Raw genomic sequence first — 50,124 nt, 5'->3', positions numbered from 1 at the left:
GGCCCTCCCCCGCCCTCCCCGACGGCACCCTCCCGCCCGCAGACCGTACGAGCCCGGGCTCGCGGCGCTCGCGCTGGGCCTGCTCGCGCTCGCGTCCTCCGTGCATCCGCTCTGGGCCCTCCCCGCCGTCGCCGTGGCGGTCGCCGCGGTGATCGCGTCCGTGCGGGCGCTGCGGTGGGCGGGCGAGCGGAGGAGCGCGGTGGCCGGGCTCGCCTGCGCGGCTCTCGCACTGCTCGTCTGCTCCGTCACGGCACCCGCCTCCGTGCGGGCGGGCCTGGCCGTGCTGGCCTGGATCACCGCCCTGCGGCCCGGCCCGTGAGCGGGCGCGGCTCCGGTCCAGCCCGCCTCGCTACAGTGACGGCGGCCCGCGCCCGAGCGGGCCGGGAGGACGGCCACGATGGCTCAGACGGACGGTTGGATCTCGACGGCGATCTGGTGGCACGTCTACCCGCTCGGCTTCACGGGCGCCGAGGCGAGCGCCTCGGAGGGTCCGGGTCCGGACGACGAGCCGCAGCACCGCCTCCGCGCCCTGCTCCCCTGGCTCGACGACCTGCTGGCGCTGGGCTGCAACGGGCTGCTGCTCGGGCCGGTCTTCGCCTCCTCCACCCACGGCTACGACACGGTCGACCACTTCCGGATCGATCCCCGCCTCGGCGACGAGGCAGACCTCGACGCGCTGATCGCCGCGTGCCGCGAGCGCGGGATCCGGGTGCTGCTCGACGGGGTCTTCAATCACGTGGGACGGGAGCACCCCTGGTGGCGTGCCGCCGTCGCGGCCGGCGAGGGCTCCCCCGAGGCGGCGCGCTTCTCCCGCAGCGAGCGGTCGCAGGAAGTCGACGGCCTCCGCGTCGACGTGTTCGAGGGGCACGACGCTCTGGTCGAGCTCGACAACGGGAACCCCGAGGTCGCGGAGCACGTGTCCTCCGTGCTCGCGCACTGGCTCGAGCGGGGCATCGACGGCTGGCGGCTCGACGCGGCGTACGCGGTCGCGCCGGCGGCCTGGCACGCGGCGATCGACCCGGTGCGGCAGCGCTTCCCCGACGCGTGGTTCGTCGGCGAGGTCATCCACGGCGACTACACCGGCTACGTGCGGGAGTCGGGGCTCGACTCGGTCACGCAGTACGAGCTCTGGAAGGCCGTCCGCAACTCCCTCGAGGAGGCGAACCTCTTCGAGCTGGCCTGGTCCCTGAAGCGCCACGACGACTTCGTCCGCGAGTTCCTGCCCCTGACCTTCGTCGGCAACCACGACGTGACCCGGATCGCCAGCGCCGTCAGCGACGAGCGCCACCACGGCCACGCCACGGCGATCCTCGGCTTCGTCGCAGGCGTGCCGAGCATCTACTCCGGCGACGAGCGGGGCCTGCGCGGCGTCAAGGAGGAGCGGATCGGCGGCGACGACGCGATCCGCCCGGAGTTCCCGGCCGATCCCGCCGAGTGGCCGGGCGGGGAGGCCTACCGGGCCCACCAGGAGGTCGTCGCGTTCCGCCGACGGAACCCGTGGCTGGTCGGCGCGAGCACCCGCACGGTCGACCTCTCCAACACCGCCGTGATGCTCGTGGCGGAGGGCCCGGAGGGACGCACCGCGCGGCTCGCGCTGAACATCGACGACGAGACGGCGACCGTCGGCGGCGTCCAGGTCGCTCCCCACTCCTGGTCGCTGCACGACTGACCCGGCGCGCAGGCGGCCCGGCAGTGCGCGACGGAGCGTCGACCTCCGGGGGCCCGTCCTCTACGCTCGGGCGCATGCCGAGACCTGCACGAGGACCCTCCGACGGACGAGCCGACTCGATCGACGACGCCGGGATGCCGGCGTCCGGACTCGAGCAGGCGTTCGCCGCCCCCGTCGACCCGGAGAGCGACCCCGGACCGGGCGAGAGGAGCGGCCTCTCGAGCCGCATCGCCCAGGAGCTGCTCGAGGACGGCTTCGGCCTCGACGCGAGCGACGAGGAGGCCCCGTCCCGCGCCGTCGAGATCGACGATCCCTCCCGCGCCGTCGGTGACGATCCCGCCCACCCCGTGCACGGCTCGATGTCCGGCGAGTTCGAGCGCCGCTGAGCCCGGCCGCCGTCGGTCGTTCGTCGTGAGCCCGGCGGCACCGCTCCGCCCGCCGGCCGTCGTCACCCCGCCGGTACCGCGCCACCCGCCGCCGGCGCCGGGTCCTGGCCGCCCGCCTGCAGCTCGGCGAGGAATCCGGGCCGGAGCACGCGCGCCTCGATCGACACGGCTCCCGAGGTCCAGCCGTCGCCGAGCGGACGCTCGGGCGTGAGCAGCACGTGGCCCGGCGTCCCCGCTCGGCCGAGGACGGCGGCGACGCGGCCCTCCGGATCGTAGAGGGCGTGGTCGACGAGCGGCCCGTAGACGGCGTGCACCGCGAAGTCCTCGCGGCTGCCGAGGAGGACGGGCAGCAGCTCCTCGCCCGGGCGCAGGCCGTGGGGCCACCAGCGGAAGCGCTCGACGAGCTCGTGGCAGGCGGCGCACGAGGGCGAGAAGAAGACGAGGTGCGTCGCCGGGTGGGACAGCTCCTCAAGCGTCAGGAGCTCGCCGGCCACCGTGACGAACGCGAGGTCGGCGGCCGAGAGGTCGCCCTCGGGCGCGCGCCCCGGCGCGGACTCCCTGTCGGCTGCGGACAGGCGGGCGGCCGCCCGGACGCGAGCGGCCGTCGACGCCGCACGGCGGTCGCGCACCAGCACGAGCGAGACCGCGGCGAGAGCGGCGGCGAGCCCGGACGCCGCCGCCGAGGCACCGCCGCCGCCGAGCAGCGCGGCCGGAGCGAGCCCGCCGAGGGCCCCGGCGACCGCGAGCGCGAGCAGCACCGCGTTCCTCGCGACGGTGCGTCCGGTCATCCGCGCCGAGCCCAGCCCGCCGAAGCACTCGCAGTCGACGTCCTCCGTCGCGCGGACCGCGCGGACGGCGACGACGAGGAACACGGCGTCGAGGAGCGCCACCGGCACGAGGGCGGCACGGTGCGCCGGAGCGGGCGCCAGCACCACCGCGGCGCCCAGCGCGATCTCGACGGCGGGGAAGGCGGCCGCGAACCAGCCGCGGCGACGGAGGAGGAGGGTGACCCCGAGCGCCTCGAGGCTCGCCCGGAACCGCTCCGCGCGGCCGAGCTTCAGGGCACCGCTGACGACGAGCACCGCGCCCGCGCACCACGCGGCGATCGCGAGAACCGCCTCCAGCATCCGTCGCCCTCCTCGCTCGGCATCGACCCGCGCGACGCTACCGGCGCGGACCGGCCTCCCGCGGCCGAGGCGGGGAACGGGGCGGAGACGGCGCGATCCGGCGCGTTCCGCCCGCCGGACGAGCCGCTGCCAGCGCATCCGGCCCCCCGATCCGTCCAGGCGGGGCACCCCCGGGCTCCCTCCCGGTCCCGGACGGCCGCTCCGCCGTACACTGCGAGAGGATCGGAGGGGTCATGCGGGGACGGCGAGCGCGCGACGAGCGGCACGGCACGGCGACGACCCCGCCTGCGGCCGCCGCTCCCCCGGCAGCGGTCCCGGCTCCGGCCCTCGCGGACTCGCCGGACGACGCCTCGGGCGACGTCTCGACCGGGATGCGGATCGCCGCCGCCTGGTCGTGGCGCTTCCTCGCCGTCGCCGGGCTCCTCTACCTCCTCGTGCGCCTCGTCTCGCTGCTGCCCGTGATCGTCGTGCCGGTGCTGATCGCGCTGCTGCTCACCGCGCTCCTCACCCCGCTGCGGAACCGGCTCGAGCGCCTGCGGCTCCCCCGCCCGCTCGCGGTCCTGGTCTCGATCGTCCTGATGCTCCTCCTGCTGACCGGCCTCGTCGGGCTGGTGATCGTGCAGTCCCGCTCCGGCTTCAGCGGAGTGGGGCAGCGCGCTCTCGACGCGGTCGACGGCGTCGAGGCGTGGCTGCGGAGCCCGCCGCTGTCGTTCTCGGACGTCCAGCTCTCGGACTGGGCGCAGCGCGCGGTCGACTGGGCCGACGCGCAGGCGTCGACGATCGCGTCCGGGGCCCTCGCCGTCGGCTCCCAGCTGGCCGAGGTCTTCGCCGGAACCCTCCTCACCCTGTTCTCGCTGATCTTCCTGCTCCTCGACGGCCGCCGGATCTGGCACTGGTTCCTCCGCCTCCTCCCCCGCCGCGCGCGCCCCGCGATGGAGCGCGGCGGCGCCGCCGGCTGGCGGACCCTCAGCCAGTTCGTGATCGCGCAGCTCGGCGTCGCCGGGATCAACGCCGTCGGCATCGGCATCGGCGCGCTCGCGCTGCAGCTGCCGCTCGTCGTGCCGATCGCGATCGTGGTGTTCCTCGGCTCGTTCGTCCCGATCCTCGGTGCGATCGTGACCGGTGCGCTCGCCGCACTGGTCGCTCTGCTGTTCAGCGGGCCCGTCGCCGCGCTGGTGATGGTCGGCGTCGTGATCCTGGTGCACCTGCTCGAGGGGCACGTGCTGCAGCCGCTCATCCTCGGGACCGCCGTGAAGGTGCATCCGCTCGCCGTGGTGCTCGGAGTCGCGACCGGGCTCGAGGTGGCCGGGCTCGCCGGGGCGCTGTTCGCGGTGCCGACCATCGCGACGCTGAACGCGGCGGTCACCGCCATGCGGGCGCGCGCGCCCGGAGCGGAGTGAGCGCGTTCGATCCGGCCGCCCGACCCGGATCGACGGTGCTGCCCGCCCTCGCCTGCCCCGTCTGCGGCGGCGCGCTCGCCCCCGATGCGCTGCCCCGCCCCTCCTCGCTCCGCTGCCCCCTCGGGCACAGCGCCGACCTCGCGCGCCAGGGCTACGCCTCGCTGCTGCGCGGGAGGCACGCGACCTCGGGCGACACCGCGGCGATGGTGCAGGCCCGCGCCGACCTGCTCGGCTCCGGCCACTACCGGGTGATCCAGGACGCGGTCGCCGCGGCCGTCCCCGCCGGCGCGCGGCTCGTGGTCGACCTCGGCTGCGGCACCGGGGCGTACCTCGCGGCCGTGCTCGAGGCGCGTCCGGCGGCGGACGGGCTGGGCCTGGACCTCTCGGCCCCGGCCGCCCGCCGCGCCGCCCGCGCGCACCCCCGGGCGGCGATCGCGACCGCCGACCTCTGGCAGCCCCTCCCGCTGGCCGACGCCTCCGCCGACGCGCTGCTCACCGTCTTCGCGCCGCGGAACGCCCCGGAGATGCGGCGGGTGCTCCGTCCGGGCGGCGTCGCCGTCGTCGTCACTCCGCGCGAGAGGCACCTGCACGAGATCCGCGAGCGGTTCGGGATGCTCGGCATCGACGCCGGCAAGGCGGAGCGGCTCGACGAGCAGCTGGCGGGGTTCGCGCTCGAGGAGCGCACCGAGCTGGACACGACGGTGCTGATGAGCGTCGACGAGCTGCGCGCCGAGGTGCTGATGGGGCCGAGTGCCCACCACGTGGATCCCGCGGCGCTGGACGCGCGGCTCGCGGCGGTGGAGGGGACGACCGCGGTGACGGTCGCGGTCACCGTGTCGCGCTTCGTGCGCGCGGAGTAGCGGCGGGCGTGCCGCCGGCCCCGCGTCAGTACGTCTCGCGCAGGCGCTCCTGGTCGACCACCGCTTCGCGGTCCGCGAGGCGGCGCAGGCCCGCGAGGGGCTGGGCCATCCGGTGGTTGCCGCGGAGGACCGGCTCGGCCCGGTCGAGGAAGGCCCAGTACCCGGCGGTCACCGGGCAGGCGTTCTCGCCCAGGCGCACCTTCGGGTCGAAGCGGCAGCCGCCGCAGTAGTCGGACATCCGGTTGATGTAGGCGCCGCCCGAGGCGTACGGCTTCGTCGCGACGACGCCGCCGTCGGCGTGCTGGGACATCCCGATCACGTTCGCCGGCATCACCCACTCCGTGCCGTCGACGAAGACGTCCACGAACCAGTCGTTGAGCTCCGCCGGATCCCACCCCCGCTGCAGTCCCCAGTTGCCGAGCACCATCAGGCGCTGGATGTGGTGCGCCCAGCCGTGCCGGTGCACGTCGTCGAGAGTCTCGTGCAGGCAGTTCGCCTCGATGCCGCTCGGGTCGAGAGCGAGCAGCTCCGCGGGCAGCGGTGTGGAGGCGCCGAGCGCACGGCTGCGGTTCCGGTACTCCGGCCCGAGGTGCCAGAACAGGTTCCAGACGTAGTCGCGCCAGCCGAGGATCTGGCGGACGAACCCCTCCGTCGCCGCGATCGGCGCGCCCCCGGCGGCGTACTCCGCCTCGGCCGCCTCGACGACCGTCCGCGGATCGAGCACGCCGAGGTTCATCGGGGCGCTGAGCAGCGAGTGCGCCATCGTCCAGTCGCCCGAGAGCATCGCGTCCTCGTAGGTCCCGAAGTCGCCCAGGCGCGACGACACGAAGTCGGCGAGCGCCGCTTCGGCCTCGGCGGGCGTCGCGGCGAAGCGGCGCGGACCGTCGGCGCCGACCAGGCGGACCGCCCCCTCGGCCTCCCAGCGCGCGAGGTCGGCGCGCACCTCCTCGTCGATGTCGTCCTCCTCCGGCCACCACGGATCGGGCAGGCCGAGCCGGGAGGCGCCCTTGGGCGGAGGCTGGCGGTTGTCGTGGTCGTAGTTCCAGCGGCCGCCCTCGGGCTGGTCGCCGCGCATCAGCACGCCGGTGCGCTCGCGGCTCCACCGGTAGAAGTCCTCCAGCAGCAGGCGCCTGCCCGAGCGGGAGAGCGCCCACTCGCGGAAGTCCTCCTCGGCCGTGATGAAGCCGCGGCTGGGCAGGACGCTCATGCCGAGCCTGCGGGCGAGGCGGCGGCCGCCGCGGGTCGGCGGGTCGATCACCTCGAGGTCGTCGCGCCCGGCGAGGGCCTCGCCGAAGGTCTCGGAGCGGACGTACTCGGCGCGGTCCCCGAGCTCGCGGGCGCGGTGGCGGAGCGCCGACAGCAGCAGCTGCGCCTTGGCGCGGTGCATCGGGCGGCGCCCGAACGCCGATCGGGCCTCGACCAGCAGCATCGGACCGCCGTCGTCGAAGGCCGGTCCGAGCTGGCCGATGACGCTCCAGCGGGTGCGAGGGGGTCTGCTCATCCTCGGAGGCTAGGCGGGCGGATCCGGCACCGGTAGGAGTTGCGCGGCACGGATGTGCAGCCGCCACGTCTTGCACCCCCGCCCCCGATGCAGAAGTCTCGGAGCGAGCGCGGCCGATCCGACCGCGCACCGACGCGACGAAGCGAGGAGGCCGCCATGGCCCACCACGACCACGACAACGAGCACCACGAGGGTCACGAGCACCACGACCACCACGAGGGTCACGACGAGCACACCGCCGGCCACGGCCGTCACGTCGCCGAGGGCACGAGCACCGAGGACACCGAGGGCGGCGAGTACACCTCGACGGAGGGCGTCTCGCACACCGCCGGCGAGGCCGAGGGCAGCTACGTCGACACCTCGGTCAACGAGCAGAGCACCGCCGACAAGGGCAGCTACGTCGACACCAGCGCCGCGGGCACCTCCGCCGAGGGCGAGGGCGAGTACACCGACCGCGACGAGTGACCCGCGCCCGGGCGCCGCGCGTCCCGCCGGGACACCGCGCTCCGGCCGGTGTCCCGGCGGGGAGCCGGCGCCTCGGCGGGACGCGGTGGTCCGCCGGCGCTTCAGGCGGGCTTCAGCGGGGCCGCGGCTAGCCTGGGCTCGCACGGGCCCCCGCGCGCCGAGCCCGGGGAGGCCGCCATCCGCATCCTGGTCGTCGACGACGAGATCAACCTGCTCCGCGCCCTCGAGACGGGCCTGGAGGCCGAGGGCTTCGCCGTGGACACCGCCACCACCGGCACCGACGCCCTCTGGTACGCGCAGGAGGCCGACTACGCCGCCATCGTCCTCGACCTGATGCTCCCGGACGTCAGCGGCTTCCGCGTCTGCGAGCGGCTGCGCGCCGCCGAGGACTGGACTCCGATCCTGATGCTCACCGCGAAGGACGGCGACCTCGACCAGGTCGAGGCCCTCGACACCGGCGCCGACGACTACCTCACCAAGCCGTTCTCGTTCCCGGTGCTCGTCGCGCGGCTGCGCGCCCTCATCCGCCGCGGAGCCGCCGAGCGGCCCACGGTGCGCGTCGTCGGCGATCTCGTGCTGGATCCGGCGTCCCGGAGCGTCGAGCGGGGCGGAGTCGCCGTGCCGCTGACCGCGCGCGAGTTCAGCGTCCTCGAGTACTTCGTCTCGCGGGCGGGCGAGGTCGTCTCGAAACGCGACGTCCTCGGAGCCGTCTGGGACTTCGACTACGACGGCGACCCGAACATCGTCGAGGTCTACGTCCGCACCCTGCGCAACAAGATCGACCGGCCCTTCGGCCGCGACACCCTCCGCACCCGGCGCGGGGCGGGCTACACGCTGGTGGCCGGGTGAGCCGCCGGAGCCTGCGGACCCGCATCACCGCGGCCGCGACCGCCGTGGTGGCCGCCGCCGCGCTCCTCGGGAGCGTGCTCTTCGTCCTGGTCCTCTCCTCCGTGCTCGCCTCGAGCGCCGCCTCCGCCGCCGACGCCGAGGCGGAGCGGGTCGCGGCGCTGGTCGAGCAGGGCGGCCCGGAGGCCGTCCGCGGCTCGGAGGGACTGGTCCAGCTCGTGGTCGACGGGCGGGTGACAGCCGCGGGCGAGGACGCGGAGGACCTCCCTCCGCTCGCGCTGGCCGAGAGCGACGACCCGGTCACGGTCGACGTGGACGACGAGGGGGCGGTGGTGGTCGCCGCCCGCGAGCTCGACGACGACTCCCTCGTCGTGGTCGGCGTGCCCGACGAGGGCCGCGAGGAGGCGGTGTCCACGACGATCGGGCTGCTCGCGGTCGCCGTCCCGCTGCTGATCGCGCTGGTGGCGGTGGTGTGCGCCGTCGTCGTCGGCCGGGCGCTGCGCCCCGTGGAGCGGATGCGCGAGGAGGCCGAGGCGGTCACCTCCTCCGCCCTGGACCGCCGGATCGCCGCTCCCGGCTCCGGCGACGAGGTCGACCGGCTGGCGCACACCCTCAACCGGATGCTCGATCGGCTGCAGAGCGGGCAGGAGCGGCAGCGGCGCTTCGTCTCGGACGCCTCGCACGAGCTGCGCTCCCCCGTCGCGGCGCTGCGCCAGACCGCGGAGGTGGCGCTCGCGCACCCGGACCGGCTCGACTCCGCCCGGCTGGCGAGGACGGTCGCGGAGGAGTCGGTGCGGCTCGGCGGGCTGATCGAGGGCCTGCTGCTGCTCGCCCGGGCGGACGAGGCGCGCCTGGCCGTGGCGGCGGCTCCCGTGGACCTCGACGACCTCGCCCTCGGCGAGGTGCGGCGCCTGCGCGACTCCGGAGCCCGGGTCGACGCGAGCGGGATCTCGCCCGTGCAGGCGGTGGCCGACGAGGCCCTGCTCTCGCGGGCGCTGCGGAACCTGGTCGACAACGCGGTGCGGCACCGCTCCTCGCAGCTGGCGCTCTCGACCCGGATCGACGGAGCGGAGGCGGTGCTCGCGGTGGACGACGACGGGCCGGGGATCCCGGCGGCGGAGTGCGAGCGGGTGCTCGAGCGCTTCGTCCGCCTCGACGAGGGCCGGGCGCGCGACGCCGGAGGGTCGGGCCTCGGCCTGGCGATCGTCGCCGGGATCGCCCGGGCCCACGGCGGACGGGTCGTCGTCGGCGACTCGGCGCTGGGCGGCGCCCGGGTCGAGGTGCGGGTGCCGCTCGTCCGCTGAGCGGGCGCTTCAGGCCTGCTTCAGCGCCCGACCGCGAGAGTGCTGGAGGCGTCGACGAGCGGCGCCGGGACGGAGCCATCGTGCAGAAGAAGACGAAGATCATCGCCGGGATCGCCGGAGCGGTCGTGCTGATCGGAGCCGGGACGGGCATCGCCTACGCCGCGACCGACGGCTTCGAGGGGTCCGACTCCCTCACCGGCAGCGACCTGGACCGCGCGAGCGAGGCCGCGCTCGCCGAGATCGGCGGCGGGACCGTCACCTCGGCCGAGCGCGACGACGACGGCGCCACCGGCTACGAGCTGGACCTGACCGACCGCGCCGGCCTCGAGTACGAGGTGCGCCTCGACGACTCCTTCGCCGTCGTGTCCGTGGACCCCGACGACCGCGCTCTCCAGGCCGGCTCCGGCGACGACGGCGTGCCTGCCGGTGACCCGACCGCGGCCGCCGTGGACCCGGACGACCTCACCGGCGACGACCTCGCCCGCGCGAGCGAGGCGGCGCTGGGCGCCGTCGGCTCCGGGACCGTCACCGAGGCCGAGCGCAGCGACGACGCCGGCCACGCCTTCGAGGTGGAGGTCACCCGCGAGGACGGCACGGACGTGGACGTCGAGCTCGACGCCGCGTTCGCCGTGCTCTCGACGCAGGAGTAGCGCTCTAGCGGCCGCCGGGGCCCTTCGCGGCCCCGGGCGCGGCACCGCTGCCCGCGGGGGCGCCGACCCCGGTCGCCGCACCGCGAGCGCCGGGGCCGTTGCCGTTGCCGCCCGCGTTGCCGTTGCCGTTGCCGCCCGCGTTGCCGTTGCCGTTGCCGGGAGCGTTCCCGCTGTTCCCGGGTGCGTCGCCGCTGTTCCCCGGAGCGTCCCCGCTGTTCCCCGGAGCGTCCTCGCCGGGAGCGGCCGGGGTCTCCTCCGCGGGCTCCTCCGGCTCGGTCGGCGTCTCCTCCGGCTCCGACTCCTCGGGCGAGGGGGCGGGGTCGTCCTCGGTCTCGACGGGGGCCGGCGTGTCCTCCGGCTCCTCCTCGACCGGGGTCGTCTCCTCGGGAGCCGGGGCGGTCGTCTCGGCCGGCGCCGGCTCCGGGGCTCCCGCGATCAGGGCCTCGAGGTCGGCGCGGACGACGTCAACCTGCGCCTGCACCGTCGCTGCGCGGTCGGAGCTGACGGAGTCCTCGGCGAGCGCGGCGTCGAGCGCCGACTGCAGCGAGGCGAGCTCGGTGAGAGCGCCCTGGTAGTCGTCGGCCGAGGCCTTCTCGGCGACGGCCACCACCGCGTCGTCGAGGGTCTGGGCGGTGCCCTCGTCGATGCCCTGCGGCGCGGAGGAGCATCCGCTCAGCAGCAGGACCGAGGCGAGCACGGCGCCGGCGGCGCGCAGTCGGAGGCCCCTCACGAGCGGATGCTCTCGCGCAGCTGACGGAGGTGGTCGCCCAGCTCGCCGTCCACCTGCGGCAGTGGCGACTGGGGACCGTCGATCAGGATGATCGCGAGCCCGACGGCGACCGCGACCAGCGCGAGCACCAGCACGATCAGCCACGGGCTCGGGCCGCGGCGCTGCGGAGGGGCGGCCGCGGGGTGGAGCGGAGCCGTGCGCGGCGCCGGAGCGGTCTGCGGCGCCGGAGCGATCCGCGGTGCCGGAGCGATCCGCTCGGTCGCGGTGAAGCGCTGCGTCGGAGCGATCGCCTCCGTGGCCGGGTACGCGTCGGCCGCGAGCCGGCGGGTCGGATCGAGCGCCTCCGTCCGCGTGATCGGCTCGGTCTCGGCGAGCGGCTCCGTCGACATCACCCGGGTGGCGGGGACGTCGGGGACGACGATGGCCGCCGGCGGGGAGTCGCGCCGCGGATCGATCAGGCGGCGCGCCGACTCCGCCACCTGCAGCGCGGCGGGACGCTCGCCGGGCTCGCGCCGCGTCATCGCGGTCAGGAGCGAGGTCCAGCCGCTGCCGAGCGACTCCGACACCTCGGGGTCGCGGAGCAGACGGGCGAGCGTGACCTCGATCGCCGAGCCCGTGAACGGGCGGCGGCCGGTCAGCGACTCCAGGAGCACCAGGCCGAGGGAGTAGATGTCGCTCGCCGAGGTGACCGGGTCGCCGTGCGCCTGCTCGGGGCTGAGGTAGGCGGCGGTGCCGATGAGGGTGCCGGGCGCGGTGATCCGCGTCGCGTCGATGAGGGAGGCGATGCCGAAGTCGGCCAGCTTCGGGCGGAACTCGCGGCTCGTCAGCGGGCTCGGGACGAGCAGCACGTTCGACGGCTTCACGTCGCGGTGCACGACTCCGGCCGCGTGGACCGTGTGCAGGGCCTCGCCGAGGTCGCCCGCCATCGAGGCGACGTCGTTCGGCGCGACCGGGCCCTCGGCGAGCCGCTCGGACAGGCTCGGGCCCTCGGCGAGCTCCATCACCATGTAGGCCTGGCCGTTGGTGTCGTCGCCGCCGTCGTGCGCGTCGTAGAGGGTGACGAGGGCGGGGTGGTTGAGGGCCGCGAGCAGCCGGATCTCGGACGCCTTGCGCTGCAGGTCCTGCGCGTCGTCGATGCCGGGGGCGAACATCTTCAGCGCGACGGAGCGGCCGAGGACGCCGTCTCGCGCCCGGTAGACCGTGGCCATGCCGCCGCGGCCGATGAGCTCCTCGATCGTGTACCGGCCGTCGACCGTCGACCCGACGATGCGGGTGTCGCCTGTCCGGTGGGATGCCACGGGTCCTCCTCGCGGTCGGCGGCGGGTGTGCCGCGCCCCCCGGTGCGACCGTCGACCCAGGGTAGTACGTCGACCCTGCACGCCGCCCTCCCCCGGCCGGGCTGTCAAGCGGGTGCCCCCGCGCGCGCCCCGACGTAGCGTCGGAGGTCCCGACGAAAGGCGACGACATGGACCAGGACCGCACGGAGCAGGACGACCAGGGCTCGACCATCGGCAAGCCGGACGGGGCGGCGCCCGCCACCTCCTCCGAGAGCGAGACCATCGAGAAGGACATCTCGGAGTCGCCCGGCAGCGAGCGCGAGACCGAGGCCAAGCAGGACTCGGACCCGGCGGAGAGCCGCACCGAGGTCTCCGGCTCGGCCGAGGTGAAGGCCGTGCCCGGCACGGGCGGCCCGGACGACGTGGGCGACGTCGAGGTCGACCCCGACGAGGTCTCGCTGAACGGCAAGCCGTTCCCGGGTCACGCCGGCACGAAGTAGGACGCCCGGGAGGGGCGGGGCCGCGGCTCCGCCCCTCCCGTGCTCTCCGGTCCACCCACCATCGGTCGTCCGCCCTCGCCCGGAGGTTCCGCGGACCGCGCGGATCGTCCCGCGCCTGTCAGGCGAGCGGCGTCAGGCGACCGGCGTCAGCAGGCCCGGGTCGCGGCGGTCGACGGTGCGGGAGTTGTTCACGCGGCGGTCGACCGGGTGGGCCGTGACGGTCGAGGCCATCGCGACGGACGCCCGGTCGAGGGTGGCGAGCATCTCCTCGGCGGAGGCGAGCGGAGCCGGGTCGAGCCAGGCGTCGCGCACGTCGGGCGTGAGGAACACGGGCATCCGGTCGTGCACCTCGCCGGAGGCGTCGCGCGCCTCGCGGGTGATGATCGTGAAGGAGACGCGCCAGTCGTCGCCCTCCTTGCGGCCCGTGTAGAGGCCGGCCGCGGCGAGGATCGGCTCCTCGCCCTGCAGGAACCAGGGCTGCTTGCCGTCGGCGCGGGTCTCCCACTCGTAGTACCCGCGCATCGGCACGATCGCGCGCTGCTTGGCGAACGCCCCGCGGAACAGGCCGTTCGTCGCGACCGACTCGAGGCGCGCGTTGATCGGCGAGGGCCCCCTGCCCTTCGACCAGGACGGGGTGAAGCCCCAGGACGCGAGCTCCAGCTCGCGCTCCCGCTCGCCGTCGTGGAGCCGCTCGCGCACGATCGGCGCGACGTCGGTGGGAGCGACGCTGTAGTCGGGCGCCCAGTCCTCGGCGCGCCCGCCCGCGGCGACGAACTCGCGGATCAGCTCATCGGTCTCGGAGTCCATCGCGAAGCGGCCGCACATGCGGGACAGGCTACGCCGCACCTCCGACGCCGCGCGAGGCGCCCGGTCCGACCACCCGGGACTTCGCGGACCAGAAGCGCATCAGCGCGCCGGCGAGGATCGAGCCCAGCGCGCCGGCGGCGAGATCGCCGAGCGTGTCCTCGTAGCCGACGAAGATCGAGGAGTCGATGAAGCGGTGCCCCGCCCACTCGCCCCACTCCCACAGGACGCCCGCCGTCGTCCCGAAGCAGGCGCAGAGCACGACCGCCGGGAGCAGCGGCCCGCGATCGCCCGCGACGGCCGGCACGACTCCGGCCCGCGCGGCGACGATGTAGGCCACCGCGGCGATCAGCCCGTTGAGCACGCAGTGCACGACCAGGTCCCACTGCGGCCAGGCCTCGTAGAGGCCGAGGACGCTGCTCCAGGACGCCACGAGCAGCGCGAGCCCGAAGAGGGCGTCGAGCGCCGGACGGATGCCGAGGAAGCGCGGCAGCACCAGCCCGATCGCCGCGAGCGCGAGCACCGCCACGTCCACCAGGTCCCAGCCGATCGCGGCCGCCACGATGCTCGCCGCCCCGATCGCGCGGATGCCGTCGGCCGTCCACTCCCCGCGGGTGCGCGGGGGCTCGAGGAAGGTCTCGACGAGGGCGGAGCCGCTCACGGGCTCGTGAAGCGCAGCACGGCCTGGACCGGCTCGTGGTCGGAGGGCGCCGCTCCCCCGTAGCGGACGGCGTTGATCCCCGCGGAGACGACCTCGAAGGCGCCCTCGCTGACGAGCAGCCAGTCGATCCGCTTGCCCGGCGCCGGCGCGCGGTAGTTCGAGAAGGTGCTCCACGAGTGGGTGAGGTGCTTCTCCGCCGTCTCCCACGCGTCCGCGAGGCGGCCCTCCTCGAGGATCGTCCGGTAGGGGACGGTGTCGACGTCGGTGTTGGTGTCGCCCATCACGATCGCGGGGCGTCCGAGCTCGAGGACGCGGCGGGCGATCAGCTCGGCGGAGCGCTGGCGCGAGCGCCGCGAGATGTGGTCGAAGTGGGTCGAGACCACGGTGAGCTCGCGGCTGGTCGCGTGATCGGTCAGCTCCGCGATCACGGCGGTGCGCGGGATGCGGTTGCCCCAGCTGCGCGAGCCGGCGACGTCCGGGGTGTCCGAGAGGGCGATCTGGGTCCAGTGCCGGACGGCGTAGCGGCTGCGGTCGACGAAGAGCATCACGCGCTCGCCGCCGCGGTCCGCGTCCCGGCCGAAGCCCATCGCCTCGAAGGAGGAGCCCAGCGCCTCGTGCACGGCGGCCGACTGGTCCGGCAGCGCCTCCTGCACGGCGAGGATCGAGGGGCGCTCCTGCTCCAGCACCCGCTGGACGAGCGGGCGGCGCCGGTCCCACTGGTCGACGGCGCGGGAGGTGAGGCGCGGCATCCGCCGGCGGATGTTGTAGGTCATCACGTGCAGATCGGGCGCCTCGGTCGGGCCGATCAGAGGCGTCGCGTCGATCATCACTCCACCCTACGGGGGCGGATCGAGGTGCTACGGAGGCTTGCGGTGACCGCTCCCGGCCGCTCTACTTCGGACATGCCCCTCTCCCAGGACCTCACCGCTCTCGCCGACGAGCGCTTCGTCTCGCTCACCACGTTCCGGAAGTCCGGGGACGCCGTCTCGACCCCGGTCTGGATCGCCCGCGACGGCGACGAGCTGATCGTCACCACTCCCCGCCGCAGCGGCAAGGTGAAGCGCCTCCGCAACGACGCGCGGGTGACCCTCGTCCCCTGCGACCGCCGCGGCCGCGTCTCCGACTACGCGGTGCCGGTCGAGGCCGCCGCGGAGATCGACGCCGACCCCGGCGAGGTGGAGCGCCTGGGCCGCGTGTTCCTGGCGAAGTACCGGCTCGAGTACCGCGTGTTCCTCCTGATCGAGGGCCTGGTCACCCGCGCCGACCGCACCCGCGTGATGCTCCGCGTCTCCGACCGCTGACCCGGCACCGCCCTACACCCCCGGAGGCTCCCGCCGGAAGGCCTGGGGGCCGCCGGACCCGAGGTCTACCGTGGGGCGATCGCCGGTGCCCCTGCGCGCTTCCCGCGCGCGCTCCGGCGGCAGTCAGAAGGAGCACGCAATGAGCATCGGAGCAGGGATCTTCCTCCTCGTCGTCGGCGCGGTCCTCGCCTTCGCGGTGGACGTGCAGGTGTCCGGGATCGACCTGAAGCTGGTCGGCTACATCCTCATGGCGGCCGGAGCGGTCGGCCTGATCCTCGGGCTGGTCCTGCTGACGCGCCGCCGCCAGGCCGTCTCGACCACGCGCTCGGCCGTCGACCCGGCCAGCGGCGAGCAGGTCACCCGCCGCTCGAGCGAGAGCGACGGCCCGCTGATCTGATCGGCGGAACGACGAAGGGCGGGACCTCGCGGTCCCGCCCTTCGTCGTTCACGGCCCTACTCGGCGGGCTCGTCCGGCTCGCCGCCGGAGACGGTGTCGGTGTCGCCGCCACCGGAGGAGGTGTCCGTCCCGGTGCCGTCGGGGAGGTCCTCGGTCTTCTCGGTGTCCTCACCCGTGGTGCGGTCGGTGCTCATGGCGCTCTCCCTTCGCGTCGGCGACCTGCCGACCCTCCCACTCTGCTCCGCCCGCGCCTCGCGGGGCAGGGGGTAGCGGAGGCGGAGGCCGGCGTGGAAGGCGCCTACTCCTCGACGACGATGGTGGTGATGACCGGGTTCCGGCGGTGGCGGCGGGTCAGCCAGCGGCCGAGGGTGCGCGTGATCAGCGCCTCCATGGCCTCGAGCTCGACCGGCTTGCCCGCGGCCTGCAGGACGGCGTCGTCGATCGCCTTGCTCGCGTTGGCCTTCCAGCCCGGCTCCTCGACGAAGCCGCGGGTGAAGAACTCGACCGGCTCGCCGAGCGTGCCGCGGTCCAGGTCGGCGATGGCGAGGACCGTGATGGCCCCCTCCTCGGCGAGGACGATGCGGTCGTTCATCGCGTCCTCGGTGGCGACGCCCATCGTGGTGCCGTCGACCAGGATCTGGTCGGCCGGGATGCGCCCGCTGATGCGCGAGCGGCCCTTCACCAGGTCGATCGAGACGCCGTCCTCGATGACGAAGACGTCCTTCTCGTCGATCCCGGTGCGGGTCGCGATCGCCGCGTTCGCGGTGAGGTGGCGCCACTCGCCGTGCACGGGGAGCACCGCGGTGGGGCGCAGGATGTTGTAGCAGTAGGCGAGCTCGCCCGCGCTGGCGTGACCCGAGACGTGCACCTTGGCGTTGCCCTTGTGCACGACCGTGGCGCCCCAGCGGGTGAAGGCGTTGATGATCCGGTAGATCGCGTTCTCGTTGCCGGGGATCAGCGAGCTGGCCAGCAGCACGGTGTCGCCGGGGCCGATGTCGATGATGTGGTCCTTGTTGGCCATGCGCGAGAGCGCCGCCATCGGCTCGCCCTGCGAACCGGTGCAGATCATCACGATCTCGGTCGCGGGGAGCTTCTCGAGCACCTTCATGTCGACGACGAGGCCGGCCGGGATCTTGAGGTAGCCCAGGTCGGCGGCGATGCCCATGTTGCGGACCATCGAGCGGCCGACGAAGGCGACCTTGCGGCCGTGGCGCTGCGCGGCGTCGAGAACCTGCTGGATGCGGTGCACGTGGCTCGCGAAGCTGGACACGACGATGCGGCGCGGCGCGGTGCGGAACACCTGGTCGATCGCGGGGGCGAGGTCGCCCTCCGAGATCGCGAAGCCGGGGACGTCGGCGTTCGTGGAGTCGACCAGGAACAGGTCGACGCCCTCGTCGCCGAGGCGCGCGAAGCCGGGGAGGTCGGTGGTGCGCCCGTCGAGCGGGAACTGGTCCATCTTGAAGTCGCCCGTGTGCAGCACGAGGCCGGCCTCGGTGCGGATCGCGACGGCGAGCCCGTCCGGGATGGAGTGGTTCACGGCGAGGAACTCGAGGTCGAAGACGCCGGCGTCGATCCGGTCGCCCTCCTTCACCGGGCGCGTGCGCGGCGTGATGCGGTGCTCCTGCAGCTTCGCGCTGATCAGCGCGAGGGTGAAGGTCGAGGCGATGATCGGGATGTCGCCGCGCTCCTTGAGGAGGTACGGCACGCCGCCGATGTGGTCCTCGTGGCCGTGGGTGAGGACGATGGCCTCGATGTCCTTCAGGCGCGAGCGGATCGCGGCGAAGTCGGGGAGGATCACGTCGATGCCGGGCTGGTTCTCCTCGGGGAAGAGGACGCCGCAGTCGACGATGAGCAGCTTGCCCTTGTGCTCGAAGACGGTCATGTTGCGGCCGATCTCGCCGAGGCCGCCGAGCGGGGTGATCCGCATGGCGCCCTTCTCGAGGGGCTTGGGCTTGGGGAGCTCGAGGTGGTGGCGGGCGGGCTTGGCGGTTCTGGCGTTTCTCATGCGGTTCTTCCGGGAGGGAGTGGCTGGACGCGGGCGCGCGGCGCAGGGTCCGACCGCGCGCCCGGTCGGGCCGCGGTGATGTGTCGCTCCGGCGCTGTGAGCGCTGTCGGGAGCGGGTGGAGGTGTGCGGGACGGGGCCGGGCGGGGCCGCTCTCAGCGGGCGGTGCCGTCCGTGCGGCGCGCTCTCGCGCACCGACCGTCCCGTACATCCTGCCAGCGTTCCCTGGGTCGCGGGTCCAGGAGGCGGGATCCGGGCCTCGCAGGCGCTCAGGCGCGTGCGTCCTCGACCTCTCGCCGACCCACCGCGTCCTGGCGGCTGCGGAGGAGCTGGCGGCCTGGCGCGCGTGACGGGCGCCGTTCGATCGCTTTACTGCGCTTCACTCGATCTGGATAAAGCACAGTAAGACTCCTGAACCGGCCCGTATGGATGCCGTCGACAATCCCTACACGCCGAACGCGGGAGCGCGACCGGAGATCCTCATCGGCAGAGACGAGCAGACCCAGGCGTTCCGCACTCTGCTGACGCGCCTGCGACGGGGCCGCACGAACCAGTCGATGATCATCACGGGGCTGCGGGGCGTCGGAAAGACGGTCCTTCTCAACAGCTTCCGGACGATCGCCCAGGAGGAGAACGGGGAAGTGATCGAGTTCGAGGCGGTCAAGCACGACGAGGGCCGGTTCCGCCAGGTGCTGGCATCCCAGCTCAAGGCGGCACTCCTCCGCCTGTCCCCCCGCGCGAGATGGACCGACCGCGGGAGGCACGCCGCCGCGGTCTTGAGCGCCTTCGCGGTGTCTGTCGGAGCGGACGGCGTGTGGTCCATCAAATGGGATGTACCGCCGGCAGAAGGAGTGGCCGATCATCGGGATCTCGGACTGGACCTGACGGACGTCCTCGTCGCCGTGGGTGAAGCGGCGGCCGAGCAGGGCGAGGGGATCGTCCTGCTCATCGACGAGGTCCAGTTCCTCGACTCACCGCAGCTCGAAGCGCTCATCCAAGCCATCCACAAGACCGTGCAGCGGAGCCTCCCCGTCACGTTCGTCGGTGCCGGTCTTCCGCAGATCGCTGAGCTGGTGGGGCGATGCGAGATCGTACGCCGAGCGGCTCTTCACCTTTCCGCGGATCGACTCGCTCGATCACGACGAAGCGGTAGCGGCTCTCCGAGAGCCGGCAGCGGCCGAGGGCGCGGTCTACGACGACGACGCTGTTGAACTCGTAGTCGAGATCACGACCGGATACCCCTCTTTCATCCAGGAACTGGGCTACCAGGTCTGGACGGTGGCTGAGAACGATTGCATCCACCGGGAGAACGTCGAACTGGCGAGGGAGGCCTACGAGGCGAAGCTGGACAGCTCCTTCTTCCGCGTGCGACTCGATCGGGCGAGTCCACTTCAGACCGCGTACATGCGAGCCATGGCGGAGCTCGGACCAGAGCCCCAGAAAGCGGGCGACGTCGCGGCGCTTCTGGAGCGCGCGTCCACTCAGCTCGGATCGGTCCGCGCGGAGCTGATCGGGATGGGGCTCCTGTTCACTCCCGAGCACGGGTACGCCGCGTTCACTGTTCCGGACTTCGACCGGTTCATGAAGCGTGCAGTCCCCGTCTTGGAGGTGCCTCCCGTCGTGAGCCGGGGAGCCCGTCGAGCACCCGCCACCGAGGTCTGAGCCAGGCCGCACCCGTTCACAGCCGCCCGGCGTCAGGACTCGTCGGCCTCGAAGCGCAGGGGCCGGTCGGCCACCGGCAGCCCGGAGTCGCGCACGGCGGCCTCGATCGCGGCGTGCCCGCCGTCGGGCGCGACGATCCGCAGGCCGTCCTCGGTCGCCCAGTAGGCGGTGACGCCGTGCTCCTCGACGAGGGTCGTGAGCAGCGCGGCGGTCCGCTCCTGCTCGCCGGGACCGACGGTGATCGCGGCCCACGGGCCGGAGATCTCGACCGGGGCGCCCCGCTCCGCGCCCGCAGCGTCCCGCAGGTCCTCCGCCGCCCGGACGATCGGGAGCAGCGCGGGCAGCCCGCCGGAGACGTCCTCGAAGGAGTCGAGGGCGAAGGCCCCCTCGCGGAGCGACGCGTGAAGCTCCAGGCCGCGGCCGAGGCCGTCGATCCGCTCGAGCAGGCCCGACGCGTCGACAGCGGGAGCGGGGCACGCGCCGATCGGCTCCTCCGCGCCCGCGAAGGAGAGGGCGTTCCCGCCGGCGGACGTCGCCCGGAACGACCACAGCACCGGATCCGCGTACTCGGTCGCGCAGGCCGTCGCGAGGGCGTCGGCGAGCGCCGGCTCCTCGACCGCGACCCCGACCCACGAGGTCGGCGGGCCGAACGCAGGCGCCTCGACCCAGCGCTCGGCGCCGTCGAGGGAGACTCCGGGCACCGCGGCGACCTCGCTCGTCAGACGGTCGAAGCCGGCGTCGGGCCGCGCGAACGGCGTCTCGTCGATCGTCCAGACGAGGAGCGTCAGCCCGCCGGCGGCGAGGGCCGCGGCGAGGACGCCGGCGACGGGGAGGAGGAGGCGACGGGACACGCCTTCATCCTCGCTCCCCTCTTCCGCGGCGTCACATGGACATCGGGCGAACGGACGGTGCGCGGGCGACGGAGGAGGTGGTGATCACGCTGCCCCGCCCCTGCTCGATCATCCGCGGCAGCACGGAACGGAGCCGGTGCCGGCCCGCTCCCAGCACGCTGGGCGGCGGCCGGCCGCCTGCCACGGGGGTCGACCTCCGCGGGGGGGGGGAAGGGGTCACGGACGCAGTCCCGAGACGAGCGCGAGGAGCCCGTCCATCGACTCGACGACGAGAGGCGGGAGGTCGCCGCGCTCGGCGACGAAGGCCGCATCGAGCACGCCCGCTCCGGACGCGTCCGACTGCTCCCGCTCCGGCACAAGGCCCAGCGCGCGGGCCGCCGTCTCCGCTTGACTGGGGGCGACGCGCCGACCCTCGGCGCACCCGGGAGGCGACATGGCGAACCACCGTTTCGAGCTGCGGTCCGGCCGCGGGATGGGCGTCTCGGCGGCGGGCGATCCCGTCGCCGACCGGCTGGTGGTGTTCTGCCACCCCACTCCCGGAGCGGGCGGCTTCGACCCCGACCCGACCGTCACCGGTCCGTGGGGTCTGCACCTGCTGATCCTCGACCGCCCCGGCTACGGCGCCTCGGACCCGGTCGACGCCGCTCACGGCCGCGTCGAGGACCGCGCGGACGACCTCGCCGAGTACCTGCGCCGCTCCGAGCGCACCGCCCGCATGGTCGAGGGCGCCCGCTTCGGCAGCGTCGGCGTGGTCGGCTGGGGCTCCGGCGGCGCGTTCGCGCTCTCGCTCGCGGCCCGGCACCCCGACCTCGTGGACCGCCTCGCGCTGGTCGGCACCCCCGCGCCCCCGCAGGCCGGCGCGATCGTGCACCCCACGAGCGCGTGGGAGCGGCGCGAGACCCTCCGCGGGGAGGACGCCGACGCGATCGCCGCCGCCCTCCCGCAGACGCAGCCGGGCCTGGACGCGCTCGGGATCGACTCCGACGACCCGGTGCTCGCCACCCACGGCGGACTGCGCAACCGGCTGGAGCGGATGCTCGCCGAGGGCTGGCGGCAGGGCCCGAGCGGCGCCGCGACCGACCTCGCAGCGCTCCGCGACGGCTCCTGGGCCGACGACCTCGACCGGGTGACCGCCGAGACGCTCCTGGTCCACGGCGACGCGGACCCGGTGGCGAGCGCCGAGGACGGCCGCTGGTACCGCGGCCGCCTCGCGCGGGCGCGCACCGTGACGGTCGACGGAGCCGGCCGGCTGGCGCTCGTGCGCGAGTGGCGCCGGATCCTCGACCACGTCGCTCCGCTCGAGCGCGGGGCGGAGGGCCGATGAGCGGCCTGGGCGCGGGCCCGCTCGTGCTCGTGTCGGCGATGGCGGTCTCGGGAGTCGTCCACCTGGTGCACCCGCGGACCTTCGACGCGGTGGTCCCGCGAGGGATGCCCGGCTCGGCGCGCGGATGGGTCCTCGTCTCGGGAGCGGCGGAGCTGGTCTGCGCGGCCGCGACGCTGCACCCGCGGACCCGCGCGGTCGGCGGTCTCGCCTCCGCCACCCTGATGGCCGCCGTCCTCCCCGGCAACGTGCAGATGGCGCGGGACGCCCGTCGGACGCGGACCCGGGCGATCACGCTGCTGCGCCTCCCGCTCCAGATCCCGCTCGTGCTCTGGGGTCTCCAGGCGGCGCGCGGCCGCTGACGCAAGCCCGCGCGGGCGCGGATCGCCCGCTGCTACCGTCCAGGCATGACCGACCAGAGCGCGGACGACCGCCACGACCAGCTGACCAGCGCCCCGAAGGCGACGGAGGCCGACGCGGCCCCGCGCATCGAGGTCTCGACCACCGAGGCCGGCGACACCCGCATCGACATCCGCGAGGACGCCGCCGTGCGTCCGGGCCGTGTCGACGAGAACGGCGACGAGCTCGACGAGAGCCGCGACGATGCCTGAGCGCCGCCGTGCCGCCCTCGTCTACAACCCCGTCAAGGTCGACCTGGAGTCCGTGAAGGCCGCGGTGAAGCGCGCCGAGGAGGCCGCCGGCTGGGAGGAGACGCTCTGGTACGAGACCTCCGTCGAGGACCCCGGGGCCGGTCAGACGAAGGAGGCCCTCGCCGCGGGCGCCGACGTCGTGATCGCGGCCGGCGGCGACGGGACGGTCCGCGTCGTGGCGGAGGCCCTCCGAGGCTCCGACGCCTCGCTCGCGCTGCTGCCCTCCGGCACCGGCAACCTGCTCGCCCGCAACCTGAACCTCACGCTCGACGACATCGACAACTCCCTGACCGTCGCGTTCTCCGGTCAGGACCGGGCGATCGACGTCGGGATGATCGACATCGAGACCTCCACGGGCCGCGATCGCCACGCCTACGTCGTGATGGCGGGCCTCGGGATCGACGCGAAGATGCTCGCCAACACCGACGACGACCTCAAGAAGCGGGCCGGCTGGCTCGCCTACGTGGACGCGCTGCGGAAGGCCCTGCTCGACAAGAACCAGCTCGAGTTCCGCTACCGCCTCGACGGCTCGAAGACCCGCAAGGTGCGCGCGCACACGATCATCGTGGGCAACTGCGGCGCCCTGCCGGCGAACATCCTCCTGCTGCCGGACGCGGCCGTCGACGACGGCGAGTTCGACATCGTCCTGCTGCGCCCCGAGGGCTTCTTCGGCTGGGTGCAGATCATCTTCAAGGTGGTGTGGGAGAACGGCGTGCTCCGCCGCAGCGGCGTCGTCGGCAAGAAGCTGATGGGCCTGACCAAGGAGGTGTCGGCCCTGCGGTACGTGAAGGGCCGCGACCTCACGGTCCGCCTCGAGCACGCGCAGGAGATCGAGCTCGACGGCGACCCGTTCGGCTCGACCTCGGCGTTCCGCACCTGGATCGAGCCCGGCGGGCTGACGGTGCGCGTCCCGGCCTAGCGCCGGCGGCGGCCGGGCGGATCCGCCCGGTCCGCCTCCCGCCGGGAGAGAGGATCGTCATCCCTCCCGGCGGAGGCGTCTGCTCCGAGCAGGGCGGTGCAGTGCGGCTTCGGGTACCGCACCCCATGCACCTGCATGAACACGGCGACTGTAGTGCGGAATCCGTCGCCGCCGCAACGATCCGCGCGGCTTCGACCGCTCGAATGGGTAATTCCACCGTGCGATGCTCCGTGGCGGCGACGGATTCCGCAGCTGACTCGCCCCGGCAGGAACGTGATCGCCCGTCCGTCGATCGACGGGGCTTCTCCTCGGCACGGTGCCGACACGCGCACGAAACGCCCGCCCGCTAGCGTGCGGACATGACATTCCGTGCGTCAGCCGCGCTCAGCGCGCTCGTGGCCTCCTCCCTCCTCCTCGCACCCGCCGCCATCGCCTCCCCCGCCGCCCGCGCGGGCGCCGTCGACGGGGGCACCAGCGCCGGCGATCCCTACTTCCCCGGCCTCGGCAGCAGCGGCTTCGACGCCCTCACCTACAGCCTCGTCCTGAAGTACGATCCGGCGACCCGGGCCCTCGGCGGCAGGGCCGTGGTCACCCTCGCGCCCCAGAAGGACCTGCGCTCGCTCTCCTTCGACCTGACCGGCCTCACCGTCTCGAAGGTCACCGTCAACGCCGGGGGCGCCCGGTTCTCGCAGTCGGGGGACGAGCTGACCGTCACGCCCGCCCGGACCCTCCGGAAGGGCCTGCCCGCGCTGGTGAGCATCGACTACGCCGGGACCACCGGGAACCCCGTCGACGGCACCGGGGCCCCCTTCGGCTGGTGGTCGACGGACGACGGCGCCCTGGTCGCCAGCGAGCCGGACGGCGCCTCGACCTGGTACCCCGTCAACGACTCGCCCGCCGACAAGGCGCGCTACACCTTCAGCATCACGGTCCCGGAGGGCCGGACGGTGGTCGCGAACGGCCTGCCGGTCGGCTCCCCCACCACGTCGAAGGGGTGGACGACCTCGCGCTGGGTCGAGACCAGCCCGATGGCGAGCTACCTCGCCATGGTGAACATCGGCGACTACGACCTGGTCCGCTCCACCCAGGGCGGCGTGACGACCATCGACGCGATCGACCGGGACATCACCGGCGACACCCGCGCCCGCACCGAGGCGGCGCTCGCGAAGCAGGGCGCGATCATCGACTACTTCTCCTCCGTCTTCGGCCCGTACCCGTTCCGCTCGGCCGGAGCCGTGGTCGACGACGAGCGGATCGGCTACGCCCTCGAGACCCAGGGCCGCTCGTTCTACTCCGGCGGCGCGGACGAGTCGACCGTCGCGCACGAGACCGCGCACCAGTGGTACGGCGACAGCGTCACGCCGGAGACCTGGTCCGACATCTGGCTGAACGAGGGCTTCGCGACCTACGCCGAGTGGCTCTGGGAGGAGCACACCGGCGGCGCGAGCGTCACCGAGTCCGCCGCCCGGGTCGCCGCCGCTCCCGCCGACGACCCGTTCTGGTCGACCGCCGTCGCCGACCCCGGAGCCGCGGGCCTCTTCGACGCGCCCGTCTACGCCCGCGGCGGCCTGACGCTCGTCGCCCTCCGCGACCGGATCGGCGCGGACGCGTTCGGCGTGCTGCTGAAGCGCTGGGCCTCCGAGAACCGCTACTCGAACGCGACGACCGCCGACTTCCAGGCCCTGGCCGAGAACGTCTCCGGCTCCGACCTGGCGGACTTCTTCGATGCCTGGCTGCGCACGCCGGAGAAGCCCGCCGGTCTCTGACCCCCGCATCGCCGCGGCGCGGGCGGGGTGTCAAGGAGGGACGGCAGGTCGGCCCGAGCCGATACCGTCCCTCCATGGGCTTCTTCGACCGCAACGACTCCTCGACCAGCGCCGCTGCGCCGCAGCCGAGCGCACCTGATCCGCAGCGGCGGGTCTGGAGCGACGGCCTCGGCCGGTTCGCCACCCGCTGCCTCCAGGTGGTCATCGTCCTCCTGCTGGCCTCGGTGCTCGTCTTCGCGATGACGCAGCTCACGCTGGTGCTCATCCCCGTGATGATCGCGCTCATCCTCGCCGCGGCGATCCACCCGGTGCTGGCGTGGATGCGGCGCAAGGGCGTGCCGTCGATCCTCGCGACCTGGCTGGCGCTGATCGGGCTGCTCGCGGTCCTCGGCGCGGTCGGCTGGCTGATCACGGTCGCGGTCCGCAACCAGTGGGACGAGCTGGTCAGCAGCGCCTCCGACGGCATCACCTCGCTGCAGGACTACGTGCAGCACCTGCCGTTCCAGATCACCGACGAGCAGATCGAGTCCGCCCGCCAGTCGGTCGTCGACTTCCTCACCTCCAGCTCGTTCGGCAACGGCGCGCTCGCGGGCGTCTCCGCAGCGGCGAACTTCATCACCGGCCTCGTGCTGATGATCGTGGTGCTCTTCTTCTTCATGAAGGACGGCCCGAAGATCTGGGAGTTCCTCCTGCGCCCCTTCACCGGCTCGGGCTACGAGCGCGCCAAGCGCGTCGGGCACAAGACGGTCGATGTGCTGGGCGGCTACGTCCGCGGAACGGCGACCGTCGCGGCGGTCGACGCGATCGGCATCGGAGTCGCACTGGCGATCATCCAGGTGCCGCTGGCGATCCCGCTCGCCGTCATCGTCTTCCTCACCGCGTTCATCCCGATCGTCGGAGCCACGGCCGCGGGCATCCTCGCCGCTCTCGTCGCCCTGGTCGCCAACGGCCCGGTCGCCGCGCTGATCGTGATCCTGGTCGTCATCGGGGTCAACCAGCTCGAGGGCAACTTCCTCCAGCCGGTCGTGATGGCGCGCTCGCTGAAGCTGCACCCGCTGATCGTCCTGATCGCCCTGACCGTGGGCACCGTCCTCGCCGGCATCGTCGGCGCCGTGCTGGCCGTGCCGATCGCGGCCGTCGTCTGGGGCATCGTCTCGATCTGGAACGGACCCTCCGACCCCGCCGAGCCCGCGCGGCAGAAGCGCGCAGAGACGGTCTAGGCCCCGGGATCGTCGAGCGCGCGCCTAGCGCTCGACGATCCCGTCGCGCAGCGCCTGCCGGCGGAGCGAGATCTTCGTGCCGACGGCCAGCCCCTCCGCCCGGTACTTGCCCCGGGCGCTGCGCAGCGAGCTCCGCGCGGCGTCCTGTGTGATGCCGAGGAGCGTGGCGACCTGCTTCAGCGGCATCCCGTCGACGAAGAGGCGGACGATCTCCCGCTCGCGGTGCGTCAGGGTGCCCGGGCGGTCGGCCCCGAGCAGCTCCCGCGTCTGCGCCGTCAGGAAGCGCTCGTCGCGCGCCGCCGCTCGGATCGCCGCGAGGATCGTCTCGGTCCGCTCGCTCTTGACCACGTAGCCGTGCGCCCCGGCCTCGAGCGCCCGGCTGATCGTCCCCGGCTCGGAGTGCGTGCTGATGATGATCGTGGCGGCGCCGGCGGCCGCGATGATCCGGATCTTCATGGCGAGGTCGAGCTCGTCGCCGAGGTCGATGTCGAGCAGCACCACGTCGGTCGGGAAGGCCGGATGCGCGAGCAGGTCCGTCCAGGTGCCGGCCGTCGCCGCCACGCGGATGTCCGTGCCCGAGCGGCGGATCCACTCCGCCAGCGCCGCCAGCAGGATCGGGTGGTCGTCGAGGATGGCCAGCGTGATCGCGGGCTCGTCGCTCATGTCGTCGTCCTCCTCCGGGGGCGGTGGGCGACGAGGATCCTCGTCGCGCCGTGGTCGGTCGTCGTGCGGTGCTCGCCGAGCTCGCTGAGGATGCCCCAGACCGAGCGGTCGAGGTCGCGGGCGCGGATGCCCGCGGCGACCAGGGCGAGCTCCACCCCGCCGCCCTGGCCCGGCTCCAGACGGACGGCGAGCGGAGCCCTCCCCGCGGGGGCGGTGAGCAGCCAGAGCACCGAGAGCAGCCGCGAGCGGTCGAGCGGGGCCAGCAGCGCCGCGGCCCCGCTCGGATCGTCGATCGCGACAGCGGAGGACAGCAGCGCCGACTCCTCCACCGCGATCCTCAGCCAGGTGCGGTCGTGGCTGCGGGCGAGCGCCTCGCGGAGCTCGTCTCCGAGCACCCGCGCCCGCTCGCCCAGCTCCTCGTCCAGCGGCACCGGCGTCCGGACCCGTTCGAGGAGCTCCTCGATGCGGGCGTCCACCTGCGAGAACTCGTCGTCCGCGGCGTGGACGGTGCTGTCGGCCAGGCTCCGGTCGAGCGTGCGCCGCACGTACTGGTCGAGCGCGGTCAGCACGACGACGCACACGGCCGCCGGCGCGGTGGCGAGGAGGACGTTGCCCACCGCGAGGGCGGCGCCTCCGTCGCCGAGCAGCGCCTGGCCGACGAGTCCGAGCGCCGCGAGCGCGACCAGGACCACGAGGGCGAGGAACGAGCGCGAGAGCGGCTGGAAGGTGATCAGCGCGATCACGCCCGCGCCCACTCCCACGCAGACCGACGGGTAGTACATCGGTGCCGGAGTGGGCAGCGCGTGGTCGGCGAACTCGAGCAGCAGCGCGATCACGTCGACGCCGAGGACGCCCGCGAAGGCCCAGCGCGGCAGCTCGCCGTGGCGGCGCAGGGCGATCGCGGCCCCCGCCGCGCTCGCGGCGATCACGAGCAGCCAGGAGAGACCGCTCACCCAGGTCGCGGACCGTGCGTCGAGGGACCAGAGGTACGAGATCAGTCCGCGGATGTCGAGCATCACCGCCATGGTGAGGAAGCCCATCCCGAGGTAGCTCCCGCTCAGGCGGTTCGGCCGCGTCAGGCGCTCGCGGATGCTCCACAACGCTCCGGGGCTCCGATCCGCCGCGCGGACCAGCTCGAGGAGCGTCCCGTCCTCCGGCCCCTCCTCCTGCCGCGTCCCGCTCACAGCGGCACGCTCAGCAGCGGCACGCTCAGCAGCACGGTCGCGCCGGATCCCGGCGCCGAGAAGACCCGGACCGTGCCGCCCACCGCCTCGACGCGGCCGACGACGGACTCCGCGAGGCCCAGGCGCCCCGGCGGCACCGCGGCCGGATCGAAGCCGCGCCCCTCGTCCGTGACGACGACGCGGAGCGAGCCCGCCTCCTCCGCGACGCTCACGTGCGCCAGCGCTGCCCCGGAGTGACGGCGCACGTTCTCGAGGCACTCCCCGGTCGCGCGCACCAGGGCGTCGAGCACCTCCGCACGGATCCGCGGCTGGGCACCGCCGTGCCAGCGCACCTCGACGCCGACCTCCGCCGACCGCCGACCGAGCGCGGCGAGCGGCTCGGGCAGCCGGACGCCGGAGGCCGGCTCCGGCTCGTCCACCGCCTCCACACCGCGCAGGAGCGCGAGGTCGGCCGCCGCCCGGTCGCGCAGCACCGGAGCCGGCACTCCCTCGCCCCGATGGGCCACGAGCGTCAGGGTCGCCAGGATGGTGTCGTGCATGAGCCGCGCGTCGGCGCGGTGCCGCGACTCGGTCTCGCTGGAGCGGCGCTCGGCGTCGTGGGCCCTCCGGAGACGGGCCGTGCCGACGTGGGCCCGCGCGACGCTGCCCGCGAGCCAGCGGGCGGCCGTCAGCAGCAGGGCCCAGCAGACGACGATCGAGAGGAGGACGAACGGCGCGCGCCCGGACGCCCCCGTCGTCGCCGCCCCGAGGACCAGGACCGGGAGCAGCGCCAGGACCGCGGCCCAGGGCAGGCCCCGCCAGGCGCCGACGGCGAGCATCGCGCACGGCAGCGCCATCGAGGTGAGCATCGTGATCCCGCTCAGGACGGCTCGGAGGGAGGCGTCGACGTCCGGCGAGAGGAACGCGACGAGCGCCGCGACGTCCAGCGCGAGCCCGAGGGCGACCGCCCTCGCCCCCGTCGCGACGGACCGGCTGGGCGCGAGCTGCACGAGCGCCGAGACGACGAGCAGCGCGGCGCTCGGCACCACCGTCAGCAGCTGGGCCGGAGTCAGGGCGAGCAGGTGCAGGGCTGAGGCGGCGGTGAGCACCCCGCCGGCCCGCCGAGCGCAGAGCACGCCGACCTCCCGCTGCTCGCGCAGCAGCACCGCGGCGTCGGCGGTGGGGTCGGCGCGTTCCGAGTCGTATCGTGGCACACCGCGACCCACTCCAGCGGGCCTTCCGGCCGTCCAGCGCACGCGGATCGGCGCGCCGTATGACGCGGGCGGTCGCGCTCGGGGGCCGTGATCCCGTAGAGTCGAGACATCTCCTGGGCGATCGCCCGAATTCCACGGCTGAGAAGTCGCACGACGACGAAGAGACTCAGCCCCTGATAGAGACCGCACCGACCGAGAGCATCGTCCTCGGTCGTCCGGTTCGAACGCCCGCCTCGCACGCGGGTACCGCCCTTCACAGGACGCCGCGGAAGCCGCGCCGTTCCTCGTTCGACCCCCGCTCCACCGGCCCGCCCGGTCCGCGGGACGTTCTCCCCCGCAGAGCCGCCCTCCCCCGGAGGCGCGAGCTCAGCCCCTAGACGACCCGGACGACTCCGGCAGACGCGTGTTTCACCCGCGGAGGCCGAGTCGAGCGGGTACCGCACACTCGTGCGGACTCTGACGACGCCGGCCCCGGTCGGCGTCATTAACACATAAGGAAAAGAAATGCCTACTGGCACCGTTAAGTGGTTCAACTCCGAAAAGGGCTTCGGCTTCATCGCTCCCGACGACGGAGGCGCCGACGTGTTCGCGCACTTCTCCGCCATCGCGAAGCAGGGCTACCGCGAGCTCGTCGAGAACCAGCACGTCGAGTACGACGTCGAGCAGGGCCGCAAGGGCCCGCAGGCCGCGAACATCCGCGGCGTCGGCGAGTAATCTCCGACTTCCGACGCCCCGTCGACCAGGATCCCCGGATCCGGTCGGCGGGGCGTCCGTCGTTGACGGAGTGATTCCGCCCCCGGCCGGCGGAGGCGAGAGCCGTGTCACCCCTCCGGGCCGCAGGATCGGTATCCTCTCCGTGGCGGCTCCCGAGCTCACGGAGCCCGCGACGCCGTCCGGGACTCCGGCGCGTCGGCACGACTTCACGGCGGAGACAATGGGACGACTGATCTACGGACCGCAATCACTCGAGATCGACTTCGAGGACCGGCTCCTCGCGCACCTCAAGGTCGCGATGTTCACCAAGATGCGGCGGAACGAGTCGTTCAGCCTCTCCTGGAGCGAGCCGGAATCGTCCGGCTACGGCCGCAGCTCCGTCTGGGTGCACCCGACGACTCCGCTGCACTTCCGGTTCCACGGCAGCAAGCGCCCGTCGCTCAACCGCCTGTGGATCGAGCAGTTCATCGCGAGCGCGAACAACACCGGCGAGATGACCGTGGTGCCGGAGCCGGCCGAGGGCTCCTGAGCCGCGACGCTCCTCAGACCACGAGCGGCCGGGCCGTGTGCACGAGTTCCTCGTGCGGCAGGGCCCGGAGGCGCTCGGCGATCTCGGCACGGGCGCCCGCGTCGACCGACGCCCGGGCGTGCTCCTGCGGCCGCAGTGGCGTGAGGGTGACCAGGTCGGCGTGACCGGTCGCCAGGTCGAGCCGCTCGGGCAGGCCGGGGCTGCGCAGGCCCAGGAGGACACCGACGGTGCCCTGCTCGTCGGTCCAGGCGGGCGGCGCCGCGACGTTCGCGAGCCGCGCCGTGTCGAGGGAGCTGCGGCAGCAAACCCCCTGCAGGGCGGCCCGTCGGGCGGCCTCGTACAGCAGGCGGAAGTGCCAGTGGTTCCAGAGCTCGGCGGTGGGGACACCGCGGACGGCGGACGTCTCGAGGCACAGCTCGAGGCCGAGACCGGTGCCGGGATGCGCGAGCCGGTCGAAGGGATCGCTCAGCCCGTCGGTCGCGAGCACCACGGAGGCGCCGCGGTCCACGCGCAGGAAGGCACGGTGATCGGTGGGCCAGCGCGCGCCGCCCCGGACGCCGGGATCCTCGGTCGAGACGACGACGGTGCGATCGAGCGCACCCACTCCGCGCCAGGCGTCGGCCCGGTCCTCCGCCACCGCCTCGGCCAGCGCCCGCCTCTCGTCCTCGGTCCATCGGACCTCACGAGTGCGGTTCAGGAACAACGACATGGGACTCCCCGTCCGCGCGACCGGCGTGCCGCGCTCCCGGAACGCTACGGCGCCCACCCCTGCTCCTCCTCCGAGCAACCGGAACGCCAGCTGTGTTTGTTGCGCGGCGGTCCCCGCCCGCCGCGGCGCGGTCGGCTCCCAGGAGTGGCCGGGCAGGTGGAGCGGGTCGCGTCCGGCTACGCCGAAACGCTGGAACGCGTTTCGACGGTTCGCCTCCGGCGGTGGTCGTTACCGCGGCGGTAGCCGGCCGCCGCGGAAGAAGGCTCAACCCAGCGGGTTGATGCCGTTGGTGCGCCAGCGCTCGTCGGCGAGCTGGCCGGGGGTGCCGGCGCTCGCGTTCTCGCCCAGGGGCTCGCCGCCCTCGATCGCGTCGGCGCCGAGTGCGGTGCCGGCTCCCTCGGCGGTGCTGCCGGGGGGCAGCAGGCCCTCCTCGTCCTCGCGGGGGCCGACCTCGTCCTCGGGGGCGTTCTCGGAGCCGCTCTCGCTCATCGGGTCGTAGCCGTGGTCCGGGTCGCGGCTCTCGTCGGCCGTCGTGTTCTCCTCGACCTCGGCGTCGGCGGGACGGACGTCGTCGGCCTTCTCCGCATCGGTGGAGGGGGTGGCCTCGAAGCCTGCGAACTCGGGGCTGTCGTCTGCGCTCATGGCCGCCACGGTAGCACCGGGCCCGCGGGCACTGGAGGGGGTTCCGCCGGGCGCGAGCGACGCTTCCGCTCAGCGGCCACGCCCTAGGCTCGGGGGGCTGGCACGGACGACGGGAGCGACATGCGACGACTCGGGTACGACAGGTTCGGCGGGCCCGATCTGCTCTCGTGGCGGGAAGCGCCGGTGCCCATGCCGGGTCGCGGCGAGGTCCTGGTGCGCACGCGCGCGGCGAGCATCAACGCGACCGACGAGAAGATCCTGTCCGGCTCCGCGCGGATCATGGCCGTCGGCCGCTCCCGTCCCTACGGGTTCGGCCTCGACATCGCCGGCACCGTCGAGGCGCTCGGCCCGGGGTCGCACTCGGTCGCGATCGGCGACCGCGTGGTGGGGATGACCCGCGACGGCGACGCCTTCGCCGACGCGTCCATCGCGCGCAGCCGCTCGCTCGTCCCGATGCCCGACTCCCTCGGCTTCGTCGAGGCCGTCACGCTCGCGATGTCGGGCGGCACCGCGGTGGGCCTGGTCGACGCACTGCACGTGCGCGCCGGCGAGCGCGTCCTCGTCAGCGGCGGCTCGGGAGCCATCGGCGATCCGACGATCCAGCTGCTGGTGCGGGCGGGATGCACGGTCGCGGCCACCGGCTCGGCCGCCTCCGCCGACCTCCTCCGCTCGCTCGGCGCCGAGCCGCACGACTACCGCGCGCTCGACCTCGGGGTGCTGGGCGGCCGCTTCGACGTGGTCGTCGACGTCTCCGGCCACCTGCCGGTCGACGACGCGGCGATCCTCCTGGCCGAGGGCGGGCGCATCGCGACGCTGGTGCCGAGCGGTCCGGCGCTGGTCTCGCAGGCGACGGGCCTCGTCCGCCGCGACCGCCCGCGGGTGCGCAACATGATCGTGGTGGCGACGGCGGAGCGGATCGGGCGCGCGGTCTCGCTCGCCGCCTCCGGCGAGCTGCGACCCCGGCCGGGCGCCGTGCATCCGCTGGGCGACGTCGTCGACGTGCTGTCGCGCCGAGCGACCGGCGCCGACCGCACGATCGGCAAGATCGTCTTCACCGCCGACGACTCGGCTCCGCTGAGCTGACCACCGTCTCCTCCTCCTCGGCCGGTCGGCCGAGCGAGAGCGTGGCCACAAAGCCGACGGCGAGGAACCCGGCGGCCGCGAAGGCGGCGTAGCGGGTGCCGTCCGAGAACGCCTCGCCCGCCGCCCGGGCCGCGTCGGCGGTGTCCGGTGAGGCGGCCAGCCCTGCGATCGCGGCGCCGGAGGAGTCGACCACCGCGTCGACGGTGCTCGCGACCTGCTCCGCGGGGAGGCCCTGCTGCTCGAGCGAGGTCGTGAGGACCCCCGCGGTCGAGGTGTAGAGGATCGTCCCGAGCACGGCGATGCCCAGCGCCGAGCCGATCTGCCGCGCGGTCGACTGCGTGCCCGAGCCCTGCCCGCTGAGCTCGACGGGCACGTCCCGGAGCACGACCCCGGTCAGCTGCGCCGTCGCGAGGCCGACGCCGAAGCCGTAGACGGCGAGGAACGGGACGAGGGCCCACCACGGGGTGGAGTCGGAGACGACCAGGCCGATGCCCGCGACTCCGACGATCTCGGCCAAGAGGCCCACCCGCACGATCAGCACCGGCGCGACCCTGTTGCCGAAGGCGCCGGCGAAGCCCGAGGCGACGAAGGAGCCGAGCGCGAGCGCGAGGAGCACCAGGCCGGTCTGCACGGCCGTGTAGCCGAGGACGCTCTGGAGCCAGATCGGCAGCGCCAGGATGATCCCGAACTCGCCGAGCGAGACGATCATCGCGGCGAGGTTGCCGTTGCGGAACGAGGCGAGGCGGAAGAGCCCGATCGCGAGCATCGCCGAGCGCCCGGCGCGCTCGCGGGCCCGCGCCCAGAGGACGAAGGCGACCCCGGCGAGCACCGCGACGGCGAACGCGATCGGGACCGGCGAGAGGCTGAGCGGCCAGCTCCAGCCGCCGACGCTCAGCCGCTCGTCGACGCCCCACCAGCCGAGGGTGCGCCCCTCGATGAGGGCGAACACGAGGGAGGCGGAGGCGATGATCGAGAGCGCGGCGCCGACGAGGTCGACCCGCCGCCCGTCGGGCTGCCGCGACTCGTCGACGAACAGCAGCGCTCCGACCACGATGATCACGCCGAGCGGGATGTTGATGCCGAACGCCCAGCGCCAGGAGAAGTCGGTGGTGAGCCAGCCGCCGAGCAGCGGGCCGACCGCGGTCATGCCGCCGATGGTCGAGCCCCAGACGGCGAAGGCGATGGCGCGCTCGCGCCCGCGGAAGGTGGCGTTGATGAGCGAGAGGGTCGTCGGCAGCACCATCGCTCCTCCGACGCCCTGCACGACCCGGGAGAGGATCAGCAGGTCGCCGGTCGGAGCGAGGGCCGCCGCGACGGAGGAGAGCGCGAAGAGCGAGACGCCGACGATCAGCATGCGGCGCCGGCCCCAGCGGTCGGCGAGGGTGCCGAAGACCAGCAGGAGCGCGGCGAACACGAGCGTGTACGACTCCTGCACCCACTGCACCTGGGTCGAGGTGATCCCGAGATCGGCGACGATCGACGGGATGGCGACGTTGACGATGGTCGAGTCGACGATGATCGTCGCCACTCCGAGGCTGATGACGACCAGCCCGATCCACTTGCGGTTGCGCACGACGCTCTCCTCCGGCGATTTAGTAAGCCAGCTGACTATACGCCCGCGGAGGGCGCCGTGTCGAAGGGAGGGCCTGGAAGATTAGCGGGAGGCGGGCGCGGCGACAAGGGCGCGAAGCTCCCGGAGCCGCCCGGTCAGGATGGACGCATGCCCGCATCCCCCCGTTCCTTCCCGTATCCCCTCGGCGTCTCCCTCCGCGGCGACGCCGGCGCCGACGTCGCCGTCTACTCCGAGACCGCGGACAGCGTCGAGGTCTGCCTCTTCGACGAGTCCGGAGCAGAGACCCGCGTCGCCCTCACCGAGCGGACCGGCCACGTCTTCCACGGCCTCGTCCCCGAGATGGGCATCGGCACCCGCTACGGACTGCGCGTCGACGGCCCCTGGGACCCCGCCAACGGCCTCCGCCACAACGCCGCCAAGCTCCTCCTCGACCCGCACGCCACCGCGATCGAGGGCTCGTACACCTGGTCCGAGGACGTCTTCGGCCAGTTCTACGAGGACGCCGACACCCGCAACGACGCCGACTCCGCGCACGCGGTCCCCCGCTGCGTCGTCACCGACCCCGACTCCTTCGACTGGAGCGGCGACACCGCGCCGCGCATCCCGCTCGAGGAGACCGTCGTCTACGAGGTGCACGTGAAGGGCTTCACGAAGCTGCACCCCGACGTGCCCGAGGACATCCGCGGCACCTACCGCGGCCTCGCGCACCCCGCCGCGATCAAGCACTTCACCGACCTGGGCGTGACCTCGGTCGAGCTGCTCCCCGTGCACCAGTTCGTGCAGGACTCGCACCTCGAGGAGAAGGGCCTGCGCAACTACTGGGGCTACAACTCCCTCGGCTTCTTCGCGCCGCACAACGAGTACTCCCACGCTGGCGACGACGGCTCGCAGGTCGACGAGTTCAAGGCCATGGTCAAGGCGTTCCACGAGGCCGGCCTCGAGGTCATCCTCGACGTGGTCTACAACCACACCGCCGAGGGCAACGACAAGGGCCCCACCCTCTCGTTCAAGGGCATCGACAACGGCTCCTACTACCGCCTGGTGGAGGAGGACCGCGCGAACTACTTCGACACCACCGGCACCGGCAACAGCCTCAACGTCGCGCACCCGGCCGCGCTCGGCCTGATCATGGACTCCCTGCGCTACTGGGTGACCGAGATGCACATCGACGGCTTCCGCTTCGACCTCGCCACCACCCTCACCCGCCAGACCGGTGAGGCCGAGGTGCACAGCGCCTTCCTCGACCTGATCGCGCAGGACCCGGTGCTCGCGCCCGTCAAGATGATCGCCGAGCCGTGGGACACCGCCGGCTACCAGGTCGGCGGCTTCCCCGCGGACTGGTCGGAGTGGAACGGGAAGTTCCGCGACGACGTGCGCGACTTCTGGAACGGCGCCGACTCGGTGCTCGGCACGACCGCGCAGCGCGTCCTCGGCTCCCCCGACGTGTACGAGGCCGACCGCCGCTCGCCGGTCTCCAGCATCAACTTCGTCACCGCGCACGACGGCTTCACCCTCGCCGACCTCACCGCGTACTCGCGCAAGCACAACGCGGCCAACGGCGAGGACAACAACGACGGCGAGAGCGACAACCGCTCCTCCAACAACGGCGCCGAGGGCCCGACCGAGAACGAGGCGGTCAACGAGCGCCGCGACCGCATGCGCCGCAACTTCCTCGCGACGCTGCTGCTCTCGGCCGGCGTGCCGATGATCCTGGGCGGCGACGAGATCGCCCGCACCCAGGGCGGCAACAACAACGCCTACTGCCAGGACGACGAGATCTCGTGGTTCGACTGGGAGAACGCGGACCGCGAGCTGCTCGCCTTCACCCGCGAGCTGATCGCCCTCCGCGCCGCGGAGCCGGCGCTGCGCCCGAAGTGGTTCCGCCGCGCGCCCGGCGACGGCGGCCCCGACACGGTCGACATCCTCCGCTCCGACGCGCAGGGCTTCGCCGACGAGGACTGGGACAACCCCGACGCCCGCTCGATCACGTTCGTGTTCGAGCACGAGGGCAGCGCGAGCTTCGCCCTGCTGCTGAACGCGGCGGAGAACGGCGTCGAGTTCACCGTTCCCGAGGCGCCCGCCGCCGAGTGGACGCTGGCCGCCTCGAGCGACCCGGAGCAGGTCGTCGAGGGCGAGGTCACCACGCTGATCGTCCGCGACGGCTCGTTCACGCTGCTGCGCTCGGCCTCCTGATGACCGGCCGGACCCCGCGGCTCCTCCGCTTCGGCGGGCGCATCGCGGGGTTCGGCACGTCCTCGGGCACGAGGATCGTGCTGGGCCTCTGGGAGGACACCCCCTTCGGCCCGTTCGCCGACGCGATGGTCGAGGACGGCGACGGCCACCGCCTCCTGATCGCACCGACCCGCGAGGTCGCGGACTTCATCGGGTCGACGTACGCGTTCGACGAGGTGCGGATCGCGCCGGTGTCGTGGCGGAGGATCGCGGGCGGCCTGTCCGTCGCGGCCGGACCGCTCGCGGTGCGACTGGAGCTCGGCGGTCTCACTCCGCTCGGCCGGCTGCTGCGGATCGTTCCACGACCGCTCGCCGAGCACCCGGCATGGCTGACCGCGATCTCGCCGGTCGCCTCCCTGCTCGTCCGCGGGGTCAGCACGGCCGGGTCGGCCGGGCACGGACGCCGCGAGTACTACGGCGTGCGGGCGATCCGCCGCGTCGAGGGCGTCCACGCGGTGCTGGCGGAGGAGGACCTCGGCCCGTTGCGCCCGCTCTCGCCGCCCGTGCGGTTCGGCTTCTCGTCGGCGCCCGCCGCTCCGGCGATCGTCGACGTCACCACCACCATCGCGCTCCCGCGCGAGGGGACCACCGCGCTCCGGCGCGACCGAGAGAGAGGAGCCGCCTCGTGAAGAAGGGCGACAAGATCAGCTGGAACACCTCGCAGGGCGAGACCCACGGCGAGCTGGTCGAGAAGAAGACGAAGGAGTTCCAGTTCGAGGGGCAGAAGTTCAACGCCTCGGACGACGAGCCCTACTGGATCGTGCAGAGCGACAAGACCGACGCGAAGGCCGCGCACAAGGAGTCGTCGCTGACGAAGAAGTGAGCGGGCGCAGGCCGAGCGGCTGCTGGCCGGGCTCCGGATCGACTCCGGGGCCCGGCCCGCGCCCGTCTCACGCGATGCGGATGAGCTTCTTGTTCACGAACTCCTCGAGGGCGGGGCGGCCCATCTCGCGGCCGGTGCCCGAGCGCTTCACGCCGCCGAAGGGCAGCTCGGCCGCGTCGCCGAGGACGAGGTTGATCCAGACCATCCCCGCGTCGATCCGGTCCGCCAGGCGCAGCGCCTGCTCCTGGTCGGTCGTGTAGAGGTAGGAGCCGAGGCCGTAGGGGGTGTCGTTCGCGAGGGCGATCGCCTCGTCCTCGTCGCGGACGCGGTAGAGCGCGGCGACGGGGCCGAAGAACTCCTCGCGGTAGGCGTCCATCTCGGGCGTGACGCCCTCGAGCACGGCGGGCGGGAAGAAGTTGCCGGTCACCTCGCCGCTGGCGCGGACGGTGGCCCCCTGCTCGCGCGCGGCCGCCAGCTGCGCCTCGAGGCGCTCCGTCGCGGCGGAGGAGGAGAGCGGGCCGAGGAGGGTGCCCTCCGCGAACGGATCGGCCGGCTGGGCGCGGGTGAACGCCTCCGTGAACTTCTCGGCGAACGCGTCGTACAGCTCGTCGATCACGATGAAGCGCTTCGCGGCGTTGCAGGACTGGCCGTTGTTGTCCAGGCGCGCGGCGACCGCGTCCTCGACCGCCTTGTCGAGGTCGTCGGTCGACAGGAGCACGAACGGGTCGGAGCCGCCGAGCTCGAGCACGACCTTCTTCAGATGGCGGCCCGCGAGCTCCGCGACGGCCGCGCCGGCCCGCTCGGAGCCGGTGACGGAGACGCCCTGGACCCGGGGGTCGGCGATGACGGTCGCGGCCTGCTCGTTCGTGGCGTAGAGGTTCACGTAGACGCCGGCGGGCGCGCCCAGCTCCTCGGCCGCGGTGCGGAACATGTCGGCGATGGCGGCGGCCGACTCCGGGCACTGCGGCGCGTGCTTGAGCAGGATCGTGTTGCCCGCGACCACGTTCGGGCCGGCGAAGCGGGCCACCTGGTAGTAGGGGAAGTTCCACGGCATGATGCCCAGGAGCACGCCCAGCCCGGCGCGGCGGATCAGCGCGGAGCCGGTGCCCTCGGCGAGCTCGATCGGCTCGTCGGCGAGGAAGGCCTCGCCGTTCTCGGCGTAGTAGCGGTAGATGTCGGCGGCGAAGCCGACCTCGCCCTGCGCCTGGTCGAGCGGCTTGCCCATCTCGCGGACGATGATCGCCGCGAGCTCGTCGGCGCGCTCGACGTGCAGCTCTGCCACGCGGGCGATCAGCGCCGCGCGGGTCGCGACGGGCACGGTCCGCGACCACGAGGAGTACGCGTCCTGCGCCGAGCCGATCGCCGCGGTCAGCTCGGCGTCGCCGAGGGTCGGGTACTCGCGGAGGGTCTCCCCCGTGGCCGGGTCGATCACGGCGTAGTGGGTGCTCATGCGGGCTGTGCTCCTTCGCTGTGGGGGGCCGGTGCGGTCGCGCCGTCCTCGTCGATGATCTCCTGTGCCAGGCGCCTGCCGACGCGGATGGCGCCGTCGACGTGCTGGTAGCCCTCGGCGGCGAGGTCGCTCGTGCCGAAGCGGAGCGGACCCACCGGCTCCAGCTGCAGCGCGCCGTACCGGGTCAGCCCGCCCAGGTCGAAGCTCGCGGCGTACGCGCCCTGCGTCCACTCCTCGGACGCCCAGTCGCTCTCGTAGTAGACGACCGGATCGAGTGCGGCCGGGCCGAAGTAGGCGGCGAGCGAGTCGAGGATCGCGGCCTTCCGCTCCGTCTCGTCGAGCGCGAGCACGCGGTCGGCCTTCTCGTCCGAGACGAAGCCGACCAGGGTGCCGCGCTCCTCCCCGTGGTTCGAGTTGTCGTAGGCCTCGTGGACGAGCGAGTGCGGGCTGAACGCGGTGCCGGAGAGGCCGTCGGCGCGCCAGAAGGGCGTGGCGTACGTGGCGTGCACCTTGATCACGAGGCCGAGCGACTGGTGCTGCAGGGCCTGCTGCCGCAGGCGCGGGAGCGGCGGGTCGAACGAGATGCGGCCGACGAGGTTCGGCGGCACGGCGACGATCGCGCGGCGGGCGCGGAGGACGACGCCGTCGGCGCGCACCTCGACCCCGTCGTCGCCGTAGCGGACGGAGCGGACCGGGTGCCCGAGCAGGACGCGCTCGGCGCCGAGGCGCTCGGCGAGCCGCTCCGGGACCTGCTGGAGGCCGCCGATCACGCGCTTGTCGAGGATGAAGTCGGCGTCGACCAGGTTGCTGAAGCTCCCCGCGCTCGCGGCCATGAGGAGCGCCTGGAGGAGGGAGAAGGCGTGCGCCGGCTTGGTGAGCATGGCGTCGGCGAGGAAGAGGGCGATGTTGGCCCGTGCCTCCTCGTCGTCGCTCTGCTGCTCCAGCCATGCGGCGAAGGTGATGCGGTCGTAGTCGCGGGCGAGCGGATGCGTCCACGGCGCCGCCGGGTCCGTCTCGGCGACGAGGCGGTCGAGCACCTCGATCAGGCGGGAGATCTCGGACTCGGTGCGCTCGCTCCCCGGGAAGATGTCGCCGGTGAAGCGGCGAGCGGAGCCGTCGGCACCGATGTAGACGCTCTCGCCCTCGCGGTAGCGGGAGTAGGTGCCGAGGCCGAGCTCGTCGAGGGTCTCGAGGAGCGCCGTCTGGTCCGGCGAGACCCACTGGCCGCCGAGCTCGAGGAGCTGCCCGTCGACCACGCGGGTCTCGAGCCGCCCGCCCACGCGCTCGCGCGCCTCGACGACGACGACGTCGAGCCCGTGCTGCTGCAGCCGGAGCGCCGCGGTGAGTCCGGTGGCACCGGCTCCGATCACGACGACGTCGTGCTCGCTGGGGGACATGACTTCTCTTTCCGTCGGTGATCGCGGGAGTGGACGCGCGAATACGGATGATCCTGTCACAGAAGCGGAGGAGAACGTCAGTGAGTGCGCCTGATGGAGGGTGGACTCGGAGCGCCCTCCATCCAACTACATAGGCGTGCTATATTGTTTCTCGTGCCCGATCCCAGTGCCCCCGTGCGTCTCGCCTCCGCCGCCACCGCCCTCACGCGGTTCGCGGGCCGGGCGAGCGGCGCGACCGGGCTCGGTGCGCAGTCCGGAGCCGTCTGGTCGACGCTCGCCGAGCTGCGCACCGGCTCCCCCTCCCGCCTCGGCGAGCTCGCCGAGCGGGTCCGCGTCACCCAGCCGACGATGACCGGCATCATCGCCCGGCTCGACGAGGCCGGCTGGATCCGCCGCGTCCACGACGCCGGCGACGGCCGCGCCTGGCTGATCGAGGGCACTCCCGCCGGCTTCGACGCCCTCGCCGAGCACCGGCTCCGCCTCGAGGCGGCCCTCGCCCCGCTGTTCGAGGACCTCGACGAGGACGATCGCCTCGCCCTCGAGCGCGCCGCGACCCTCGTCGAGGCCCGCGTCGCCCGGATCGCCGGCACCCCCGTCCCCTCCTCCCCCGAGAAAGGCTCCACGCCGTGACCACCTCCCCCCACTCGCCCGCCCAGGGCTCGATCCTGAAGCAGCCGCTGGCCGTCTGGGCCGTCGCCTTCGCCGCGGTGATCGCCTTCATGGGGATCGGCCTGGTCGACCCGATCCTCCCGGCCATCGCCGAGAGCCTGCAGGCGACTCCGACCGAGACCTCGCTGCTCTTCACGAGCTACCTCGTCATCACCGGCGTCGTGATGTTCTTCACCAGCTGGCTCTCCAGCCGCATCGGCGCCAAGAAGACCCTCATGATCGGCCTGGTGCTGATCGTGGTGTTCGCCGCGCTCGCCGGCACGGCGGGCAGCGTCGAGGGCGTCATCGGCTTCCGCGCGGGCTGGGGCTTCGGCAACGCGCTGTTCATCTCGACCGCCCTGTCGACCATCGTCGGCGCGGCGAGCGGAGGCTCCTCCGCGGCGATCGTGCTCTACGAGGCCGCGCTGGGCATCGGCATCGCCGTCGGCCCGCTGCTCGGCGGGCTCCTCGGCAGCGTCTCGTGGCGCGGCCCGTTCTTCGGGACCGCCGTGCTGATGGCCGTCGGCTTCATCGCCATCGCGACGCTCCTGCGGGAGGACGGCCCCAAGCCCGCTCCGACTCCGCTCTCGGCGCCCTTCGCGGCCCTCAAGGTCCCGGCCATCCGCACGCTGGCGGGCGCCGCCCTGTTCTACAACATCGGCTTCTTCGTGCTGCTCGCCTACACGCCCTACCCGCTCGGGCTGGACGAGATGGGCCTCGGCTTCACGTTCTTCGGCTGGGGCCTGGGCGTGGCGATCACCTCCGTGTTCGTCGCTCCGCTGCTCACCCGGCGCCTCCCGCGCACCGTCGTGCTGCGCTCGGTGCTGCTGCTGCTCGCGCTGGACCTGATCGCCGGCGGCCTCGTGATCTCGTCGCGCGTCGGCCTGATCGTCTGCATCATCGTCGGCGGCCTGCTGCTCGGAGTCGTCAACACGGTGCTCACCGAGTGCGTGATGGAGGCGACCGACCTGCCCCGCTCGGTCGCCTCGTCCGCCTACTCCGGCGTCCGCTTCCTCGGCGGCGCGATCGCCCCGCCCGCCGCCTCCGCCCTGGCCGCCGCGATCTCACCGGCCTTCCCGATGTACGCCGCGGCCGGAGCCGTCGCCGTCGCCGCGCTGATCGTGCTGCTCGGACGCCGCACCCTGGCCCGCGCCGACGCCCACGAGCCCGAGCCCGAGCTCGTCGAGGCGCAGGCGATCACGCTCGGCGAGTGACGCGCCCGGCGGGCTTCAGGGGCCCGCCGAGGCGTCACGAACGGTCGTCATCCGAGCGGGATGACGGCCGTTCGTGACGCCTGGACGCGGTCGAGCGGGAGGGGCGCAAGGATCCGACCTGTGGAGAACCGGTTCACGAGGATCGGGAGGCGGGACAGTGGCCGGATGCACGATCCCTCGCCGCTTCCGATCGGACTCCGCGGCCGCGCCTTCACCGTCGCTGACGCTCGCGCGAGCGGAGTGAGCCGCGGGCGGCTCCGAAGCTCCGACCTCCACCGGCCCTTCCACGGGGTCCGCACCGCCGACCCCGACCCCGACCTGCGCCTGCGCACGGAGGCGCTCCTCGCGCTGGTCGGTCCGGAGGCTCTCCTGAGCCACGTGACGGCGGCGCGGCTCTGGCCGCTCGACCTCCCGCCCGCCGCTGCGGACGAGCCGGTGCACGTCAGCGTCCGCCGGCCGGGACGCGCTCCCCGGCACCGGAACGTCGTCGGCCACGCCCTCGCCGATCCCGACGTCCGCCGCGTCCTCCGCCGCGGACTCCCCCTCACCGATCCGGCCTCGCTCTTCTGCCATCTCTCCGCACTCCTCGAGCCGGACGACCTCGTCGCGGTGGGCGACGCGCTGGTGCGCACGCCGGTCGTCGGCGATCCGGCCGATCGACGGCCCTGGGTGCCGCTGCCCGACCTGCGGGAGCGCGTGTCGTCCTTCCGCGGTCGGGGCTCGGTGCGGCTCCGCGCCGCGCTCGCTCTGGTGCGCGACGGGGCGGAGTCGCGACAGGAGTCGCGGTTCCGGCTCGCCTCGCTCCGGGCGGGGCTCCCGGAGCCGGTGCTGCAGGAGCCGCTGTTCGACTCCGACGGGGTCTTCGTCGGGCGGCCGGACGGCTGGTACCCCGCGGAGCGGGTCGCGTGGGAGTACGAGGGCGACGATCACCGCACCAGCAACCGGCGCTTCGCGCGCGACCTCGGCCGCTACGACGACCTCGCCTCGATCGGGGTCCGCGTCGTCCGCATCGTCGGCGCCGAGTTCGTCCCCCACCCCGAGCGCTCCGTCGAGCGCCTGCGACGAGCACTCGCCGACCGGGCGCCGCATCGACGACCGCCGAGGGGTCGCGAACGGTCGTCATCCGAGCGGGATGGCGACCGTTCGTGACGCCTCACGGGAGGGCGCGCGCTCAGGAGTCAGGGCGCGACCTCGAAGAGGCGCGGGCGCAGCGCGGACGTGCGCGGGTCGGCGGCGCAGGCGGCGAGCGCCGCCGCGAGGACGCCGCGGGCCGGGTGCGGCTCGCGGACGTACACGTCGACGCCGGCGGGCGTGAACGGCGTCCGGGCGAAGCGGGTGAGCGCCCAGCCCGCCTCCTCGTCGGCGGCCACGAACGACCAGCGGCTGCGGGCGAGGAGGGTCAGCGGCTCGACGCCCCGCCAGCGGAAGCCGGACGGATCGTGCGGGTCGGGGGTGTCGATCCCGACCACGTAGTGCGAGCGCGTCCGGCCGCGCCAGCTGACGACGTCGCCGATCCCGCCGGTCGGGAGCGGCGCGTACGTGATCGCCACCCCCGACCGCGAGCGCCAGAGCGGCAGCGAGGAGCCCCGGACGAACCAGGTGCCGCTCGCGAGCGCCCGGGCGTCGATCATCGGAGAGCGTGCTTGATGTTGGTGCGGGCCAGCGCGACGGCCTCGCCCGCTCCTCCGTTCATCACGATCTTCGAGACCGCCAGCGCGAAGCCCTTCACCTGCGCGCCCGTGATCGTGGGCGGGAGCGAGAGGGCGAGCGGATCCGTCACCACGTCGACGAGGACCGGGCCGCCGTCGGCGAGCGCCGAGCGGAGGGCCTCCTCCACGTCGCGCGGGTCCTCGACGCGGATCCCGCGGATGCCGATCGCCTCCGCCACCTTCGCGTAGTCGACCATCGGCACGTCGACGGCGAAGTCCGGGAAGCCGTCGACCAGCATCTCGACCTTCACCAGCCCGAGCGTGGAGTTGTTGAACACGACGATCGTCACGGGCAGCCGGTAGGCGGCGACCGTGACCAGCTCGCCCATCAGCATGGAGAGCCCGCCGTCGCCGCTCAGCGAGACGACCTGGCGACCGGGGTGCGAGAGCTGCGCGCCGACCGCCTGCGGCAGCGCGTTCGCCATCGACCCGTGCATGTACGAGCCGAGCAGGCGCCGCTTCCCGTTGGGGGTGATGTAGCGGGCCTGCCACACGTTGCCCATGCCGGTGTCGGCGGTGACGATCGCGTCCTCGGAGAGCAGGCCGTCGAGCGTGGACGCGACGAGCTCGGGGTGGATCGGGCTGCGCGTCCCGACCTCGGTGTACTTCCCGACGACTCCGGTGACCAGCTTCTCGTGCTTCTTCAGCGTCTTGTCGAGGAAGCGGTGGTCCTTCCGCTGCACGAGCGGGGTCAGCGCGGTGAGGGTCGCCGCCACGTCGCCGTGGACGGGGTGCGCGACGCTGACGCGGCGCCCGAGCTTCGAGGCGTCGCTGTCGACCTGAGCGATCACGACCTTCGAGGCGTCGGGGAGGAACTGCTCGTAGGGGAAGTCGGTGCCGAGGAGGAGGAGGAGGTCGGCGTCGTGCATGCCGGCGTGCGCCGCTCCGTAGCCGAGGAGGCCCGTCATGCCGACGTCGTAGGGGTTGTCGTACTGGATCCACTCCTTGCCGCGCAGGCTGTGCCCGACGGGCGCGCCCACCAGCTCGGCGAAGGCGACGACCTCGTCGTGCGCGTTCTGCACTCCGGCGCCCGCGAAGATCGCGACGGTCCGCGCCTGGTCGATCGCGGCCGCGAGGGCGCGGACGTCGGCGTCGGCGGGGACCAGGACGGGCGTCGACGGCAGCACGAACGCGGGGAAGCCGTCCACCGCTTCCAGCTCGGCGATGTCGCCGGGGAGGGTGACCACGGCGACTCCGCGGAGCGCCACCGCGCTGCGCATCGCGGCGTTCACGACCCGCGGAGCCTGGGCGGCGGTCGAGATCAGCTCGCGGTAGTTCGAGCACTCGACGAAGAGCCTGTCCGGGTGCGTCTCCTGGAAGTAGGACGAGCCGATCTCGTTGCTGGGGATGTGGCTCGCGATGGCGAGCACCGGGGCGGAGGAGCGGTGCGCGTCGTAGAGGCCGTTGATCAGGTGCAGGTTGCCGGGGCCGCAGCTGCCGGCGCAGACGGCGAGGCGCCCGGTGAGCTGCGCCTCCGCGCCGGCGGCGAAGGCGGCCGCCTCCTCGTTGCGCACGTGGATCCAGTCGATGCCTCCCTTCTCGGAGCCGCCGCTGCGGCGCACCGCGTCGACGATCGGATTCAGCGAGTCGCCGACGATCCCGTAGATGCGGGAGACGCCGGCGTCGATGAGCTGAGCGATGAGCTGGTCTGCGACCGTCTTCTGAGCCATGACCCCATTCGACCGGACCGGGCTGAGCGTCCGCTACTCCGGAAAGTGGAGATCCGGATCGAGTGCATCCCCCTCGGGACGGATGCCCTGCACCCCTAGCCTGGGAGCCGTCACAGGAGCACCTCCGTGCAGCAGATCCCGGGAGTCGTCATGAACCGCCGCAGAACCGCCCTCGTCCTGGCCGCCGGCGCGGCCCTCGCCCTCGGCCTGACCGGCTGCTCGGGCCTGAACGGCCTGATGGGAGGCGAGACCCGCGACGACGAGACCGGGGAGATCACCGAGGGCGGGACGACCGACGTCTTCCAGCTGCGCGTGGGCGACTGCCTGAACGGCGAGCTCAGCGAGGAGGCGACCGAGGTCACCGACGTGCCGACCGTGCCCTGCACCGACCCGCACGTCTACGAGGTGTTCCAGAACCTGACGATGGCCGACGCCGACGAGTACCCGGGCGAGTCCGTCGCGACGGAGCAGGCCGAGACCGACTGCGTCACGGCGTTCGAGTCGTTCACCGGGATCGGCTACCAGGACTCGGCGTACGACTTCAGCTACTACTACCCGACCGCCGAGAGCTGGGGCACGGGCGACCGCACGATCAACTGCATGATCACCGACCCGAACGGGCCGAGCACGGGCACGCTGGCGGGCGTCGCGGCCTGATCGCGATCCCCGCGCGCGGAGGTGCCGGTCCCGCCGAGCGCTCCGCGCGCGGCCGGGGTCAGTCGCGGTCGCGCGCGGGGAACAGGCGCAGCAGCAGGCCGGAGCCGATCCAGACCACGGCGATCCCCGCGACGAGCCAGGAGGCTCCGAGGCCGGACGCCGCTCCCGCCAGCACGGCGCCGACGGCCGCGGCGGCGGAGCGCAGCCCCGCGCCGATCGTGAACACCTGCGAGCGGACGGCGGCAGGGCTCTCCTGGTCGCGCAGCAGCAGCATCGCCGCGTTCGAGGGTGCCGTGAAGACGCCCGCGACCGCGAAGGCGGCGATCGCCACGACGACGCCCAGGTCGGGGACGGCGACCAGGAGGACGGCGCCGGTCGCGATGTAGGCGGCGCCCATGGTCCACGCCGGCGGACGGCGGGTCCAGCGGCGGGCCGCCACGGCGAGGGCGCCGAGCAGGCCGCCCACGGCGAAGGCGGTCAGGATCCACGCGGCGGCGTCGGTGCTGCCCAGCCGCTCCACCGAGAGGCTGATCGCCGCGACTCCCGCCGCTCCGCCCGCGACCTGGCTGAGGGTGCCCGCCGAGGTGACCACCGCGATCGGACGGTGCCGCACGAGGTGGGTGACGCCCGCGACGATCGTCCGCAGCACGCCGACGGTCGGCGCCGGACGGGCCTCCATGGCGAGGCCGAGCGACCCGACGACGCCGATGAGGGCGAGGACCGCCATGGCGAGCATCGCGGTCCGCGCTCCCCCGACTCCGACCGCGAGGCCCACGATGGCCGGCCCGCTGATCGAGGCGACCGTGTACGAGAGCGAGTCCTGCGCGTAGGCGCGGCGCGGCTCCGGGATGGCGCTCGTGACGAAGCTCGACATGCCGCCCATGTAGACGGGCGTCGCGAGCCCCGCGAGGAGCAGCAGCACCACGATGAGCGGCGTCGGCACCTCGCCGAGGAAGGCGGCGACCGCGAAGGCGACGGCGGTCGTGAGCGCGGCGCCGACCAGGAGCCGGCGGGGGCGGCGGACCCGGTCGAGCACCGTGCCGACGAGCGGCGCGGCGATCACGGCGGGGAAGAGCGCCGCTCCGGTCAGGGCGCCGCCGAGCGCGACGTCGCCGAGACGCTCGACGGCGAGGACGGGGAGGGCGACGACCATGCCGGCGCTGGCCAGGCGGAGGGGGATCGACGCGGCCTGGTAGCTGACCGCGCTCATGCGGGACCGGGGATCGACATCACCTTCGATGGTGCCACGGCTGCGGAACCGGGTCGGCCGGGGAGGCAGGCCACCGGCCTCTGAGCGGCCTGCGGCGGCGCGCCCTAGGCGATCGGCGTCCGCGCCGCGAGCTCGGCCGCCGCCGCGACGCCCAGGCGCCAGGGCGCGCCGTGGCCGGGTAGGAGTGTCCGCGCCCCGGTCCCGGCGAGGACCCGCAGCGAGTCGAGGGACTGCGCCGTGTCGGCGGTCGCGGCGCGCGCGACCAGGTGCGGGCCGGTGCGCGCGGAGTAGGGGTCGAGCGTGACCAGGGCGTCTCCGCCGATCACCGCGTCGCGCTCGGGCAGGTGCAGCGAGACGTGCCCGTCGGTGTGCCCCGGAGTCGCGAGCACGCGGGGCGATCCGGGCACGTCGAGCACCGCTCCGGCGGTCAGCGGCAGGGTCCCGTGCACGGGCGGCACCGCGAGCGCGCCCGCACGGGCCATCGCTCCGAGCACCGGGATCGCGGAGGGGTGCAGCAGCGGGTACACGAACGGCGTGCGCTGGCGGCGGTAGGAGTAGGGCTGCGCGGCGAGCGGCTGGTCGGCCGCGTGCAGGTGCACGGGGACGCCCCGGCGGACGAGGCTGCGGGCGACGCCGAGGTGGTCGAAGTGCGCGTGGGTCAGCACGAGGGCGTCGATGTCGCCGAGCGAGCGGCCGAGCACCTCCAGCGCGCGGATCAGGTGCGGCCACGTCCTCGGGAGCCCGGCGTCGACGACGGTCAGCCGACCCGCCTCCTCGATCAGGTAGAGGTTCGCCCAGGCGTGCTCGAGCCGGTGCACCCCGGGTGCGACGTCCCGGTGCAGGCTCGCGCCGCCCCCTCGCCGCTGCTGCCGGCCCTGCTGCTCGCGCTGCTGCTGCTCCATCGTGCTCCCGCCCCTCCGGGCCCGCGCCCGATCGCGACGACGCTACGAGCGTCTGCGACGGATCGGACAGGGCGTTGACGGCGGGGGTCCGCGTCGTGAAGGGCTCAGCGGCGCCGCCCGCGGAGGGCGAGCTGCACCGCGGCGAGCAGGAGGAGGACCGCGAAGAGGATCCCGGACACGCGCGCCGGCAGGAGGAAGGAGAGCGCGACTCCGGCGAAGGAGAACGCCGTGGCGGTGAGCCCGACCACGAGGCCCGCGCGCACGTCGAGCAGGCCGCGCCGGGCGTTCGCGATCGAGCCGGTGACCGCCGTGGGGATCATCGCGGCGAGCGAGGTGCCCTTGGCCAGGAGGTCCGCGAGCCCGAAGGCGCCGACCAGGACCGGCACGGCGATCGCTCCGCCGCCGATGCCGAAGAGGCCGGAGGCGACGCCCATCCCGATGCCGAGCCCGGCGAATCCGGGCCACACGCCCCAGCCCTCGGCGACGTCGCCGGTGTCGTTCGAGCCGAACACGGCCATCCGCACCGCCGCGGCCACGAGCAGCGCCACGAACATCCAGCGCAGCACGCCCAGAGGCAGCCGCGCGAGCAGCCAGGATCCGGCCACCGCCCCGAGCATCGCCGCAGCCGCGATCACCGCCGCCGGGACCCAGGCGACCTGGCCGGCGAGAGCGTAGCCGAACGCTCCGGCGACCGAGGTCGGAGCGATCGCGAGCAGCGAGGTGGCGGAGGCGCGGCGCTGGTCCATCCCGGCCCAGGCGATCAGCATCGGCACCATCACGATCCCGCCGCCGACGCCGAACGCGCCCGACAGGGTCCCGCCGACCGCGCCGATCAGGGCCAGGACGAGCAGGGCGCGCGGGCGCATGCGCGCGGCCGTCCGATCGGGGAGGGGCGCCTGCGGGGCGGTCGCGTCGGTCACGGCTCCATGCCACCACAGCACCGGGCCGAGGGCGAATCGACGGGCGTCGACCGCGTTCCTGAGAGGACCGGCCCGGCCCGGCCCGCCTCTCTGGCAGTTGCCTGGGCGGGCCGGATCCGACCGTGACGTTCGGCGTCGACGGAGCGTCCTACCTGCATACCCCGCCTGATCGAGCGATCGGGCCCCGAGCGAAAGAGGAGACCATGGCCGAGACCACCGCGACCACCACCCGTCAGACCAGCACCGGATCCGGACGCACCGTGATCGAGGACGGCGTCATCGCCAAGGTCGCCGGCATCGCCGCGCGCGAGGTCCCGGGCGTCCACGCCCTCGGCGGAGGAGCGGCCCGAGCGATCGGCGCCATCCGCAGTGCGATCGGCAACGACGACCGCGGCCAGGGCGTCAAGGTCGAGGTCGGCGAGCGCCAGGTCGCCGCCGACATCACCATCGTCGCCGAGTACCCCGCGCCGCTGCAGAAGGTCGCCGAGGACGTGCGCTCCGCCGTCGCCGACGCCATCCAGCACATCGCCGGCATGGAGGTCGCCGAGATCAACGTGACCGTCCAGGACGTCCACATCCCCGAGGACGACACCCAGGAGTCCGACCCGCGCGTCGTCTGACCCGTTCACCCCGCACCGACGCCCCGGGCCGAACGGCACCGGGGCGTCGGCGTGTCGGCGACCCTGCGCCACGGCCTCGAGCAGGGCGGCGCCCTCCTCCCCGGAAGCGACG

General features: G+C 73.9%; 54 protein-coding genes and 1 pseudogene. 31 read left to right on the top strand and 24 right to left on the bottom strand.

All coding sequences use genetic code 11. The features are described 5' to 3' along the window. The 3 genes from C5B92_RS17390 to C5B92_RS13610 form a co-directional block, all read left to right on the top strand. On the top strand, positions 1-319 hold a 319-nt coding region (locus tag C5B92_RS17390), incomplete at its 5' end, for a hypothetical protein (protein WP_219814354.1). 78 nt (positions 320-397) lie between these two features. Continuing rightward, positions 398-1,669 (top strand): alpha-amylase family glycosyl hydrolase, encoded by a 1,272-nt coding sequence (locus C5B92_RS13615; RefSeq protein WP_104256455.1) that lies wholly within the window; start codon positions 398-400, stop codon positions 1,667-1,669. Between the two features lie 74 nt (positions 1,670-1,743). Further along, positions 1,744-2,055, top strand: coding sequence for a hypothetical protein (locus C5B92_RS13610; protein ID WP_146078496.1), 312 nt, complete (start codon positions 1,744-1,746; stop codon positions 2,053-2,055). Between the two features lie 62 nt (positions 2,056-2,117). Here the strand turns inward: C5B92_RS13610 and C5B92_RS13605 are convergent, their stop codons facing one another. Continuing rightward, positions 2,118-3,182 (bottom strand): MauE/DoxX family redox-associated membrane protein, encoded by a 1,065-nt coding sequence (locus tag C5B92_RS13605; RefSeq protein ID WP_104274546.1) that lies wholly within the window; start codon positions 3,180-3,182, stop codon positions 2,118-2,120. 233 nt (positions 3,183-3,415) lie between these two features. On the opposite strand from C5B92_RS13605, the gene C5B92_RS13600 reads away from it, so the two are divergent. Together C5B92_RS13600 and C5B92_RS13595 are read left to right on the top strand one after the other, a co-directional pair. Beyond that, positions 3,416-4,582: an AI-2E family transporter gene (locus C5B92_RS13600; RefSeq protein WP_104274545.1), complete on the top strand. Its 1,167-nt coding sequence runs from the start codon at positions 3,416-3,418 to the stop codon at positions 4,580-4,582. Beyond that, positions 4,579-5,442, top strand: a complete 864-nt coding sequence (locus C5B92_RS13595; protein WP_104274544.1) for a methyltransferase domain-containing protein — start codon at positions 4,579-4,581, stop codon at positions 5,440-5,442. The genes C5B92_RS13600 and C5B92_RS13595 overlap by 4 nt, the downstream gene beginning before the upstream one ends. A 25-nt stretch (positions 5,443-5,467) precedes the next feature. Here C5B92_RS13595 and C5B92_RS13590 read toward each other — a convergent pair whose 3' ends face one another. Continuing rightward, positions 5,468-6,943 (bottom strand): cryptochrome/photolyase family protein, encoded by a 1,476-nt coding sequence (locus tag C5B92_RS13590; RefSeq protein ID WP_104350491.1) that lies wholly within the window; start codon positions 6,941-6,943, stop codon positions 5,468-5,470. 156 nt (positions 6,944-7,099) lie between these two features. Here C5B92_RS13590 and C5B92_RS17385 point away from each other — a divergent pair, with 156 nt between their 5' ends. The 4 genes from C5B92_RS17385 to C5B92_RS13570 all read left to right on the top strand — a co-directional run bounded on the left by C5B92_RS17385 (position 7,100) and on the right by C5B92_RS13570 (position 10,208). Next, positions 7,100-7,408 carry a hypothetical protein gene (locus tag C5B92_RS17385; protein ID WP_181027115.1) on the top strand — a complete coding sequence of 103 codons (309 nt, stop codon included), beginning with the start codon at positions 7,100-7,102 and terminating at the stop codon, positions 7,406-7,408. A gap of 177 nt (positions 7,409-7,585) precedes the next feature. Beyond that, complete coding sequence (locus tag C5B92_RS13580; RefSeq protein WP_104222956.1) at positions 7,586-8,257, top strand: response regulator transcription factor; 672 nt, start codon at positions 7,586-7,588, stop codon at positions 8,255-8,257. Further along, entirely contained in the window at positions 8,254-9,558 is a 1,305-nt protein-coding gene (locus C5B92_RS13575) for a cell wall metabolism sensor histidine kinase WalK (RefSeq protein WP_104274542.1), read from the top strand. The genes C5B92_RS13580 and C5B92_RS13575 overlap by 4 nt, the downstream gene beginning before the upstream one ends. An 80-nt stretch (positions 9,559-9,638) precedes the next feature. Continuing rightward, on the top strand, positions 9,639-10,208 hold the full coding sequence (locus C5B92_RS13570; RefSeq protein ID WP_104274541.1) for a PepSY domain-containing protein: 570 nt from the start codon (positions 9,639-9,641) through the stop codon (positions 10,206-10,208). Between the two features lie 4 nt (positions 10,209-10,212). On the opposite strand, the gene C5B92_RS13565 is transcribed toward C5B92_RS13570, so the two are convergent. Continuing rightward, positions 10,213-10,938 (bottom strand): hypothetical protein, encoded by a 726-nt coding sequence (locus C5B92_RS13565; RefSeq protein WP_104274540.1) that lies wholly within the window; start codon positions 10,936-10,938, stop codon positions 10,213-10,215. Beyond that, positions 10,935-12,236 (bottom strand): serine/threonine-protein kinase, encoded by a 1,302-nt coding sequence (locus C5B92_RS13560; protein WP_104350490.1) that lies wholly within the window; start codon positions 12,234-12,236, stop codon positions 10,935-10,937. Before C5B92_RS13560 ends, C5B92_RS13565 begins: the two co-directional genes overlap by 4 nt. 167 nt (positions 12,237-12,403) lie before the next feature. Here C5B92_RS13560 and C5B92_RS13555 point away from each other — a divergent pair, with 167 nt between their 5' ends. Continuing rightward, positions 12,404-12,715, top strand: a complete 312-nt coding sequence (locus C5B92_RS13555) for a hypothetical protein (RefSeq protein WP_104222919.1) — start codon at positions 12,404-12,406, stop codon at positions 12,713-12,715. Positions 12,716-12,847: 132 nt separating this feature from the next. On the opposite strand, the gene C5B92_RS13550 is transcribed toward C5B92_RS13555, so the two are convergent. From C5B92_RS13550 to C5B92_RS13540, 3 genes are read right to left on the bottom strand one after another with little or no spacing between them, the layout of a single operon-like run. After that, positions 12,848-13,540, bottom strand: a complete 693-nt coding sequence (locus C5B92_RS13550; protein ID WP_104350489.1) for an SOS response-associated peptidase — start codon at positions 13,538-13,540, stop codon at positions 12,848-12,850. A gap of 10 nt (positions 13,541-13,550) precedes the next feature. Continuing rightward, the gene (locus C5B92_RS13545) at positions 13,551-14,180 is read right to left on the bottom strand and encodes a hypothetical protein (protein ID WP_104226114.1); all 630 of its coding nucleotides are present in this window, start codon (positions 14,178-14,180) and stop codon (positions 13,551-13,553) included. Continuing rightward, positions 14,177-15,007, bottom strand: a complete 831-nt coding sequence (locus C5B92_RS13540; RefSeq protein ID WP_104350488.1) for an endonuclease/exonuclease/phosphatase family protein — start codon at positions 15,005-15,007, stop codon at positions 14,177-14,179. The genes C5B92_RS13545 and C5B92_RS13540 overlap by 4 nt, the downstream gene beginning before the upstream one ends. Before the next feature lie 75 nt (positions 15,008-15,082). Between C5B92_RS13540 and C5B92_RS13535 the strand changes: the two genes are divergently transcribed. Beyond that, entirely contained in the window at positions 15,083-15,481 is a 399-nt protein-coding gene (locus C5B92_RS13535) for a PPOX class F420-dependent oxidoreductase (protein WP_104238818.1), read from the top strand. A gap of 139 nt (positions 15,482-15,620) precedes the next feature. Continuing rightward, positions 15,621-15,878, top strand: coding sequence for a DUF6458 family protein (locus C5B92_RS13530; protein WP_104222924.1), 258 nt, complete (start codon positions 15,621-15,623; stop codon positions 15,876-15,878). A 56-nt stretch (positions 15,879-15,934) separates the two neighbouring features. On the opposite strand, the gene C5B92_RS17380 is transcribed toward C5B92_RS13530, so the two are convergent. After that, complete coding sequence (locus tag C5B92_RS17380; protein WP_159940924.1) at positions 15,935-16,072, bottom strand: hypothetical protein; 138 nt, start codon at positions 16,070-16,072, stop codon at positions 15,935-15,937. Positions 16,073-16,176: 104 nt separating this feature from the next. After that, complete coding sequence (locus tag C5B92_RS13525; RefSeq protein ID WP_104222925.1) at positions 16,177-17,883, bottom strand: ribonuclease J; 1,707 nt, start codon at positions 17,881-17,883, stop codon at positions 16,177-16,179. A gap of 423 nt (positions 17,884-18,306) precedes the next feature. On the opposite strand from C5B92_RS13525, the pseudogene C5B92_RS17720 reads away from it, so the two are divergent. Beyond that, a pseudogene (locus C5B92_RS17720) lies at positions 18,307-18,870 on the top strand (ATP-binding protein); the annotation flags it as partial. A gap of 55 nt (positions 18,871-18,925) precedes the next feature. After that, positions 18,926-19,543: a hypothetical protein gene (locus tag C5B92_RS17715; RefSeq protein WP_258061460.1), complete on the top strand. Its 618-nt coding sequence runs from the start codon at positions 18,926-18,928 to the stop codon at positions 19,541-19,543. A gap of 32 nt (positions 19,544-19,575) precedes the next feature. Here the strand turns inward: C5B92_RS17715 and C5B92_RS13515 are convergent, their stop codons facing one another. Next, the gene (locus C5B92_RS13515; RefSeq protein ID WP_104350487.1) at positions 19,576-20,394 is read right to left on the bottom strand and encodes a hypothetical protein; all 819 of its coding nucleotides are present in this window, start codon (positions 20,392-20,394) and stop codon (positions 19,576-19,578) included. 216 nt (positions 20,395-20,610) lie between these two features. Next, the gene (locus tag C5B92_RS16965) at positions 20,611-20,829 is read right to left on the bottom strand and encodes a hypothetical protein (protein WP_146079322.1); all 219 of its coding nucleotides are present in this window, start codon (positions 20,827-20,829) and stop codon (positions 20,611-20,613) included. On the opposite strand from C5B92_RS16965, the gene C5B92_RS13510 reads away from it, so the two are divergent. The 6 genes from C5B92_RS13510 to C5B92_RS13485 all read left to right on the top strand — a co-directional run bounded on the left by C5B92_RS13510 (position 20,828) and on the right by C5B92_RS13485 (position 26,270). Continuing rightward, entirely contained in the window at positions 20,828-21,718 is an 891-nt protein-coding gene (locus tag C5B92_RS13510; RefSeq protein WP_104239584.1) for an alpha/beta fold hydrolase, read from the top strand. The two genes, C5B92_RS16965 and C5B92_RS13510, sit on opposite strands and share 2 nt — an antisense overlap. Further along, positions 21,715-22,077 carry a hypothetical protein gene (locus C5B92_RS13505; RefSeq protein WP_181028833.1) on the top strand — a complete coding sequence of 121 codons (363 nt, stop codon included), beginning with the start codon at positions 21,715-21,717 and terminating at the stop codon, positions 22,075-22,077. Before C5B92_RS13510 ends, C5B92_RS13505 begins: the two co-directional genes overlap by 4 nt. A 45-nt stretch (positions 22,078-22,122) precedes the next feature. Further along, positions 22,123-22,326, top strand: a complete 204-nt coding sequence (locus C5B92_RS13500) for a multidrug transporter (RefSeq protein ID WP_104222930.1) — start codon at positions 22,123-22,125, stop codon at positions 22,324-22,326. Beyond that, entirely contained in the window at positions 22,319-23,284 is a 966-nt protein-coding gene (locus C5B92_RS13495; protein ID WP_104222931.1) for a diacylglycerol kinase family protein, read from the top strand. The genes C5B92_RS13500 and C5B92_RS13495 overlap by 8 nt, the downstream gene beginning before the upstream one ends. Before the next feature lie 359 nt (positions 23,285-23,643). After that, positions 23,644-25,050 carry a M1 family metallopeptidase gene (locus C5B92_RS13490; protein WP_104256475.1) on the top strand — a complete coding sequence of 469 codons (1,407 nt, stop codon included), beginning with the start codon at positions 23,644-23,646 and terminating at the stop codon, positions 25,048-25,050. 74 nt (positions 25,051-25,124) lie between these two features. After that, positions 25,125-26,270: an AI-2E family transporter gene (locus C5B92_RS13485; RefSeq protein WP_104233055.1), complete on the top strand. Its 1,146-nt coding sequence runs from the start codon at positions 25,125-25,127 to the stop codon at positions 26,268-26,270. Between the two features lie 24 nt (positions 26,271-26,294). On the opposite strand, the gene C5B92_RS13480 is transcribed toward C5B92_RS13485, so the two are convergent. The 3 genes from C5B92_RS13480 to C5B92_RS13470 are packed head-to-tail and all read right to left on the bottom strand — an operon-like array spanning position 26,295 to position 29,310. Next, positions 26,295-26,933 carry a response regulator gene (locus tag C5B92_RS13480; RefSeq protein WP_104246949.1) on the bottom strand — a complete coding sequence of 213 codons (639 nt, stop codon included), beginning with the start codon at positions 26,931-26,933 and terminating at the stop codon, positions 26,295-26,297. Continuing rightward, positions 26,930-28,117, bottom strand: coding sequence for a hypothetical protein (locus tag C5B92_RS13475; protein ID WP_104350486.1), 1,188 nt, complete (start codon positions 28,115-28,117; stop codon positions 26,930-26,932). Before C5B92_RS13475 ends, C5B92_RS13480 begins: the two co-directional genes overlap by 4 nt. Beyond that, complete coding sequence (locus tag C5B92_RS13470) at positions 28,114-29,310, bottom strand: sensor histidine kinase (protein WP_104350485.1); 1,197 nt, start codon at positions 29,308-29,310, stop codon at positions 28,114-28,116. Before C5B92_RS13470 ends, C5B92_RS13475 begins: the two co-directional genes overlap by 4 nt. 504 nt (positions 29,311-29,814) lie before the next feature. Between C5B92_RS13470 and C5B92_RS13465 the strand changes: the two genes are divergently transcribed. Continuing rightward, positions 29,815-30,024 carry a cold-shock protein gene (locus tag C5B92_RS13465; RefSeq protein ID WP_055786246.1) on the top strand — a complete coding sequence of 70 codons (210 nt, stop codon included), beginning with the start codon at positions 29,815-29,817 and terminating at the stop codon, positions 30,022-30,024. Between the two features lie 220 nt (positions 30,025-30,244). Further along, complete coding sequence (locus C5B92_RS13460; protein ID WP_104226101.1) at positions 30,245-30,553, top strand: hypothetical protein; 309 nt, start codon at positions 30,245-30,247, stop codon at positions 30,551-30,553. Positions 30,554-30,566: 13 nt separating this feature from the next. On the opposite strand, the gene C5B92_RS13455 is transcribed toward C5B92_RS13460, so the two are convergent. Both C5B92_RS13455 and C5B92_RS13450 read right to left on the bottom strand, forming a co-directional pair. Then, positions 30,567-31,262: a hypothetical protein gene (locus tag C5B92_RS13455; RefSeq protein ID WP_104238971.1), complete on the bottom strand. Its 696-nt coding sequence runs from the start codon at positions 31,260-31,262 to the stop codon at positions 30,567-30,569. 264 nt (positions 31,263-31,526) lie between these two features. After that, complete coding sequence (locus C5B92_RS13450; protein WP_146079321.1) at positions 31,527-31,904, bottom strand: hypothetical protein; 378 nt, start codon at positions 31,902-31,904, stop codon at positions 31,527-31,529. A gap of 120 nt (positions 31,905-32,024) precedes the next feature. Here C5B92_RS13450 and C5B92_RS13445 point away from each other — a divergent pair, with 120 nt between their 5' ends. Further along, positions 32,025-32,987 carry an NADP-dependent oxidoreductase gene (locus C5B92_RS13445; RefSeq protein ID WP_104226099.1) on the top strand — a complete coding sequence of 321 codons (963 nt, stop codon included), beginning with the start codon at positions 32,025-32,027 and terminating at the stop codon, positions 32,985-32,987. Here the strand turns inward: C5B92_RS13445 and C5B92_RS13440 are convergent. Beyond that, positions 32,956-34,560 carry a DHA2 family efflux MFS transporter permease subunit gene (locus C5B92_RS13440; RefSeq protein WP_104256601.1) on the bottom strand — a complete coding sequence of 535 codons (1,605 nt, stop codon included), beginning with the start codon at positions 34,558-34,560 and terminating at the stop codon, positions 32,956-32,958. The two genes, C5B92_RS13445 and C5B92_RS13440, sit on opposite strands and share 32 nt — an antisense overlap. 147 nt (positions 34,561-34,707) lie before the next feature. Between C5B92_RS13440 and glgX the strand changes: the two genes are divergently transcribed. The 3 genes from glgX to C5B92_RS13425 are packed head-to-tail and all read left to right on the top strand — an operon-like array spanning position 34,708 to position 37,615. Next, a complete protein-coding gene (gene glgX / locus C5B92_RS13435; RefSeq protein WP_104256602.1) occupies positions 34,708-36,753 on the top strand; it encodes a glycogen debranching protein GlgX in 2,046 nt (681 codons plus the stop codon). Then, entirely contained in the window at positions 36,753-37,421 is a 669-nt protein-coding gene (locus tag C5B92_RS13430) for a hypothetical protein (RefSeq protein WP_104246956.1), read from the top strand. Before glgX ends, C5B92_RS13430 begins: the two co-directional genes overlap by 1 nt. Then, positions 37,418-37,615: a DUF2945 domain-containing protein gene (locus tag C5B92_RS13425; protein WP_056866275.1), complete on the top strand. Its 198-nt coding sequence runs from the start codon at positions 37,418-37,420 to the stop codon at positions 37,613-37,615. Before C5B92_RS13430 ends, C5B92_RS13425 begins: the two co-directional genes overlap by 4 nt. Before the next feature lie 67 nt (positions 37,616-37,682). On the opposite strand, the gene C5B92_RS13420 is transcribed toward C5B92_RS13425, so the two are convergent. Together C5B92_RS13420 and C5B92_RS13415 are read right to left on the bottom strand one after the other, a co-directional pair. Next, the gene (locus C5B92_RS13420) at positions 37,683-39,065 is read right to left on the bottom strand and encodes an NAD-dependent succinate-semialdehyde dehydrogenase (protein ID WP_104226095.1); all 1,383 of its coding nucleotides are present in this window, start codon (positions 39,063-39,065) and stop codon (positions 37,683-37,685) included. Next, a complete protein-coding gene (locus C5B92_RS13415) occupies positions 39,062-40,462 on the bottom strand; it encodes an NAD(P)/FAD-dependent oxidoreductase (RefSeq protein ID WP_104350484.1) in 1,401 nt (466 codons plus the stop codon). The genes C5B92_RS13420 and C5B92_RS13415 overlap by 4 nt, the downstream gene beginning before the upstream one ends. A gap of 153 nt (positions 40,463-40,615) precedes the next feature. On the opposite strand from C5B92_RS13415, the gene C5B92_RS13410 reads away from it, so the two are divergent. From C5B92_RS13410 to C5B92_RS13400, 3 genes are all read left to right on the top strand, one after another. Next, a complete protein-coding gene (locus C5B92_RS13410) occupies positions 40,616-41,092 on the top strand; it encodes a MarR family winged helix-turn-helix transcriptional regulator (protein ID WP_181028832.1) in 477 nt (158 codons plus the stop codon). Further along, the gene (locus tag C5B92_RS13405; protein ID WP_104225140.1) at positions 41,089-42,324 is read left to right on the top strand and encodes an MFS transporter; all 1,236 of its coding nucleotides are present in this window, start codon (positions 41,089-41,091) and stop codon (positions 42,322-42,324) included. The genes C5B92_RS13410 and C5B92_RS13405 overlap by 4 nt, the downstream gene beginning before the upstream one ends. 165 nt (positions 42,325-42,489) lie before the next feature. Then, positions 42,490-43,473 (top strand): hypothetical protein, encoded by a 984-nt coding sequence (locus C5B92_RS13400; RefSeq protein ID WP_104256606.1) that lies wholly within the window; start codon positions 42,490-42,492, stop codon positions 43,471-43,473. A gap of 29 nt (positions 43,474-43,502) precedes the next feature. On the opposite strand, the gene C5B92_RS13395 is transcribed toward C5B92_RS13400, so the two are convergent. Together C5B92_RS13395 and C5B92_RS13390 are read right to left on the bottom strand one after the other, a co-directional pair. Beyond that, positions 43,503-43,955, bottom strand: coding sequence for a hypothetical protein (locus tag C5B92_RS13395; protein WP_104225142.1), 453 nt, complete (start codon positions 43,953-43,955; stop codon positions 43,503-43,505). Continuing rightward, positions 43,952-45,703, bottom strand: a complete 1,752-nt coding sequence (locus tag C5B92_RS13390) for a pyruvate dehydrogenase (RefSeq protein WP_104226089.1) — start codon at positions 45,701-45,703, stop codon at positions 43,952-43,954. The genes C5B92_RS13395 and C5B92_RS13390 overlap by 4 nt, the downstream gene beginning before the upstream one ends. A gap of 126 nt (positions 45,704-45,829) precedes the next feature. Here C5B92_RS13390 and C5B92_RS13385 point away from each other — a divergent pair, with 126 nt between their 5' ends. Then, positions 45,830-46,360 (top strand): septum formation family protein, encoded by a 531-nt coding sequence (locus C5B92_RS13385; protein ID WP_104256608.1) that lies wholly within the window; start codon positions 45,830-45,832, stop codon positions 46,358-46,360. A gap of 58 nt (positions 46,361-46,418) precedes the next feature. Here C5B92_RS13385 and C5B92_RS13380 read toward each other — a convergent pair whose 3' ends face one another. The 3 genes from C5B92_RS13380 to C5B92_RS13370 form a co-directional block, all read right to left on the bottom strand. Further along, positions 46,419-47,570: an MFS transporter gene (locus C5B92_RS13380; RefSeq protein WP_104226087.1), complete on the bottom strand. Its 1,152-nt coding sequence runs from the start codon at positions 47,568-47,570 to the stop codon at positions 46,419-46,421. Positions 47,571-47,674: 104 nt separating this feature from the next. Beyond that, positions 47,675-48,472, bottom strand: coding sequence for an MBL fold metallo-hydrolase (locus tag C5B92_RS13375; protein ID WP_104327009.1), 798 nt, complete (start codon positions 48,470-48,472; stop codon positions 47,675-47,677). A gap of 104 nt (positions 48,473-48,576) precedes the next feature. Beyond that, positions 48,577-49,392: a sulfite exporter TauE/SafE family protein gene (locus C5B92_RS13370; protein WP_104233037.1), complete on the bottom strand. Its 816-nt coding sequence runs from the start codon at positions 49,390-49,392 to the stop codon at positions 48,577-48,579. A 203-nt stretch (positions 49,393-49,595) separates the two neighbouring features. Between C5B92_RS13370 and C5B92_RS13365 the strand changes: the two genes are divergently transcribed. Beyond that, the gene (locus C5B92_RS13365; RefSeq protein WP_104225148.1) at positions 49,596-50,012 is read left to right on the top strand and encodes an Asp23/Gls24 family envelope stress response protein; all 417 of its coding nucleotides are present in this window, start codon (positions 49,596-49,598) and stop codon (positions 50,010-50,012) included. Positions 50,013-50,124 lie beyond the last annotated feature (112 nt).

It is taken from the genome of Rathayibacter sp. AY1A4, from assembly GCF_002930955.1.
In the GTDB taxonomy this organism is placed as follows: Bacteria; Actinomycetota; Actinomycetes; order Actinomycetales; family Microbacteriaceae; genus Rathayibacter.
Note: the sequence above shows the minus strand (reverse complement) of the source record. Positions and strands in the feature narration are given on the sequence as shown.

Excerpts from the sequence above, each read along its gene's own strand:
- C5B92_RS13420 (WP_104226095.1), bottom strand. The coding sequence starts at position 39,065 with ATGAGCACCCACTACGCCGTGATCGACCCGGCCACGGGGGAGACCCTC.
- C5B92_RS13465 (WP_055786246.1), top strand. The coding sequence starts at position 29,815 with ATGCCTACTGGCACCGTTAAGTGGTTCAACTCCGAAAAGGGCTTCGGC.
- C5B92_RS13555 (WP_104222919.1), top strand. The coding sequence starts at position 12,404 with ATGGACCAGGACCGCACGGAGCAGGACGACCAGGGCTCGACCATCGGC.
- C5B92_RS17380 (WP_159940924.1), bottom strand. The coding sequence starts at position 16,072 with ATGAGCACCGACCGCACCACGGGTGAGGACACCGAGAAGACCGAGGAC.
- C5B92_RS13500 (WP_104222930.1), top strand. The coding sequence starts at position 22,123 with ATGACCGACCAGAGCGCGGACGACCGCCACGACCAGCTGACCAGCGCC.
- C5B92_RS13505 (WP_181028833.1), top strand. The coding sequence starts at position 21,715 with ATGAGCGGCCTGGGCGCGGGCCCGCTCGTGCTCGTGTCGGCGATGGCG.
- C5B92_RS13485 (WP_104233055.1), top strand. The coding sequence starts at position 25,125 with ATGGGCTTCTTCGACCGCAACGACTCCTCGACCAGCGCCGCTGCGCCG.
- C5B92_RS13510 (WP_104239584.1), top strand. The coding sequence starts at position 20,828 with ATGGCGAACCACCGTTTCGAGCTGCGGTCCGGCCGCGGGATGGGCGTC.
- C5B92_RS13540 (WP_104350488.1), bottom strand. The coding sequence starts at position 15,007 with ATGATCGACGCGACGCCTCTGATCGGCCCGACCGAGGCGCCCGATCTG.
- C5B92_RS13375 (WP_104327009.1), bottom strand. The coding sequence starts at position 48,472 with ATGGAGCAGCAGCAGCGCGAGCAGCAGGGCCGGCAGCAGCGGCGAGGG.
- glgX (WP_104256602.1), top strand. The coding sequence starts at position 34,708 with ATGCCCGCATCCCCCCGTTCCTTCCCGTATCCCCTCGGCGTCTCCCTC.
- C5B92_RS13615 (WP_104256455.1), top strand. The coding sequence starts at position 398 with ATGGCTCAGACGGACGGTTGGATCTCGACGGCGATCTGGTGGCACGTC.
- C5B92_RS16965 (WP_146079322.1), bottom strand. The coding sequence starts at position 20,829 with ATGTCGCCTCCCGGGTGCGCCGAGGGTCGGCGCGTCGCCCCCAGTCAA.
- C5B92_RS13495 (WP_104222931.1), top strand. The coding sequence starts at position 22,319 with ATGCCTGAGCGCCGCCGTGCCGCCCTCGTCTACAACCCCGTCAAGGTC.
- C5B92_RS13365 (WP_104225148.1), top strand. The coding sequence starts at position 49,596 with ATGGCCGAGACCACCGCGACCACCACCCGTCAGACCAGCACCGGATCC.
- C5B92_RS13380 (WP_104226087.1), bottom strand. The coding sequence starts at position 47,570 with ATGAGCGCGGTCAGCTACCAGGCCGCGTCGATCCCCCTCCGCCTGGCC.
- C5B92_RS13610 (WP_146078496.1), top strand. The coding sequence starts at position 1,744 with ATGCCGAGACCTGCACGAGGACCCTCCGACGGACGAGCCGACTCGATC.
- C5B92_RS13600 (WP_104274545.1), top strand. The coding sequence starts at position 3,416 with ATGCGGGGACGGCGAGCGCGCGACGAGCGGCACGGCACGGCGACGACC.
- C5B92_RS13550 (WP_104350489.1), bottom strand. The coding sequence starts at position 13,540 with ATGTGCGGCCGCTTCGCGATGGACTCCGAGACCGATGAGCTGATCCGC.
- C5B92_RS13535 (WP_104238818.1), top strand. The coding sequence starts at position 15,083 with ATGCCCCTCTCCCAGGACCTCACCGCTCTCGCCGACGAGCGCTTCGTC.
- C5B92_RS13395 (WP_104225142.1), bottom strand. The coding sequence starts at position 43,955 with ATGATCGACGCCCGGGCGCTCGCGAGCGGCACCTGGTTCGTCCGGGGC.
- C5B92_RS13430 (WP_104246956.1), top strand. The coding sequence starts at position 36,753 with ATGACCGGCCGGACCCCGCGGCTCCTCCGCTTCGGCGGGCGCATCGCG.
- C5B92_RS13530 (WP_104222924.1), top strand. The coding sequence starts at position 15,621 with ATGAGCATCGGAGCAGGGATCTTCCTCCTCGTCGTCGGCGCGGTCCTC.
- C5B92_RS13455 (WP_104238971.1), bottom strand. The coding sequence starts at position 31,262 with ATGTCGTTGTTCCTGAACCGCACTCGTGAGGTCCGATGGACCGAGGAC.
- C5B92_RS13460 (WP_104226101.1), top strand. The coding sequence starts at position 30,245 with ATGGGACGACTGATCTACGGACCGCAATCACTCGAGATCGACTTCGAG.
- C5B92_RS17385 (WP_181027115.1), top strand. The coding sequence starts at position 7,100 with ATGGCCCACCACGACCACGACAACGAGCACCACGAGGGTCACGAGCAC.
- C5B92_RS13480 (WP_104246949.1), bottom strand. The coding sequence starts at position 26,933 with ATGAGCGACGAGCCCGCGATCACGCTGGCCATCCTCGACGACCACCCG.
- C5B92_RS13445 (WP_104226099.1), top strand. The coding sequence starts at position 32,025 with ATGCGACGACTCGGGTACGACAGGTTCGGCGGGCCCGATCTGCTCTCG.
- C5B92_RS13525 (WP_104222925.1), bottom strand. The coding sequence starts at position 17,883 with ATGAGAAACGCCAGAACCGCCAAGCCCGCCCGCCACCACCTCGAGCTC.
- C5B92_RS13605 (WP_104274546.1), bottom strand. The coding sequence starts at position 3,182 with ATGCTGGAGGCGGTTCTCGCGATCGCCGCGTGGTGCGCGGGCGCGGTG.
- C5B92_RS13490 (WP_104256475.1), top strand. The coding sequence starts at position 23,644 with ATGACATTCCGTGCGTCAGCCGCGCTCAGCGCGCTCGTGGCCTCCTCC.
- C5B92_RS13400 (WP_104256606.1), top strand. The coding sequence starts at position 42,490 with ATGCACGATCCCTCGCCGCTTCCGATCGGACTCCGCGGCCGCGCCTTC.
- C5B92_RS13450 (WP_146079321.1), bottom strand. The coding sequence starts at position 31,904 with ATGAGCGCAGACGACAGCCCCGAGTTCGCAGGCTTCGAGGCCACCCCC.
- C5B92_RS13590 (WP_104350491.1), bottom strand. The coding sequence starts at position 6,943 with ATGAGCAGACCCCCTCGCACCCGCTGGAGCGTCATCGGCCAGCTCGGA.
- C5B92_RS13390 (WP_104226089.1), bottom strand. The coding sequence starts at position 45,703 with ATGGCTCAGAAGACGGTCGCAGACCAGCTCATCGCTCAGCTCATCGAC.
- C5B92_RS13415 (WP_104350484.1), bottom strand. The coding sequence starts at position 40,462 with ATGTCCCCCAGCGAGCACGACGTCGTCGTGATCGGAGCCGGTGCCACC.